The sequence below is a fragment of the Paraburkholderia sp. GAS42 genome (genome assembly GCF_050436565.1).
Classification (GTDB): Bacteria; Pseudomonadota; Gammaproteobacteria; order Burkholderiales; family Burkholderiaceae; genus Paraburkholderia.
In genome coordinates, this window is sequence record NZ_JBNDML010000009.1 from 172,678 (window position 1) to 229,290 (window position 56,613).

General features: G+C 61.7%; 50 protein-coding genes, 1 tRNA gene and 7 pseudogenes (2 of these 58 cut by a window edge). 28 read left to right on the top strand and 30 right to left on the bottom strand.

Annotation, left to right across the window (positions count from 1 at the left end; genetic code table 11):
- On the bottom strand, window positions 1–350 hold the 5' end (the start) of the coding sequence (locus tag P3T16_RS15720) for an ABC transporter ATP-binding protein (RefSeq protein ID WP_429342967.1). The gene continues 838 nt to the left of window position 1, outside the view; only the first 350 of its 1,188 coding nucleotides appear in the window; the start codon lies at window positions 348–350; the stop codon falls past the left edge of the window.
- 199 nt (window positions 351–549) lie between these two features.
- On the opposite strand from P3T16_RS15720, the gene P3T16_RS15725 reads away from it, so the two are divergent.
- Window positions 550–1,641, top strand: coding sequence for a LacI family DNA-binding transcriptional regulator (locus P3T16_RS15725; protein ID WP_429342968.1), 1,092 nt, complete (start codon window positions 550–552; stop codon window positions 1,639–1,641).
- On the opposite strand, the gene P3T16_RS15730 is transcribed toward P3T16_RS15725, so the two are convergent.
- The gene (locus P3T16_RS15730; RefSeq protein WP_429342969.1) at window positions 1,608–2,543 is read right to left on the bottom strand and encodes a LysR family transcriptional regulator; all 936 of its coding nucleotides are present in this window, start codon (window positions 2,541–2,543) and stop codon (window positions 1,608–1,610) included. The genes P3T16_RS15725 and P3T16_RS15730 overlap by 34 nt on opposite strands.
- A 121-nt stretch (window positions 2,544–2,664) precedes the next feature.
- On the opposite strand from P3T16_RS15730, the gene P3T16_RS15735 reads away from it, so the two are divergent.
- The 7 genes from P3T16_RS15735 (at window position 2,665) to P3T16_RS15765 (ending at window position 8,935) form a co-directional block, all read left to right on the top strand.
- Window positions 2,665–3,597 carry a dihydrodipicolinate synthase family protein gene (locus tag P3T16_RS15735; protein ID WP_429342970.1) on the top strand — a complete coding sequence of 311 codons (933 nt, stop codon included), beginning with the start codon at window positions 2,665–2,667 and terminating at the stop codon, window positions 3,595–3,597.
- Between the two features lie 212 nt (window positions 3,598–3,809).
- Window positions 3,810–4,379, top strand: a complete 570-nt coding sequence (locus P3T16_RS15740; RefSeq protein WP_429255891.1) for an RNA polymerase sigma factor — start codon at window positions 3,810–3,812, stop codon at window positions 4,377–4,379.
- Complete coding sequence (locus tag P3T16_RS15745; protein WP_429342971.1) at window positions 4,379–5,158, top strand: anti-sigma factor; 780 nt, start codon at window positions 4,379–4,381, stop codon at window positions 5,156–5,158. The genes P3T16_RS15740 and P3T16_RS15745 overlap by 1 nt, the downstream gene beginning before the upstream one ends.
- 52 nt (window positions 5,159–5,210) lie before the next feature.
- A complete protein-coding gene (locus P3T16_RS15750) occupies window positions 5,211–6,488 on the top strand; it encodes an NAD(P)/FAD-dependent oxidoreductase (RefSeq protein ID WP_429342972.1) in 1,278 nt (425 codons plus the stop codon).
- Between the two features lie 175 nt (window positions 6,489–6,663).
- Window positions 6,664–7,914, top strand: a complete 1,251-nt coding sequence (locus P3T16_RS15755; RefSeq protein WP_429342973.1) for an esterase/lipase family protein — start codon at window positions 6,664–6,666, stop codon at window positions 7,912–7,914.
- Between the two features lie 253 nt (window positions 7,915–8,167).
- Window positions 8,168–8,497 carry a hypothetical protein gene (locus tag P3T16_RS15760; RefSeq protein ID WP_429255895.1) on the top strand — a complete coding sequence of 110 codons (330 nt, stop codon included), beginning with the start codon at window positions 8,168–8,170 and terminating at the stop codon, window positions 8,495–8,497.
- Between the two features lie 174 nt (window positions 8,498–8,671).
- Window positions 8,672–8,935 (top strand): hypothetical protein, encoded by a 264-nt coding sequence (locus P3T16_RS15765; RefSeq protein WP_429255896.1) that lies wholly within the window; start codon window positions 8,672–8,674, stop codon window positions 8,933–8,935.
- A 79-nt stretch (window positions 8,936–9,014) separates the two neighbouring features.
- Here P3T16_RS15765 and P3T16_RS15770 read toward each other — a convergent pair whose 3' ends face one another.
- The 6 genes from P3T16_RS15770 to P3T16_RS15795 form a co-directional block, all read right to left on the bottom strand.
- Window positions 9,015–9,350, bottom strand: coding sequence for a hypothetical protein (locus P3T16_RS15770; RefSeq protein ID WP_429342974.1), 336 nt, complete (start codon window positions 9,348–9,350; stop codon window positions 9,015–9,017).
- An 11-nt stretch (window positions 9,351–9,361) separates the two neighbouring features.
- On the bottom strand, window positions 9,362–10,129 hold the full coding sequence (locus P3T16_RS15775; protein ID WP_429255898.1) for a helix-turn-helix domain-containing protein: 768 nt from the start codon (window positions 10,127–10,129) through the stop codon (window positions 9,362–9,364).
- Window positions 10,130–10,243: 114 nt separating this feature from the next.
- Entirely contained in the window at window positions 10,244–11,533 is a 1,290-nt protein-coding gene (locus tag P3T16_RS15780; RefSeq protein ID WP_429342975.1) for an FAD-dependent oxidoreductase, read from the bottom strand.
- Entirely contained in the window at window positions 11,530–11,796 is a 267-nt protein-coding gene (locus P3T16_RS15785; protein ID WP_429342976.1) for a 2Fe-2S iron-sulfur cluster-binding protein, read from the bottom strand. The genes P3T16_RS15780 and P3T16_RS15785 overlap by 4 nt, the downstream gene beginning before the upstream one ends.
- Window positions 11,789–12,916 carry an NAD(P)/FAD-dependent oxidoreductase gene (locus tag P3T16_RS15790; RefSeq protein ID WP_429342977.1) on the bottom strand — a complete coding sequence of 376 codons (1,128 nt, stop codon included), beginning with the start codon at window positions 12,914–12,916 and terminating at the stop codon, window positions 11,789–11,791. Before P3T16_RS15790 ends, P3T16_RS15785 begins: the two co-directional genes overlap by 8 nt.
- Window positions 12,913–13,860, bottom strand: coding sequence for a 4-hydroxyproline epimerase (locus tag P3T16_RS15795; RefSeq protein WP_429342978.1), 948 nt, complete (start codon window positions 13,858–13,860; stop codon window positions 12,913–12,915). The genes P3T16_RS15790 and P3T16_RS15795 overlap by 4 nt, the downstream gene beginning before the upstream one ends.
- A 358-nt stretch (window positions 13,861–14,218) precedes the next feature.
- Between P3T16_RS15795 and P3T16_RS15800 the strand changes: the two genes are divergently transcribed.
- A complete protein-coding gene (locus tag P3T16_RS15800; RefSeq protein WP_429255902.1) occupies window positions 14,219–15,124 on the top strand; it encodes a dihydrodipicolinate synthase family protein in 906 nt (301 codons plus the stop codon).
- 137 nt (window positions 15,125–15,261) lie between these two features.
- Window positions 15,262–16,401, top strand: coding sequence for a branched-chain amino acid ABC transporter substrate-binding protein (locus P3T16_RS15805; protein WP_429342979.1), 1,140 nt, complete (start codon window positions 15,262–15,264; stop codon window positions 16,399–16,401).
- Window positions 16,402–16,484: 83 nt separating this feature from the next.
- Here the strand turns inward: P3T16_RS15805 and P3T16_RS15810 are convergent.
- Window positions 16,485–16,841, bottom strand: a pseudogene (locus P3T16_RS15810) (winged helix-turn-helix domain-containing protein); the annotation flags it as partial.
- A gap of 232 nt (window positions 16,842–17,073) precedes the next feature.
- Here P3T16_RS15810 and P3T16_RS15815 point away from each other — a divergent pair.
- A pseudogene (locus tag P3T16_RS15815) lies at window positions 17,074–17,328 on the top strand (tyrosine-type recombinase/integrase); the annotation flags it as partial.
- Between the two features lie 399 nt (window positions 17,329–17,727).
- On the opposite strand, the gene P3T16_RS15820 reads toward P3T16_RS15815, so the two are convergent.
- The 5 genes from P3T16_RS15820 to P3T16_RS15840 form a co-directional block, all read right to left on the bottom strand.
- Window positions 17,728–17,800: transfer RNA gene (locus P3T16_RS15820), tRNA-Lys, on the bottom strand.
- Window positions 17,801–17,849: 49 nt separating this feature from the next.
- On the bottom strand, window positions 17,850–18,413 hold the full coding sequence (locus P3T16_RS15825) for an Hsp20/alpha crystallin family protein (protein ID WP_429342980.1): 564 nt from the start codon (window positions 18,411–18,413) through the stop codon (window positions 17,850–17,852).
- Between the two features lie 173 nt (window positions 18,414–18,586).
- Window positions 18,587–18,796, bottom strand: coding sequence for a hypothetical protein (locus P3T16_RS15830; RefSeq protein ID WP_429342981.1), 210 nt, complete (start codon window positions 18,794–18,796; stop codon window positions 18,587–18,589).
- A 37-nt stretch (window positions 18,797–18,833) separates the two neighbouring features.
- A complete protein-coding gene (locus tag P3T16_RS15835) occupies window positions 18,834–19,241 on the bottom strand; it encodes an Hsp20/alpha crystallin family protein (protein WP_063499330.1) in 408 nt (135 codons plus the stop codon).
- 24 nt (window positions 19,242–19,265) lie between these two features.
- Window positions 19,266–19,733 carry an Hsp20/alpha crystallin family protein gene (locus P3T16_RS15840; RefSeq protein WP_429342982.1) on the bottom strand — a complete coding sequence of 156 codons (468 nt, stop codon included), beginning with the start codon at window positions 19,731–19,733 and terminating at the stop codon, window positions 19,266–19,268.
- Between the two features lie 244 nt (window positions 19,734–19,977).
- Here P3T16_RS15840 and P3T16_RS15845 point away from each other — a divergent pair, with 244 nt between their 5' ends.
- Both P3T16_RS15845 and P3T16_RS15850 read left to right on the top strand, forming a co-directional pair.
- Complete coding sequence (locus P3T16_RS15845) at window positions 19,978–20,361, top strand: hypothetical protein (RefSeq protein WP_429342983.1); 384 nt, start codon at window positions 19,978–19,980, stop codon at window positions 20,359–20,361.
- A gap of 229 nt (window positions 20,362–20,590) precedes the next feature.
- Window positions 20,591–20,944, top strand: a complete 354-nt coding sequence (locus P3T16_RS15850) for a hypothetical protein (protein WP_429343020.1) — start codon at window positions 20,591–20,593, stop codon at window positions 20,942–20,944.
- A gap of 59 nt (window positions 20,945–21,003) precedes the next feature.
- Here the strand turns inward: P3T16_RS15850 and P3T16_RS15855 are convergent, their stop codons facing one another.
- Window positions 21,004–22,068, bottom strand: coding sequence for a glycosyltransferase family 4 protein (locus P3T16_RS15855; protein ID WP_429342984.1), 1,065 nt, complete (start codon window positions 22,066–22,068; stop codon window positions 21,004–21,006).
- Between the two features lie 157 nt (window positions 22,069–22,225).
- Window positions 22,226–22,414 carry a CsbD family protein gene (locus P3T16_RS15860; RefSeq protein WP_154566557.1) on the bottom strand — a complete coding sequence of 63 codons (189 nt, stop codon included), beginning with the start codon at window positions 22,412–22,414 and terminating at the stop codon, window positions 22,226–22,228.
- Window positions 22,415–22,792: 378 nt separating this feature from the next.
- Here P3T16_RS15860 and P3T16_RS15865 point away from each other — a divergent pair, with 378 nt between their 5' ends.
- Window positions 22,793–23,272, top strand: coding sequence for a PRC-barrel domain-containing protein (locus P3T16_RS15865; RefSeq protein ID WP_097389073.1), 480 nt, complete (start codon window positions 22,793–22,795; stop codon window positions 23,270–23,272).
- On the opposite strand, the pseudogene P3T16_RS15870 reads toward P3T16_RS15865, so the two are convergent.
- Window positions 23,171–23,503 (bottom strand): annotated as a pseudogene (locus P3T16_RS15870) (BPSL1445 family SYLF domain-containing lipoprotein); the annotation flags it as partial. The gene P3T16_RS15865 and the pseudogene P3T16_RS15870 overlap by 102 nt on opposite strands.
- Window positions 23,504–24,078: 575 nt before the next feature.
- Here P3T16_RS15870 and P3T16_RS15875 point away from each other — a divergent pair.
- The 3 genes from P3T16_RS15875 (at window position 24,079) to P3T16_RS15885 (ending at window position 26,608) form a co-directional block, all read left to right on the top strand.
- Complete coding sequence (locus P3T16_RS15875) at window positions 24,079–25,374, top strand: NRAMP family divalent metal transporter (RefSeq protein WP_429342985.1); 1,296 nt, start codon at window positions 24,079–24,081, stop codon at window positions 25,372–25,374.
- A 456-nt stretch (window positions 25,375–25,830) separates the two neighbouring features.
- Window positions 25,831–26,127 (top strand): CsbD family protein, encoded by a 297-nt coding sequence (locus tag P3T16_RS15880; RefSeq protein WP_154567733.1) that lies wholly within the window; start codon window positions 25,831–25,833, stop codon window positions 26,125–26,127.
- Between the two features lie 106 nt (window positions 26,128–26,233).
- Window positions 26,234–26,608 carry a phage holin family protein gene (locus P3T16_RS15885; RefSeq protein ID WP_171927251.1) on the top strand — a complete coding sequence of 125 codons (375 nt, stop codon included), beginning with the start codon at window positions 26,234–26,236 and terminating at the stop codon, window positions 26,606–26,608.
- A gap of 1,056 nt (window positions 26,609–27,664) precedes the next feature.
- Here the strand turns inward: P3T16_RS15885 and P3T16_RS15890 are convergent.
- A pseudogene (locus tag P3T16_RS15890) lies at window positions 27,665–29,349 on the bottom strand (RecQ family ATP-dependent DNA helicase).
- A 51-nt stretch (window positions 29,350–29,400) separates the two neighbouring features.
- Window positions 29,401–29,937 (bottom strand): hemerythrin domain-containing protein, encoded by a 537-nt coding sequence (locus P3T16_RS15895; RefSeq protein ID WP_429343021.1) that lies wholly within the window; start codon window positions 29,935–29,937, stop codon window positions 29,401–29,403.
- Window positions 29,938–30,255: 318 nt separating this feature from the next.
- On the opposite strand from P3T16_RS15895, the gene P3T16_RS15900 reads away from it, so the two are divergent.
- Complete coding sequence (locus tag P3T16_RS15900; RefSeq protein ID WP_429342986.1) at window positions 30,256–31,191, top strand: hypothetical protein; 936 nt, start codon at window positions 30,256–30,258, stop codon at window positions 31,189–31,191.
- 142 nt (window positions 31,192–31,333) lie between these two features.
- On the opposite strand, the gene P3T16_RS15905 is transcribed toward P3T16_RS15900, so the two are convergent.
- The 3 genes and pseudogenes from P3T16_RS15905 to P3T16_RS15915 all read right to left on the bottom strand — a co-directional run.
- Complete coding sequence (locus tag P3T16_RS15905; RefSeq protein WP_429342987.1) at window positions 31,334–31,705, bottom strand: response regulator; 372 nt, start codon at window positions 31,703–31,705, stop codon at window positions 31,334–31,336.
- 511 nt (window positions 31,706–32,216) lie between these two features.
- Entirely contained in the window at window positions 32,217–32,735 is a 519-nt protein-coding gene (locus P3T16_RS15910) for a phasin family protein (RefSeq protein WP_429342988.1), read from the bottom strand.
- Window positions 32,736–32,888: 153 nt separating this feature from the next.
- Window positions 32,889–33,305: pseudogene (locus P3T16_RS15915) on the bottom strand (manganese catalase family protein); the annotation flags it as partial.
- A 715-nt stretch (window positions 33,306–34,020) separates the two neighbouring features.
- Here P3T16_RS15915 and P3T16_RS15920 point away from each other — a divergent pair.
- Window positions 34,021–34,428 (top strand): response regulator, encoded by a 408-nt coding sequence (locus P3T16_RS15920; protein ID WP_429343022.1) that lies wholly within the window; start codon window positions 34,021–34,023, stop codon window positions 34,426–34,428.
- 389 nt (window positions 34,429–34,817) lie between these two features.
- Entirely contained in the window at window positions 34,818–35,291 is a 474-nt protein-coding gene (locus tag P3T16_RS15925) for a PRC-barrel domain-containing protein (RefSeq protein ID WP_429342989.1), read from the top strand.
- A 384-nt stretch (window positions 35,292–35,675) separates the two neighbouring features.
- Here the strand turns inward: P3T16_RS15925 and P3T16_RS15930 are convergent, their stop codons facing one another.
- The 5 genes and pseudogenes from P3T16_RS15930 to P3T16_RS15950 form a co-directional block, all read right to left on the bottom strand.
- A complete protein-coding gene (locus P3T16_RS15930; protein ID WP_097389047.1) occupies window positions 35,676–35,951 on the bottom strand; it encodes a GlsB/YeaQ/YmgE family stress response membrane protein in 276 nt (91 codons plus the stop codon).
- A gap of 29 nt (window positions 35,952–35,980) precedes the next feature.
- Entirely contained in the window at window positions 35,981–36,298 is a 318-nt protein-coding gene (locus tag P3T16_RS15935) for a DUF883 family protein (protein ID WP_429342990.1), read from the bottom strand.
- 526 nt (window positions 36,299–36,824) lie between these two features.
- The gene (locus tag P3T16_RS15940; protein WP_429342991.1) at window positions 36,825–38,726 is read right to left on the bottom strand and encodes an AI-2E family transporter; all 1,902 of its coding nucleotides are present in this window, start codon (window positions 38,724–38,726) and stop codon (window positions 36,825–36,827) included.
- A 143-nt stretch (window positions 38,727–38,869) separates the two neighbouring features.
- Window positions 38,870–39,402: pseudogene (locus P3T16_RS15945) on the bottom strand (DUF4142 domain-containing protein); the annotation flags it as partial.
- 105 nt (window positions 39,403–39,507) lie between these two features.
- A pseudogene (locus P3T16_RS15950) lies at window positions 39,508–39,708 on the bottom strand (DJ-1/PfpI family protein); the annotation flags it as partial.
- A gap of 354 nt (window positions 39,709–40,062) precedes the next feature.
- Between P3T16_RS15950 and P3T16_RS15955 the strand changes: the two are divergent.
- From P3T16_RS15955 to P3T16_RS15975, 5 genes are all read left to right on the top strand, one after another.
- A complete protein-coding gene (locus tag P3T16_RS15955; RefSeq protein WP_429342992.1) occupies window positions 40,063–41,088 on the top strand; it encodes an IS110 family transposase in 1,026 nt (341 codons plus the stop codon).
- Window positions 41,089–41,561: 473 nt separating this feature from the next.
- Complete coding sequence (locus tag P3T16_RS15960; RefSeq protein WP_429342993.1) at window positions 41,562–41,963, top strand: response regulator; 402 nt, start codon at window positions 41,562–41,564, stop codon at window positions 41,961–41,963.
- Complete coding sequence (locus P3T16_RS15965) at window positions 41,960–42,364, top strand: response regulator (RefSeq protein ID WP_429342994.1); 405 nt, start codon at window positions 41,960–41,962, stop codon at window positions 42,362–42,364. The genes P3T16_RS15960 and P3T16_RS15965 overlap by 4 nt, the downstream gene beginning before the upstream one ends.
- A 581-nt stretch (window positions 42,365–42,945) precedes the next feature.
- Entirely contained in the window at window positions 42,946–43,161 is a 216-nt protein-coding gene (locus tag P3T16_RS15970; RefSeq protein ID WP_429342995.1) for a hypothetical protein, read from the top strand.
- A gap of 72 nt (window positions 43,162–43,233) precedes the next feature.
- Window positions 43,234–45,582 (top strand): PAS domain S-box protein, encoded by a 2,349-nt coding sequence (locus P3T16_RS15975; protein WP_429342996.1) that lies wholly within the window; start codon window positions 43,234–43,236, stop codon window positions 45,580–45,582.
- A 447-nt stretch (window positions 45,583–46,029) separates the two neighbouring features.
- On the opposite strand, the gene P3T16_RS15980 is transcribed toward P3T16_RS15975, so the two are convergent.
- Both P3T16_RS15980 and P3T16_RS15985 read right to left on the bottom strand, forming a co-directional pair.
- Window positions 46,030–48,942, bottom strand: coding sequence for a Tn3 family transposase (locus tag P3T16_RS15980; RefSeq protein ID WP_429342997.1), 2,913 nt, complete (start codon window positions 48,940–48,942; stop codon window positions 46,030–46,032).
- A 115-nt stretch (window positions 48,943–49,057) separates the two neighbouring features.
- Window positions 49,058–49,408 (bottom strand): DUF5372 family protein, encoded by a 351-nt coding sequence (locus P3T16_RS15985; protein ID WP_429342998.1) that lies wholly within the window; start codon window positions 49,406–49,408, stop codon window positions 49,058–49,060.
- On the opposite strand from P3T16_RS15985, the gene P3T16_RS15990 reads away from it, so the two are divergent.
- Complete coding sequence (locus tag P3T16_RS15990; RefSeq protein ID WP_429342999.1) at window positions 49,363–49,677, top strand: integrase core domain-containing protein; 315 nt, start codon at window positions 49,363–49,365, stop codon at window positions 49,675–49,677. The two genes, P3T16_RS15985 and P3T16_RS15990, sit on opposite strands and share 46 nt — an antisense overlap.
- A gap of 382 nt (window positions 49,678–50,059) precedes the next feature.
- Here the strand turns inward: P3T16_RS15990 and P3T16_RS15995 are convergent, their stop codons facing one another.
- Window positions 50,060–50,422, bottom strand: a complete 363-nt coding sequence (locus P3T16_RS15995) for a DNA-binding protein (RefSeq protein ID WP_429343000.1) — start codon at window positions 50,420–50,422, stop codon at window positions 50,060–50,062.
- 448 nt (window positions 50,423–50,870) lie between these two features.
- Here P3T16_RS15995 and P3T16_RS16000 point away from each other — a divergent pair, with 448 nt between their 5' ends.
- Window positions 50,871–51,011, top strand: a complete 141-nt coding sequence (locus P3T16_RS16000) for a hypothetical protein (RefSeq protein ID WP_429258956.1) — start codon at window positions 50,871–50,873, stop codon at window positions 51,009–51,011.
- 454 nt (window positions 51,012–51,465) lie between these two features.
- Window positions 51,466–56,613: the 5' portion of a GH36-type glycosyl hydrolase domain-containing protein gene (locus P3T16_RS16005; protein WP_429343001.1), read on the top strand. 3,462 nt of this gene lie beyond the right edge of the window; only the first 5,148 of its 8,610 coding nucleotides appear in the window; its start codon is at window positions 51,466–51,468; the stop codon falls past the right edge of the window.

A 56,613-nucleotide genomic window follows, 5' to 3' on the forward strand; every position in this document is an offset into this window, starting at 1 on the left:
TCCTTCACCCTGCGATCGATTTCGTCTTTCGGCTTTTTGGCGAGCTTCAAGCCAAACGCCATGTTCTCGTAGACGCTCATATGCGGAAAGAGCGCGTAGCTCTGGAACACCATCGCGACGCCACGTTCCGCAGCGGGCACGTCATTCATGATCCGTCCGCCGATATGCAGATCGCCATCGGTGACATCTTCGAGACCCGCGATCATGCGCAGCAACGTCGACTTGCCGCAGCCCGAGGGGCCGAGGAACACGCAGAATTCGTTTTCGCCGATCTCCAGGTCCACGCCGCGAATCACCGGCGGGTGGTCGCCGTACGCTTTGTGCACTGCTTTCAACGAGATACTGGCCATAGCCTTGCCTCCATGTTCTAATGCATCACAACAGGAGGTTAAGCGCTTAATCAAGCGGCAGAGAAAAAGACGATTGGATCTCAATCGCCTGATCTTGCGCTGTCTCCGGTGCGTTCTGTTTCGATGACTTTATCGCGACGGCCGCCGTTGTTGCAAATGTCAGGATGTCATCCCACATGTTGCTAGACCGTCAACGCTTATGACCACGCTGAACGAAGTTGCCACGCACGCCGGCGTCACGCCTGCGACGGTGTCCAACGTATTGCGCAACCGCGGACGGGTCGGCGCGGCGACGCGCGAACGTGTACTGCTGGCGATCAAGCAGCTCGGCTATCGCCCTCACCTCGCGGCACGCGCGCTCGCCGAAGGCCGCGCCCCGACGTTTGCGCTGATGGTATCGAGCATCGCAAATCCGTTCTACCCGGAATTTACCCTTGCTGCCGAACGGGCCGCGCGCACAGGCGGCCACTTTCTGATCGTCTGCAATACCAACGACGACAAGGAAACCGGCCGCGCGTATCTGGAGCAGATTGCGGGCACGCTGTCGGAAGGCGTGCTCGTGACGAATGCCGAACTCGTTTTCGACGATCTGCGCGCCACCGCCGAACGCGGCACGCCGGTCGTGCTGTGCATGTGGGAACGTCCCGACGATCCGCCTGATCTGCCGTGCGTGGCGGTCGACTTTCGTCTCGCAGGTGCGCTCGCCGCACAACATCTGCTCGACCTCGGCCATACGCGCATTGGTGCGCTGGTCGGCAGCAAAAGCTGCCACGGCGACCGCTCGCCTTTCGGCATTCATGGCGCACGGCGTGAGGGATTCGTCGAACGAATCAACGCTAATGGCGAGGCCCGGATCGTGGCCGAATTCACCTGCGAAGCAGACACGATACGCGGCGGCTATGACGCAGCGCTGAAACTGCTCGAAGCGCATCCCGACGTCACCGCGCTCTTTGCAACGAACGACCTGCCTGCGCTCGGCGCGATGCACGCAGCGGCCGATACAGGATTGTCGGTGCCCGATGACCTGTCGGTTGTCGGCATCACCGACATTCAGCTCGCGCGCGATTCGCGCCCTGCACTATCGACCGTCGCCGTGCCAACGGAAGAAGCCGCACGCATGGCCGTCGACCTGTTGCGTGAACTGATCGACCGTGCGCCGCGCGGCTCACGCGGCAACGCCGGCGACACGCCGATTCGGGTGACTTCCGCGCCCGTGATGGTGCCGCGCGCGTCCACCGCGCCGCCTCGCACACGCAATCAACGCACGCGTTCGAGCTTGCGCAGGCGTTGAATGAATTGCTGCGCGGGCGGCGAGAGCACCCCGCCTTTGCGCGTGACGATGCCAAATGTCGGCGAAGGCGACTTCAGCGCGACAGGAAGAATGCGCAACATCTTTTGCCGCACGAATAGCTGGGCGATGTCGGTGGGCAATAGCGCAACCAGATCGGTACGCTGCTGGAGCAGCGCGACGGTGACGAACGTCGACGCAGTCGAAATCGGATTCGCCGGCATGCTGATTCCCGAAAGATCGAGTTCGCGCTCCAGCAGCGCATGCAACGGCATGTGGCCCGGATACGTGATCCATCGATAGTCGCTCAGGTCATGAAGGCTGAGTTCCTTGCGCACGATACGCGGATGATCGTAGCTGACCACCACCGAAAGCGGTTCATCACCCAGCGATTGATAGTGATAGCGTGAAGGCTCGTCGCTGACAATCGAGCGGCCGATCACCAGATCGAGCCGCCCATCGTCGAGCAGCATCAGCATGCGCGCGCTCGTATCTTCGACAATCTCCACCGACAGGTTCGGCAGACTCGCGTGCAGTTCATCGAGAACAGGCACCACGACTTCGGGAATCGCCCCCATGATCGTGCCGATCGCGAGCCGGCCGCCCTTGCCGGAGCGAATCTCCGCCATGTCGTCGCACAGGGCGGTCAGGTCCGTCGCGACAAGCCTTGCATAGCGAATCACGCAATGGCCAAACTGGTTCACGATCAGCCCGTTTTTCGCGCGCTCGAACAGCGGCGCTTCGAGCATCGACTCCAGTTCGTGCAATGCCTTGCTCGCCGCCGACTGGGTCATCGACATCACGCCGGCGGCCTTGTGCAGCGACTTGTGATCGTCGAGCGCGATGAGCAACTGAAGCTGCTTCATGCGCAGCCTCGACATCAGCACGTTCAGCGTGTTTTTCATGTGAGTCGTAAAAGTGATCGCTGGATGGAAACAATTCACTATACAGCGTGCCAGAGCGGCTCGTATAGTCGGCGGTGGAGACAACAGAAAACCGCGCTGCAAACCGCGCAGGAACCCGATCATGAACTCGAACACCATGCAAACGCCGTACCGCGGCGTATTCCCCGTAGCACCCACGATCTTCGATGAAGCCGGTCGCCTCGACCTCGATGGGCAGCGCCGCTGCATCGATTTCATGATCGACGCGGGCTCGAACGGCATTTGCATCCTCGCCAATTTCTCTGAGCAGTTCGCGCTTTCCGACGACGAGCGCACGACGCTGATGCACGCGATACTCGAACATGTCGCGGGACGCGTGCCGGTGATCGTCACCACCACGCATTTCAGCTCGCGCGCGTGTGCGCAACGTAGCCGTAGCGCGCAGGATGCGGGCGCGAACATGGTGATGATCATGCCGCCGTATCACGGCGCGACGATCCGCGTCGGCGAACGCGGAATCTTTGAATTTTTCAGCACCGTGTCGGACGCGATCGATATTCCCATCATGATTCAGGACGCGCCCGTCAGTGGCACGGCGTTGCCTGCGCCTTTTCTCGCGAAGATGGCGAAGGAAATCGCTAACGTGTCGTACTTCAAGATTGAAACGCCGCAGGCAGCCAGCAAGCTGCGCGAACTGATCGCGCTCGGTGGCGATGCGATCATCGGCCCGTGGGATGGCGAAGAAGCCATCACATTGATGGCCGATCTCGACGCTGGCGCGACAGGCTCGATGACGGGCGGTGGATATCCCGACGGCATCCGTCTGATTCTCGATGCCTATGCCTCAGGCGACACTGAACGCGCCGCGCAGTATTATCAGCAGTGGCTTCCGCTCATCAACTATGAAAACCGTCAGGGTGGCCTCGCGTCATGCAAGGCACTGATGAAGGAAGGCGGCGTGATCGCCTGCGACGCCGTGCGTCATCCGTTGCAACCGATGCATCCGGAAACGCGCGCCGGTCTCATCAAGATTGCGCGCCGCCTCGATCCCGCTGTGCTGAGCTGGGGCAAGTAACCTGCATACGCGCCACGCGCGAGACGCCTTCCGCCTTCGCGCAATCTGGTCAAGCCAGTTAACCCCTCCGAAAATTGGCCTGACCTTCTCACCCCCGACGAAATACGACGCGGCGCACCACTGAAAACCTGCGCGGCGCCCTCGTCAACCCTATGTAGGCCGCCCGGCAAAACTTGAGTAACATAGCCGCGCATGCCATCCCTCCTTTCTCCATGAAAGCCAACTCACCAGAACTGGCGCCGGAATCACTCGTCGCGTTGCTCGAGCGTGTCGCCGGTGAGGATGCTTCGGCACTGCGCGAGCTCTACGACGTCGCGTCGCCGAAACTGTTTGGGCTCGCGCTCCGTATATTGAGCAGACCCGAGTGGGCTGAAGAGGTGCTGCAGGACAGCTTCGTCAATATCTGGCGCTATGCGGGCGATTACCGCCGTGGCCTGTCAGCGCCGATGACGTGGATGTCCGCCATCGTTCGAAACCGGGCGCTCGACCATCTGAGACGGGTAAACGCGATGGAAACCGAATGGAGCGATGCGTTGGACGATCTTGTCGCCTCGAGCGACCCAAACCCAGAAGAACTATCGTCGATGAGTATCGAAGCGCGTCAACTCGCCCATTGCATGGACACGCTCGAACCGATGCAGCGGCAGGCCGTCGCGCTCGCCTATCTGCGCGACCAGAGCCATAGCGAGATCGCTCAGGCGCTCACCGTGCCGCTTGGCACCGTCAAGTCATGGATCCGGCGTGGGCTGCAGAAGCTCAAAACCTGCATCGGGGGTCTGTGATGGATCTGCACCGATACCCTGAAACGGTCGACATGCTGGCGGCAGAATACGTCGTAGGGACACTGCGCGGAGGCGCCCGTCGCCGGCTGCAGCGCTATGCCGAACATGATCCGGCGATTCGCCGCGCCGTGTCGGATTGGGAAAATCGCCTCGCGCCAATGGCTGGACTCGCGCCGGCGCGCATGCCGCCGGGCCGCGTCTGGCAGGCCATCGAGGAACAGCTGGGATTCGCCGCGCGGCGTCAGCTCGAAGCGCGCGCCGCCGAGGCCGCGCGGCCCGAACCGCGTTCGTGGTTCGACAACCTCGCCTTCTGGCGCGGCTGGGCAATCGGCATCACGGCGTTTGCTGCAATCGCGCTGGTGCTGGCGGTGCGCGGTCTGCTGCCGCCTGGTCCCACCCAGCCTGCGCAGCCGCCGACCGTCGCGCAGCAGCCCGTCCCCGCCATCTCGCACGTCGCCGTGCTGAGCAACAAGGATGCGCAGGCGGTCATGCTGATCTCGTGGGACTCGGCTCATTCGTCCGTCAAGCTGCATCGCCTGAGCGATGCCGCGCCGCCGTCCGGCAAAACGATGCAGTTGTGGGGCTTGCCTGCGAGCGGTCATCCGGTTTCGCTCGGCGTGATGCCGGATCATGGCGACGCCACGATGCCGGCCGGCCAGCAGCAGCCAAAGCAATATCCGGCGCTGGCGGTGTCGATCGAACCATCGGGCGGCTCGCCAGATCCAGACGGCCCGACCGGGCCCGTCGTATTCAGCGGCAAGCTGCTGCCGGTCTCCTGAACCCATGTTGAGCGTCCGGCGCGCGCTTGCCGCGCGGGACGCATGAATCCTTATGCAAAGTTTTTACGAAGCCACCGTTACGCGTCCCGAGCGCGCGCGTCTGACCGGCAGACGCAGCGCGGAAGTGTGTATCGTCGGCGGCGGACTGGCGGGGCTGTCGACGGCGCTCGGACTCGTCGAGCGCGGCATGCGTGAAGTCGTCGTGCTCGAAGCGAAGCAGGCGGGCTTCGGCGCGTCGGGGCGCAACGGCGGCTTTGTGTTCGGCGGCTACAGCCTCGATTGCGCCGACCTGCTGAAAGCGCTCGGCCCGCAACGCGCGCGCGAACTCTATACGCTCACGACCGATGCCGTCGACCTGATGCGTGAGCGCATCCGGCGCTATCACATCGACTGCGATGCGACGCACGGCGGCGCGATTCTCGCGAACTGGTTCGATGAGCCCGCGCGGCTCGAAACACAACGACGTCTGATGAAAGCGTCGTTCGGCGTCGACTGGGAACCGCTTTCCGAAGCGCAGCTCGCCTCACGACTGAAGACGCGCCGCTATCACGGCGGTCTGCTCGAACACAACGCGTTTCACTTTCACCCGCTGAAATACGTGCTCGGCGTCGCGCGTGCCGCTGTTGCGGCCGGCGCCGATATCTACGAGCAATCGCCGGTGGTAAGCCTTGAGCGTCAGGGCAGCGGTTTTCTCGTCAAAACGGCTGACGGCGTCATCGAAGCGAAGCACGTAGTGATGGCCGGCGGCGGTTATGCACGCAACGTGTATCGCCAGGTCGAACGTGCGGTGTTGCCGATCGCCACCTACGTCATGGCCACCGAACCGCTCGGCGCACGTCTGAAAGACGCGATCGACTGCACGTCGGCGATCTACGACACGCGCTTCGCTTTCGATTACTACCGCGCGCTGCCCGACACGCGGATTCTGTGGGGCGGCCGCATTTCGGTGCTGGACCGTCAGCCCGATGCGATCGCACGTCTGCTTCGGCACGATCTGTTGAAGGTGTATCCGCAGTTGCACGACGTGCGCATCGATTACGCGTGGGGCGGCCTGATGAGCTACGCGCGACACAAGATGCCGCAGATCGGTCAGAGCGCCGACGGCGTCTGGTACGCGGTCGGCTTCGGTGGACATGGCATGGCGCCCACCACGGTCTCGGGCGAACTGCTCGCGGCGGCTATTTCCGGCGAGCGTCCGGTTCCCGAAGCGTTCAGCCATTTCGGCCTGACGCGCACGTTCGGCGCGCTCGGTCTCGCGGCCGCACAACTCACCTACACGACGATGCAGGCACGCGATGCATTCGCCGCGCGAAATACGTCGAGCAGTTGAAGTCCCGCAATAGTTCAATTGAATCTGACAAATTCAGTCAAATACTTCGACATCCTGATTATTATCAACCGCTCGTCGTATCGGCTTTGACGGCACTGCAGTGCACGCATGACAGTACCTACGGCAGTACCTGTCCGCGCAGTCCTTTCAAAGAACATACAACGAGAACCTGAAGATGCCGAATACAAGAAAGTCATCCGCCCCGCCCGCCCCTCACGTCCCCCAAGCCCCTCACGCGGCGTCTCACGCAGGTAAAAGCTCAGCGACCCACAATCGCTACCCAATCGTGCTCGTTCACGGCATGTGCGGCTGGGGCCGCGACGAAATCTTCGGGCAGCATTTCCGATACTGGGGCGGTGCCAAAGGCGACATCCAGGAATATCTGAACAGCAAGGGTTACGAGACCTTCACGGCTTCGATGGGACCACTGTCCAGCAACTGGGACCGCGCCTGCGAGCTGTACTACTTCATCCGGGGCGGTGTTGTCGATTACGGCGCCGTTCACTCCGCGCGTTACGGTCACGCGCGTTACGGGCGCAGCTACCCTGGTGTCTTTCCGCAATGGAGCGAAGCGCACAAGGTCCATCTGATTGGTCACAGCATGGGCGGCCCTACGGCGCGCACCCTGATCCAGCTGCTCGAACACGGCGATCCCGACGAGGCCGCATTCACGCCCGGCTCGCACGAAGCGCCCACGTCTGACCTGTTCAAGGGCGGAAAGAAATGGGTGCATAGCCTCACCTCGGTCGCGGGTGTACAGAACGGCGCGCTCACCGCCGATGACTACGACAGTTTTCCGCTGGTTCTCAGAGATATTTTTTATAGCGCCGCAACACTGGCTGGCCTGGGCGGCAAGGAACCGTTTTTCGATTTCAACCTGCAGCATTGGGGTCTCATGCGCGAGGAAGGAGAGGGTCACGAGGAATATATCCGGCGCGCCCTGCAAAGCCGCGTCTGGAAAACCAATGACGGTTGCATCTATGATCTGTCGACCGTCGCGGCGCATTTCCAGAATACATGGGCGACAACGTCGGACAACGTTTACTACGCGTCGTACGCGATAGACGGCACGTTTCCCGGTCCGCAAGGCATTCGCGTGCCGACGCCCAACATGAATCCGCTGTTGAAACCAACCGGCGCGGCGGTTGGACTGAACGAAAAAGACCTCGGTGGCGGGTTTGCCGCGTGGCGCCCCAATGATGGTCTCGTCAGCGTGCCTTCAGCGCAATTTCCGCTCGGACATGCCCATGCGTTTATCGAGCCGGGCAAGCCGTTCGAACCGGAAAAAGGCGTCTGGTACGTACACCCAACCCTGATGGGCAAGGATCATTTCAATATCGTCATGCCGATGCACGAAGTCACAATCGACGAGTTGAACGCACTCTACGAAGGGATCGCTCAATACAACCACGCGTTGCCCGCCTGACGCACGCGACATCCGGCAAAAGCCCGACGCTGGTCATTTCAGCAACGACTGGAAGTGCGTGAACATTCGCTCAGCGTCAGGTTCGAGCCTGGTGGAGCGCAGGGTTGCCGAAAGGCCTCCCGGGCCGCGCCCGATATAATGACGGTTAATCCGCACCATCGCTGCTGCCCGTGTTCACGCTGAAATCCGGCTTGACGGCGCCATCCTGGCGCCGCGAACACAGCCCGCGCGGACTGAAAAGGCCAGGAGAGTCATGAAGAAATTTGCCGCAACCCTGTCGATCCCTCTTTTTCTCGCTGCCTGTGCGCAGTTCCAGAATCCGGATGCCGGCGAACCGGTCTCCGACCATCCGACACAACGCTCCGTCAGCGATGTAATCGATTGCCTGACCGGGCAGGCCCAGAAACACAACGCCCAGTTCAAGACGACGCCGATTCCGCAAGGCGCGATGCTCGACTTCGGTGATTCAAATATTGTGAAGGTCCGCAGCGACAACGGCGCAACACAGTATCGCTTCTACGCGGGCCAGCGTCACATGGACAACCTGTGGCTCGAAAGCGCGAGCAAGAGCTGCGCGCCGTGACGCCGGAGGCGGCATGAACCGGCGATGTACGCAGTGGCAAGCGGTCGTGACGGGGCTGTAAGCGCCGGTAATTTGTGCCGGCTCACGTCGGCAGACGCCCCGCGTCGCCTTAATAATCGTTTAAGAAACGATCCGTAGTATGAATGGCACGCCAACGTAGACAAGGTGCGCCCAATGAACGATCGCAACACCAGACAAGATGAAGCTCCTGCCGCCACGAAGCGGCCAACGATCCTGCGCCGGCTGCTGAGCCATCACGAACTCGCCACGCTGCTGCTTCTGCTGCACGCACCGGTCGACGCGATGGCCAAGCCCGAAATTCCCGGACTGCAGGAAGCGGGCCTCGTCGAACAGGTCGCGTCTTCAGATGCGAGTGCGCCGCGCATCCGCTTGACGCCGGAAGGCAACGCGATTCTGCGGGGATTGGGCGTTAAATAGGCGGCAGGTCAGGTTTTACGCGCTGATTGTCTACGTTAGCGCGTTCAGGCGGGCGAGCGCCGCGGAAGTGACCCACCCATCACGCCTGCCACACCGCATAGCCCGCTTCGCGCAGTCCAATTCCCAGTTCCACTTCCATATCCGCTGCGCCGTCATACGGCATCGGATTGAACACCTCGTACAAATGCGGCAGCAGCCGCAAGCCATAGTCGCGCACGAAGCGGTTCGACTGAACGCCCGCCTTGTGCCGGTCGAAGCGCAAATCCGGGTCGAGCCCCGTCATTCCTACATACACGCACGGTTTGTCGAAACGGTAATCCGGATTCGCGCGGCGAAAGCGCGCCTCGTTCCATACGGTTTCGTCGAGTTCGACGACGTACACGTAATAGTGATAAGTCTTCTTCAGACGCGCCATGTGCCGCCGTGTCAGCTGCGTGCGGTGCCGTGCAGCAGCATCCGGTATTCGGTCGGCGTGATGCCGACCGTCGCCTTGAACTGTCGCGTGAATGCGCTGTGATCGGTGTAGCCGCAGAGCGCGGCGACGTCGGTGACCTTGTCTGTGGTGACGAGCAGCGCGGTGGCTGCGTCGAGGCGCGTTTTCAGCAGCACCTGTCGCGGGGTCAGGTGAAACACCTTGTGAAAATACCGTTCGAGCTGCGCGACGGACATGTCCGCCATCACCGCCAGCTGCTTGAGATTCAGCGGCTGCACATAATTTTCCTGGATGTACTGCACCGTTGCCGCAAGCTTGCTGTACGCGGGATGATTGCTTTCGTCGGCCTTGAGGTCGCGCGAAATGCCTGCGAGGCCCACAACGTGTCCTTCCGGATCGCGCAGCGGCTGCTTGCACGTCAGACACCAGCCGGGTTGCCGGCCGGGATACAGATGCAGTTCGAGCTGGTCGATCATCTGGTTGCCTACGCTGATGATCGCCTTGTCCTGCGCGGTATAGATGCGGCCGAAACGGCGCGGAAACACGTCCTCCGCGGTCTTGCCAAGCAGCGCGTCCTTCTCCTTGAAGCCGCAGCGCGAAGCAAGTGTACGGTTGACGAGGACGTAGCGCGCCTGCGTATCCTTGATGAAGAAGACCACGTCCGGCATCGCATCGAAGACCGGCTCCAGCAGCGTGAAGTGCGAGAGCATGCCGGTCAGCGTCGCGGCGGCCGGCTCGAGCGTTGCTGCCAGCGTGTTCATCGTGCAGGTCCAGTGGTGTCGGTAGTGATGCGAAGGGTGGCGTCCGGTCGATTATAGAGCCGCACGGTGTGTGGAAAAAATCGGTGGGCAAAAACGGATTGGCGCTTGCCGGCTCTAGCTGACGCGTGGCGGTTCGTCTTCGTCAATCGCGGTCATTAGCGTCGCGATCTGCGCGGGACTGAACGGCGGACGCGGTTGGGCCGCATCCCAGCCGAACCAGGTCTGCGCGGCCGCACCGCAGATGCGTCCCTGACACGCGCCCATGCCGCAGCGGGAATGCAGCTTCGCATCGCGCCAGCTTGTGTGCGTGCGGACTTCGCCAGTCGTGACATCTTCGCAACGGCACAACAGCGTATCGTCGGATGGAACGGCGCGCGCCGCTTCGGTCAGCGCGAACGCGTTCTCGACGCGGGCGGCGAAGCGTCGCCAGCGATTACGTTGTGCGTGCAACGAAGTACGGGATTGGGCGGCATTGCCGGCGGCCGCGAGGCCCGCAATCCGCCCTTCGATTAGCGCCAGCTCCATGCCGCCGATGCCTGTGCATTCGCCCGCCGCGAGAACACCTTCGATCGACGTGCGCTGCGCATCGTCAACAACAATTGCGCCCGCGGAATCCAGCGTACAGCCGAGCGCCTGAGCGAGCGTCACGTTCGGCACGAGCCCGTAGCCACATGCGATGCGATCGCATGCGAGCGTCTCTTCTGTGACACCGCGCCGGATGACGACCGCTTCGACGCGCCCCTTTCCCCGTGCCTCTTTCACCACACTATTCGTCCAGTAACGCAATCCTGCGAAACCGCGCGTCAATTGCGCGGCCTGCAGCAGTTTCGACGGCGTAATCGCGAGCGACATGCCGAAGCGTGCGATAGAAGCCGCCGATGCCTGCTCAACCACCGCCATGACATGCGCGCCCGCGTCGCGCGCGCTCGCGAGCGCGGCGATCAACAGCGGCCCGCTGCCCGCGATGACGACGCGTTCGCCACGCACAGGCGTGCCGCCTTTGATCAATGCCTGCAAGGCGCCCGCGCCAGTCACGCCCGGCAACATCCAACCCGCGAACGGCAGGAACCGCTCGCGCGCTCCCGTCGCCAGAATCAGTCGGCCATAACGCAATGTGACGCCGCCCTGTGCCGCCGATTCGAGCAGCAATCCGCGCCCGGGCAATGGCGCGACGACGCGCGTCGAAGGCCAGAGACAGACCTCCTGAAGTTCGTTCAACGTTGCGATTGCGCTTTTCAGCGACGCGCCCGGTGGATGCAATGGGCCTTGCCGCCAGACCTGTCCGCCGGGGCGCGGGTTGTCATCGAGAACGGCGACGCGCGCGCCCTGCGCCGCAGCTGCGCATGCAGCTTCCAGCCCGGCAGGACCGGCCCCCACGATCACGACGTCGTAGCGCTCCATCATCGCGACCCCGTCGTCTCGATGACCAGGCCGTCACGGCACAGCGTCTGACACGCCAGCACATGCGCGCGGCCATCGATCGTCACGCGGCACTCCTGACACACACCCATGCCGCACAGTGGCGCGCGCGGCTGGCCGCTTACGGAAGTACGCGAGCAGCGCGTACCGGCAATAGCAAGTGCGGCCGCGACGGTTGCGCCTGCAACGACGCTGATCTCGTCGCCATTCACCGTCACGTGAATCAGCGCGGCGCTTACGTCAGACATGGTGGCTTCCCTGCTCGAATCGCGATGGCAGATACGGCTCGACTGGAATCGGTGCCTCGCTCCGCGTGACCTGCGCTGCGAGTATTTTCGCGGTCGCAAGCGATGTCGTCACGCCAAGGCCTTCGTGTCCGAGCGCGAGCCACACGCCGGGCGCCATATCGCCTGCCGGCCCGATCAGCGGCAGGCCATCGGGCGACGCCGCGCGAAACCCTGTCCATGCACGTATGCCATTGAGCGACGGCAACGCGGGCAGGTAGCGCGCCGCGCGCCGCAGCATCTGCGCGAGTACGGACATCTCGACAGCAGGGTCGACCGTATCGAACTGGCGTGAAGAGCCGATCAGCAGTTGCCCCGTCGGACGCGGCTGCGCATTGAATGCGACCGACGTGCCGGTCGCGTGGTGCGCGCTCTTGATGTAGCCGAGTTCCAGCAACTGATGCTGGATCAAACCGGGATATCGGTCCGTGATCAGTAGATGACCCTTCTTCGGCTGCAGTGGCACCGAAGACACAAGATGCGGAGCAGCGATCCCGCTTGCGACGATCACATGCGCCGCACTGACGCGCTCGCCGCTGGCTAACGTGACGTGCTGGGCGTCGACCTTCACCACCTGGGTATTGAGCCGAACGCTGATCTTCGCTGCATGTGGTGATTGCGCGAGCAACCATTCGGCGACGGCCGGCGCATAGACGATGCTGTCGTGTTCGATACGCAGTCCGCCCGCCATCGAAGGCGCTAGCGCCGGTTCGCACGCACGCAACGCGGACGCGTCCAGCAGCTGGGCCCGAACGCTCTGCGCCGCAAACGCGTCGTGCATTGCACGCGCGGCGTCGTACTCCTCGTCGTCGGAAGCGACCCAGAGCGTGCCGCAACGCGCAAAAGCATCGCGTGTGCGCAGATGCGGCGCAAGTTCGAGCCAGAGGTTGCGCGAATAGCGGCTCAGCGCAAACTCCGCCGGCGAATCGTTCATCACGACAATGTGGCCCATGCCGGCCGCCGTCGCGCCGCCGCCGATGCCGCCCGCGTCGATCACTTCGACCTGCATGCCGCGTGCCGCCAGTTCCGCCGCGCAGGCAGCGCCGACAATGCCCGCGCCGACGATCACCGCGTCTGCCGTCATTGCGTCCGGATGCCCCACGCGAACGGATCGCGCTCGTCGAAGCACAGCTTGCCTTCGGCCATGATGTGCGCGTGGCCCGTAATCGTCGGTATGACTGTAATGCTTTCATCCCCTGCGCGCCAGCTCGCTTCGAACACGCTGCCGATGATGCTTTCCTGACGCCACACCGCCCCTTCCGCGAGCTTGCCGTCTGCCGCGAGGCACGCAACTTTCGCGCTCGTGCCGGTGCCGCACGGCGAACGGTCGTATGCGTTTCCGGGGCACAGCACGAAGCTGCGGCTGTCGTTGCCCGTCTGCGATGGCGGCCCGAAGAGTTCGATGTGATCGATCAGCGCGCCGTCGGCGCCCGTGACATTCGCGGCGATCAGCGCATCGCGGATCGCCGAGGTGAACGTGGTGAGTTCCGCGATATTGGCCGGCACCAGCGTGCGTCCGTGATCGGCGACGAGGAAGAACCAGTTGCCGCCCCAGGCGACGTCGCCCGTGAGCGGGCCGTATTCCGGCACATCGACCGTCACGGCGCGGCGAAAGCGATACGCGGGCACGTTGCGCACCGAGACGCTGCCGTCGTTGTTGAGCGTGGCCTCGACGACGCCGACGGGCGTTTCTATCCGATGCTGGCCCGGCCCGATGCGTCCCATATGCGCGAGCGACACAACGAGGCCGATCGTGCCGTGCCCGCACATGCCGAGATAGCCGACGTTATTGAAGAAAATAACGCCGGCCGCGCTTTCGGGATCGTCCGGCTCGCACAGCAGCGCGCCCACGACAACGTCCGAGCCGCGCGGCTCGGTGACAATGCCCGCGCGCCAGTCGTCGAAGCGCGTACGCAACACGTCGAAACGCTCCGCAAGCGTGCCGTTGCCGAGATCCGGGCCACCCGACACCACAAGGCGGGTCGGTTCACCGCCGGTGTGCGAATCAATCACGTTGAGGGTTTTCATGTCGCCATATTAGGAACGCGCCTGCCGCCAGTCTTGGTGACATTACGCTCGGATTGTGACGATTTCAGCATAGTCATTCCGCACAGCCGGTCGCTGGTACGCGCCGCCTCCGTTTCGTGTGCGGACCATGAGAAACACGACGTCCTGCGCTATGTTGAAACCCGCCATTCGCGCTGTCCGGCAACCTCGACACCGTGCGACAGACGCCCCGTCACGCAAACGATACAGTCATGTTTATCAGGGTTTTTACGCGAATCTCCTGTGCCGAAATCGTCATTCGATGCGCGCGAATCACGCAAGACGACAGATTTTTCCCTGCTTAAACTGCGATCGACTCATCACAATCAGGAGAGCAGTCGTGGCGCATATCTGGGAAGGCGTATTGCCCGCAGTCACCACCAAATTCAACGCGGATTTCAGCATAGATCGCGTATGGACGAAGAAGAACATCGAAGCGCAGATCGACGCCGGTGTCGACGGGATCATTGTGTGCGGCTCGCTCGGCGAAGCGTCCACGCTGTCGCTCGATGAAAAGCTCGAGGTGCTCGACATCGCCGTCGACGCATCGCGGGGCCGTGTGCCGGTGCTGCTCACCATCGCTGAAAACAGCACGCTCGACGGCTGCCGTCAGGCGGAAACCGGCGTGAAGCGCGGCGCGGCCGGTTATATGGTTTTGCCGGGCCTGCGCTATCTGTCGGACCGTCGCGAGACGCTGAACCACTTCCGCATGATTGCGGACGCGAGCGCGCTGCCGCTGATGATCTACAACAATCCGCTCGCGTACGGCGTCGACATGACGCCGGACATGTTCGCGGAAATCGCCGATGAACCGAAGATCGTCGCGATCAAGGAATCGTGCGGCGACGTGCGACGCGTGACGGATCTGATCAATGTCGTCGGCGATCGCTTCGCGATCCTGTGCGGCGTCGACAACCTCGCGATGGAAGCCGTGCTGATGGGCGCGCACGGCTGGGTCGCGGGCCTCGTGTGCGCGTTTCCGCATGAAACCGTCGCGATCTTCAAGCTGCTCAAGGCCGGCCGTATCGAAGAAGCACGCGCGATCTACCGCTGGTTCGCGCCGCTGCTCGCGCTGGATGTGTCGGCGAAGCTCGTGCAGAACATCAAGCTTGCCGAAACAATTGTGGGGCTCGGCACGGAGCCGGTGCGTCCGCCGCGCCTGCCGCTCGCGGGTGATGAGCGCAAGAGCGTCGAAGCACTGATCCGTCATTCGATCGAGACGCGTCCGACGCTGCCGAAGCTCTGAGCGTTGCGGACAGCGCTGCATTCGCGAAGCAACCACGCATCAAACAGCAATAAAGCAATCCAGCAGTCGCAGCACAACGCTTGTTACGAGACCCCGACGGAACCGCCGGGGTTCATCCACACGCAGGGGGAGTGAAAGTGAAGCTCAAGGTATTGCATATCGGCATCGCAACGGCACTGGTCTGGGGAGGCGCGCAGGCGTCGGCGACGGATGTCGTCAAGATCGGTTTCGCCGCACCGCTGACCGGTCCGCAGTCGAACTACGGTATCGACATGCAGAAAGGCGCGCAACTCGCCATCGACGATTTCAACGCAACGCATCCGGTAATCGGTGGCAAGCCGGTCACGTTCGCACTGGCATCTGAGGACGACCAGGCCGACCCGCGCACCGGCACCACCGTCGCACAACGGCTGATCGACGGCGACGTGCACGGCGTGATCGGACACTTCAACTCGGGCACGAGCATCCCCGCCTCCGATCTGTACGATCGCGCAGGTCTGCCGCAAATTTCGATGGCGACGTCGCCGCAATACACGGCGCGCGGCTACAAGACCACGTACCGTCTACTGACAAGCGATTCGCAGGCCGGCAGCATCATGGGCACGTATGTGGTGAAGAACCTGAAATACAAACGCATTGCGATCATCGACGACCGCACCGCGTACGGCCAGGGCATCGCCGACGAATTCGCCGCAGCCGTGCAGGCAGCGGGCGGCACCGTCATCAAGCGCGACTTCACGAACGACAAGGCGCTCGACTTCGCCGCGATTCTGACCAACCTGAAGGGCATGAATCCGGACGCCGTGTTCTACGGCGGCGGTGACGCGCAGTCGTCGCCGATGATCCGCAAGATGCGACAGCTCGGCATCCAGTCCGCGTTCATCACGGGCGAGATGTCGAAATCGCCGACGTTCCTCAAGGTGGGCGGCACATCGGCGGAAGGGTCGATCGTCTATATGGGCGGCCTGCCGAACCAGCGCATGCCAGGCTTCCAGGGGTTTGAATCGCGCTACAAGGCACGCTTCCACGAAGAACCGGTGACGTACTCGCCGTATTCGTACGACGGCACGATTGCGCTACTGACCGCGATGAAGAGCGCGAATTCGACCGACCCAAAGGTCTACAACGCGTATCTGGGAAAGACGAGCATCAAGGGCGTCACGTCCGACAATATCGCCTATGACCTGAAGGGCGATCTGAAGGACGCGCCCGTGACAATCTATAAGGTGCAGCAGGGCGCGTTCAAGCCGATCGACACGATTGGCGGCAAGAGCTGACCGGTCGAGCGGCCGATGAAAAAAGGCAGCGCTATGTGCGCTGCCTTTTTCATGTCTGATGATGCTGACCGCGTCGAAGCGGCTCAAGCCGCCCGTTTCGTTTCCGTCGGTTTCGACTGTTCGTTGAGCCGTTGATCCGGCCGCTGTTCTGCCCGCAGATACAGCAGCCGGTAACCACTCTTGTACACCGGCTGCAGCCGGAAGTCGTTTTCAGGTTCGATTGCGAGCAGCACACGCAGCCGTGACACATGGCTGTCGATCGTGCGGGTGAACTCGCGGAATTCGCGTCCCCACACCATCGCAAAGATGTGATCGCGCGACAGTACGCGACCGATATTCGAAAAGAACAGCGACGCCAGCCGGTACTGCGTGCCAGACAGATGAATCGGCGTGCCGCGCAGCTCCACCAGCTGGCGACGCGTATCGAAGTGGTATGGCCCAGAATATCAGGATATTCTCTTTTATTTTCAGTCTGTTAGTGCAATTTAGAGACGTATTTTGGAGGCCCAAAATGTTCACACGCGTCCTATTAAAATCAAGCACTTACGCAGGGTTTTTGAACAGGCCCACTCACGGGCAGAAGCGCTCTGCAGCACGATGCAATATCCCCTCGTCACACTGTTGGTGGTCACTGCCCCGTAGTTCGTTCGCGCAGCACAGATTGATCTCGCGTACAAGGCACTTTTGATAGAACTGGACCGGGCGTCGGCGCACTGGCTGCGTCACACCTCGGGCTCGCACCAGGCCGACGGCGGCGTCGACCTGCGCACGGTGCGCGACAATCTCGGTCACGTGTCACTGAACACCACGAGCCTTTACTTGCACGAGGAAGAGGACAAACGCCATCGCGAAACGGTGAAACGCCACCGCATGAACTGGGAGACGCCGCCTGCCGCGGAGCCCGGTCCGGCGAAGCACGACCCATGAACCCGGCTCCGGACGGTTGGCCCCGGCAATCGCGTTGACCCACAGGCCGACGGCGGCGCCGAACGACGTACCGTGCGCGACAACCTGCGCCACGCATCACTGACGAGCAGCGATCGGGAAAACCAGTTCGAACAAGAAACGGACAACAGCGACATGTTCAAGCATGCGCACCTCAACCATGGATACGACGCAGCGCAACTGGAACATTCGCACGGTTTGATTCGCCCAGCGGGCAAACCACGGTCCATCCCGGGGGCGCCTCATAACGCCGCGGAAGTAGCTCATCGCTGCATCTCTGCCCCGTCCCACGCCGGCACATCGGATCGTCGGCGCGCCTACGCAATATGGATGTGTCAATTCCTCGGGCAAGTGACTGCTCGAGTCCGCCGCATCGGGAGGTGGGCCGTACTGGATTCGAACCAGTGACCAACGGATTAAAAGTCCGCTGCTCTACCAGCTGAGCTAACGACCCGGGCTACTCCGATCCAGTCACCCCGCAAGCGCCACGTCGCCGCCCAAGGCTAGCCAATATCGATCGTGCGGCTCGCGGTTCGCTGCTGCTCCTGTTTCGGCACCGTCAACGTCAGCACGCCCTTGTCAAACTTCGCGAGAGCGTGGTCCGGATCGGCATTTTCCGGCATCGGGATCGTACGCGTGAAGGCTCCATATGCGCGCTCAAGCCGATAGCAGCCGTCCTCCTCACTGTGCACATCCTGTTTCTTTTCGCCGCGCAACACCAGCGCTCCGTCCTCGACGGTAACGGTCAGATCCTCCCGCTCCATGCCTGGCAGTTCGACGGTCACGCGCAGTATCTTCCCCTCGTCAACCACGTCGATGCGCGGCTGGAAACGCGATGAACTGAAGTCGCCAAACCATCGTTCAAGCGCGCCGCGCGCCGAGAACGGATCGTGAAAGAAATCCTCCATCGCACGCCACGGATCACGGGGGAAAAGTCGCGAAATGTCAGGCCACGGAACACGTGACGGTTCGCTGTCGGGCGGGCTTTGCGCACTGTCCGCCTCCGGCTTGCGTCCTGCACCGCGGAGAAATTTGAAAGGGTTCCACTTTTTCAGGTCGGTGTTCATCGTATGCTCCTCGATGGTCTGACAGGAGAGCCAGATGTCCATCATTGCGCTCACACTGCCACGTTTCTGCTGACGTCCCTGGACTGCCACCCGGCGGTCACCGTCGCCACGCGTTCTGCGCTCGCGAATGCACTGCTCGCAGTCAGCCTGACGGCGTGCGGCGGGGCGTCGCGCTAAGCCTTTGCGGCGACCGGCTCCCGCTGGCCCTGACGCGGCAGATACCAGTCGGCCAACAGCTGTGCATCACACCTGATGCTGATCGGCGCCAGATATCCATCGGCGACGCCTGGTCCGCCTGCGAACCGGCGCAGCGTCACAGCCCAAGTGCTGATCGTGTATTCGCGCCCCCACGAGCCGGGCGGTGGCGACCTCGTGGTCGCCATCGGCTTTTCTCCTGTCGTCGTTGCGGGTCTTGCGGGCTCAGTTCGTCTGTACCTCGATCCGTCGCGGCCGTGCTTCGTCGCGACGCGGAATCGTCAGTTTCAGCACGCCGTCCTGCAGGTTCGCATCGATCTTCGATGTGTCGAAGTCCGGGCTCAGCGAGAACGCGCGGGCGAAATGCGGTTCACGGATCTCGGCGTGCTGCAGCCGCAGACCGGCGGGCGTCGGCACGACCGCTTCGGCCTCGATATAGAGATTGCCGTCGTGCACCTTCACGTCGAGTTTGTCCTTTGTGACGCCTGGCAGGTCCGCCCACAGCGTAATGCCCTGGCTATCCTCGAACACGTCGACGGCCGGTGTGAGTGTCATCCGCCGTGCCGGCTGGTCGCCCTCGCGTCGTGCTACGGCTTTCTGGTCGCGTTCAGCAACCTGTGTTCTGTCGTTCATGGCTTGCTCCTTGAATGACTGGCGTTACTGGACGGCGATGGCCCGCGGCTTGGACGCTTCGCGCTTGCCGACGGTGATCGACAGGCAGCCGTTGGCATAGCGCGCCTGCACCTTGTCGGGGTCCGCGTTCTGCGGCAGTTCGATCACGCGCCGGAACGCGCCTGTGAAGCGCTCCTGCGCATAGGTGCGGATGTCGTCGCGGGCCTGGTCATCGCGGGTGTCACCACTGGCATCCTGCCGCGCCGGCTTGCGCTCGCCGGCAATCGTCAGCAGCCCCTTGTCGATCGACACGTCGAGCGCGGCGGCATCGACGCCCGGCGCGAACGCGACGATCTCGATCGAGCCGTCGGTCGCGCCAATGTTGATCTGAGGAAAGGCGCCGAAGCGACCGGAACGGATGCTGGAAGGAAAGCCGCCGAACAGGCTCACCATCTGGCGCTGCAGACGGTCGAACTCACTGAACAGGTCGGTTCCGGAATAGAGATCACTCATGGTCGTATCCTCCTGAACGCAGCATGGAGGCGAACGGGCCTACGCGCTCCAGCCCGCCTGCCAGCTGCTGGCAAACAGATCGAAACACGCAGCGCGCCTGATACCACCGGCGCGTCTGCCTGAGCGATATCCAAGATAGGCGCTACAGTGAAAAATTCAAGGGGTGGTGGTGAAATTCCGGTCTTGAAAATCGCCTGCCAACTCCTATTATCGCGGTGCATTGCACCGGGAACCGGAGGACACCATGGAATTCGATTCGGACTGGCTCACGCTTGGCAGACACCGCGTCCGGCTGCGCTCGACCAGAGGCTTTCCGACGGAATTGATGCGTAGCGTGACGGAGGTCGTACGCCTCGCGATCGACAACAACATGAGCGCCCGCGCGCGGCTGGTCGAGATCGTCTTCCAGCAGGAACAGACCTACGATATCGCCGTCGGCACGACCCTGATGGAAGACAGCGTCTGTGCACCCCACCTGGAGGCGGCCATCGCGGTTGTGCTCGGCCTGCTGCCGGAGCAGGTGAACATCACCGTGACGACTGTCAGTCAGGATGAAGTCAATCTGCACTTCGGCGTGTACGAGCGCATGCTGGCCGAGAAGCTGGGCGTTGTGCCGCCAATCCAGTGACCGTAGGGTGATGGCATTGCTTCGCGGCGGCAGCCGCCCCGAGGCGGGTCATAGGGCACACCCGAGCGAGCACTCGTCGGGCTTTCGTATGCTCGGCGTGAAGGCTGGCTAATAGTTGTGCTGTGAAGGGTGCGGTGTGAACCGACTCTGAACCAGACCAGCCAGCTCCGGGATGCCCGGGACTGCACAAGCCAGATGGGAGCCGCATCATGAAAAACGCTTGCAGACAATGCTCGCGTCGGCCGTGCTGGCCGCCGGCTCAACTGCTGCGGCGGTGGCCGCCGAGCCGCCCCTGAAAACGTTGCCGTTGCAACAGGACATCTGGATCACTGGCACGATCCAGCGGGGCAGCGGACAAGACGTGCCGGGCGACCATACGTCGCTCCGGTTGGACCGTCCGTCAACCTCGCCGTGCAACGACAGGGTCGTGACCGACATCGTGCTCGGCAAGGCTGGCGCGCCGGACCCTTTGCTTCTGCTGCCTTATCTGGGGCAGCGGGTCGCCGTCAGGGGGCGCGTCATCTGTCCGGGCTCCGGCATCCGTTTTACGCCGACGCCGGACTTCGTGTTTCCGATCTACTGACGGCAGGCGCGGCACGGCCGGACCAGTAACGGTCCGGGGCGATGGCATTCCCCGTCCGGTCACCCGACGACGGCCTGACGTAATGCCGGCGATCCTGCTGTCTGGACGAGCGCTGTATAGATGCTCATGTAATGCTGTGCCATGGCCCTGGCGGTGAAGCGGTGCACGAAGGCCGCACGGATTTCCGTTCGGGACAGCATGTCGAGGCGTGTCACGGCATCGACCGCTCCTGTCACATCATCGACGATATAGCCTGTCACACCGTGTGAAATCACTTCCGGTACCGAGCCCCGATTGAACGCAATGACGGGCGTGCCACATGCCATCGCCTCGATCATCACCAGGCCAAATGGCTCGGACCAGTCGATCGGGAACAGCAGCGCGCGGGCGCCCGAGAGGAATCCGGATTTCTCTGTGTCATCGATCTCGCCGACGAATTCGATATGCGGCTGCGACAGCAGCGGCTGGATCACGTCCCGGAAATACGCTTCGTCGGCCCTGTCCACCTTCGCCGCAATCTTCAGCGGCAGTCCGGCGCGGGCGGCGATCTCGATGGCGAGATCAACACGTTTTTCAGCACAGATCCGGCCGAGGAAAGCCAGATATCGCGGTTGTGCCGAAGACTGTGGCGTCAGCAGCTTTTCCGGCAGACCGTGATAGACGGTGTCGAGCCAGTTCGCGTGCGGCAACGGGACCCGCTGCGAATCTGAAATCGATACGACCGGCGCCTGCGGGAACATGTCGAACACCGGCTGCAGTTCCGGCAGATCGAGACGCCCGTGCAGCGTGGTCACGAACGGCACGACGAGCTGCGAAAACGTCGGGAACGGCAAATAGCTCAGATGGAAATGCAGGACGTCAAACGTATGGGCGACGCGCCGCACCTTCTCGAGCAGCAACAGGTGCGGGGCAAACGTATCGGAGATTCCAGGATCGAGCCGCAGGGCGTGCGGCCAGGCGGCTTCGAGATGCGCGCCTGTCCGTGAGTCACCGCTTGCGAACAGGGTGACGTCGTGCCCCAGCCCGACCAGTGCCTCGGTGAGGTACGACACCACGCGTTCCGTGCCGCCGTAGAGCTTCGGCGGCACCGCTTCATGCAACGGCGCAATCTGCGCGATACGCATCTGGCAACTCCGTTCAGGTACTTCGCGCAGACCGTGCGCGTATAAGGACGCGACAGGAGAAACGGAAACGGGCCAGCGAAACCGTACGTTGGCCCGCGCATCGACAGATCAGAACGCCGTCCTGAGCGCGGTCCTGACCTGTCTGAGGACCCTCTTTTCAGACGGGCTTCCGGGGCGTATCCTTGACGGCCTCCTTGACATCGCCCGCCTTCTTCCGTGCTGCGCCCGCCGCTTGCTGGACATCGCCCTTGACTTCCTGTTTCGTATTGCCCGTTGCGTGTCCAACCGCCTCATTCACCTTGCCCTTGACCTTCTCCGCCGTCCCCTTGACCTGATCCTTGTTCATGGCCGACCTCCAGTGCAAAACTGATCCATGGATGGGTTACCGCCCCTACTGGGCAGGCTCAACAATTTGCGCAAACGGCGTGCCTGGCCGCGCCGTTGCCGCTGCGCCATGTCGCCGTCTCCGTCCCCGCCGGACCGATAAAGTGAGTGCATTGGGGAGTACGAAATTACATTGCGTGATACAACCGGCGCGCTCCGCGCATGACGACTGTCGGCTCGCCGCAATGAGGCGCAAACTGAGAGTGGCAGGAGCGCGTGCAGTGAGCAGCATGGCTTTCGCCGCGAACGGCACGATCGCGCCTGGCGGCCCCATTCGCTCCTTCGTTGACTGACACGTAGCGAGGTCGATACGAAGTTCGCGATCGTTAAGTGCGCGCTGATGCTCGCCAACGCTTTTGTCACTGACACCCTGCGGGCCCAGGGGACGGTGCAATCGATCAACACGACCCGGGGCGATGTCGTTCAGCTGACGTCCGGATACAGGGCCTCCAGGGTCATCGGCTCGACCGTCTACAACGAGCGCACGGACACGATCGGAACGATCGACGATCTGGTTGTGAGCCCCAAAGATCGCGTGACCTACGCCATTCTGTCCGTCGGTGGTATTCCCGGTCCCGGTACCCACCAGGTCGCGGTGCCCTTTGACAGTCTGCACGTCGTCGATAAACAGATGCGTTTGCCTGGCGCCACCCGGGACTCGCTGAAAGCATTGCCCGAATTCAGATACGCGTCGCCTGGACCGCCAGGACCCAGCGTGTCAGATCCTGAGCCGCGTGACCTTGGTGCCTTCCAGCGACACGCCGGCCATCAGGCCCGCATTGGTCAGCACGAAGGCCTGTATCGGGTCAGTCGCGGTTGACGTATCGATATTGCCGTTCGCCCCGACTTTCACCACGGCGACCGTCGCGTCGGCGCCGACTGCCCAGCCATCGCTGTTGCGGAAGCGGTCGAGCGCATCCTGTGTCATGAACAGGAAAATGATTGCTTTGGACTGCGCGCCGATTTGCAGACCGAACGAACCGCCAGCCGTGCTGTAATAGCCGACTGTTTGGCCGCCAACGCGCAGCGCGCCTTCGCCGTACTGGCCGCCGCTTTGTACCGGTTACGGGAAATCAAGCGGAGCGCAGAGCTGGATAGCGCAAAGATGCTCGCGCACCGCGGATTCGTGAATTATTTGGTGGCCCGATTCATGCTGCGCTTGATGGAAACCGGCGGGAGGCCTTCATGAAAACGCGGATCTTCACTTACCTCGAATGCCCATGCGGACATCGCGGAGCCCTCATCGAAACAATAGACGCAGGCGTTTTTTCAAACGGTTGGCATAAGGCGTGGCTGCGCGGGTTGACCCATACCGGGACGTACGACGGAGAAGACCGACTGTTTGCGGAAATGAAACCCGGGTGCCCGGCGTGCGACCGGAGTCCGGGCCCGGATGATGTGGTCGGACGCAGTGAGTTGCGGGAGACCGGCGAAGTGCTGCGAAAAAAAAGCGAGTCCGAAGCGTCAGAGGCAACGCCTGGCGTCGGTTGCTGACCGGCGGGACCGGACACCCCGTGGGAGGCTTCGACGCGCCCAGCGTGACATGCAGTCGCTTCATGAAAGGTTCAGGGGGCAGACTTTCCCCGCTCGTAGTACATGCCACGCACTTTTCCCAAAGGCGCCGAAATGGACATCGACATCGACCCGTCCGACAAGCCGGATCCCGAGGTTCAGTCGTGGCTGGAAAAGCTCGGTCCGGGCCTGGTTACCGGCGCCGCGGACGACGATCCGAGCGGTATCGCGACCTATTCGCAGGCGGGTGCGCAGTTCGGCTTCAACATGTTGTGGACCATCATCATCACCTATCCGCTGATGGTCGCCATCCAGATAGTCAGTGCACGATTGGGGCGCGTGAGCGGTCACGGGCTGGCGACAAACATCAGGCGCCACTATCCCGCGTGGCTGCTCTACGGCTCCGTAGTCCTCCTCCTGGTTTCCAACACAATCAACATCGCGGCCGACCTCACGGCAATGGGCGCGGCGGTCAACCTGGTAATCGGCGGTCCAATGCGCATTTACACCGTCGCGCTTGCATTCATTTCCGTACTGCTGCAGCTCTTCGTTCCCTATCGCAGTTATGTTCGCGTACTGAAGTGGTTGACACTCGCGCTGTTCGCTTACGTGGCCACGGTGTTTGTCGTCCAGATCCCGTGGCAAACGGTGCTGGTTCGTACCTTTATTCCGCACCTGTCCTGGAAAAGCGATTACCTCACGACGGTCGTTGCTGTATTGGGTACAACCATCAGTCCGTACCTGTTCTTCTGGCAGGCTTCGCAGGAGGTAGAAGAGATGCGCGCCGAATCGGGCCAGCGTGCACTCAAGAATGCGCCTGGCCAGGGTCGGGCCAACCTGCGTCGCATTCGGATCGACACCTGGATCGGGATGGGATTTTCAAACGTGGTTGCTTTTTTCATTATCCTGACGACTGCGGCAACCCTGAATGCGCACGGCGTGACTGACATACAGACGTCTTCGCAGGCCGCTGTCGCGCTGAAGCCCATTGCAGGTCGGTTCGCTTTCACTCTGTTCAGTCTGGGAATCGTCGGCACAGGCCTGCTCGCGCTGCCAGTGCTTGCAGGATCTGCAGCCTACGCGATGGCGGGCGCGTTCAACTGGCGCAACAGCCTCGCGCTGAAACCGCAACTGGCGAAACGTTTCTACGGCATCATCGCCCTGTCGACTCTGATCGGTCTCGGGATCGGCTTTACAAAAATCGATCCCATCAAGGCGCTTTACTGGAGCGCCGTGATCAACGGAGTGGTTTCCGTCCCGATCATGGGACTGATCATGTTCATGGCAGTGAATCCAAAAATCATGGGTAGCTTCACCATTCCTACGCGCCTGCGCGTCACGGGATGGGCTGCAACGATTGCGATGGGCGCAGCCGCGCTCGCCATGTTGTGCTTCATGCTCAGCCCCTGAACGCACGATCGGTGCGGGCGCCACTGAAGCGTTCTTTCCCGTCTGCCCAAGCGCACTCCAACAGCCACGTCGCAGAGGCGACGAGGCGTTCCTAAAAAACACCAAGGAGTCAGCGGGTTTCTTCCGTCCGCTCGGCTTGTCGGGTCCACCGCGCGTTATCGCGCCGGACCGGCCATGCGCGCTTCGTGGCATTGCTTTCATGCTAGTCCAGCTGGACGACTGGATCAGCACCTTGCGTCAGACTAACGAAATGACACCGGCAGCTGGATACGGAGAGCGCCCGCCGTTCGTATTCGCGTGTCAACGAATTGTCGAGCTGGGCCCAACTCTTGCGCACCAGTTGGTACGCTATCCCGATGCCTATTCTTTGCCTTGCAGAGAGGCGCGGTTCGCGATTTTCACACACTGGCGTAATTTACCCGTGCGGCCCGGCCGCACTCACTCGAGGAGCAGACAATGGAAACGACGAAAGGAGAAGGAACGCTACGGGAAGTTGCTGGCGACGTACAGCAAGCCGCCGGGAACCTGCTGGACAATGCCGGTGCGCAGTTTAGCGGAACAGCGAAGGAACTGGGTGGCAAAGCGCAGCAACTCTATGCCGATTTTGCGGATGTCGTACGCGAGTCTACTGTGGAGCGGCCGCTCGCAGCGCTGGCGATTGCCGCCGGCGTGGGCTTTATCCTCGGAGCGCTACACGCAGCGAATCGCACGAGGCCCGATAACGTTCGGAGCGACTGGAGAGATCGGGAGTAAGGCTATTCGCGTCTTGCCCTCAACGAGACCGAAGAGGTGCAGACGACAAGCCCCTGGCGCGCCGCCACGGCGTTTCCGCAACCAGCCAGCCCCGAGGAGTGCCGCAATGTCCATCCGTTCGAAAGTCACCAGGTGGCGAAACGTCGGCAGATTCTGCGTCGAACGAGCCACTGATTATGGTGAGCTACTCGGTGTCGAACTTGAAGAGACCAGGAAATGTCTGGTCCGCGAGTTAAGCGCACTCGTTGCCCTGGCCGTCGCTGGCCTTTTCACTCTTTCGTTTGTGTGCATTGCGATCATCGCGACGGCTTGGAGGACGCCCTATTTTCTTCCCGTGGTATGGGGCGTCGCCGCGATGTGGCTGATCGTGTCATTTATCTCCCTGCTCCTCGTTCTCGCTCAGAAACCCGGCCGCTCGCTTCATGTTCTGCAAAGGGAGATCCGGAGCGACCTCGACACGTTGAAGGAAGCGCTCAAATGAGCCGCGCATCTACCGATCGGGAAGCCGAGACTGCCATACTGCTGCGCATGGCGGCATCACGCGCAGCATTGCTTGCGGCAAATTGCACGCCACCATCAGTCCCGGCCGTGCACGGGCGGACGCGGTCTCCCGCAGTTGACGTGATCGCTTCGCTTGCGGACGCACCGCGCGTCACGCTGCTGGTTGCACTGTGCGTCGGCGCAATCGTCCTCGGACCTCGGCGCACAATCGGAATTGCCAGCCGTTCGGGGATCACCGCGTTTCTAGGCGGAACTGTCCGGAAAGTGATTCTCAGATCTGTCTGACTTGCATCCTGGGACGGCGCGGTCAGGTCAGTTCAGACTCGCCAAACGTTCCCCCACCCCGACTCAACCGCGGCCCGGCTAGCCGTTAGCCCGTTGCAGAACTCGTCGCGCCGCAAATTCGCCTGGGACGCGCTCTCTTGCGGTCATGACAGGGGGTTACGACCGGGACTGCTGCGGCATGTCTTTTGAAATCGCCGTGCGTTTTGGTTACGGAGGCAGGACGCAATTGTTTATCGCCGGTACATTAAGGTGCAGGGCTCGCGCCATTTGAAACTGGCCGCCGCCGCTACGCGTCGGCGGCTGCCAGAACGACGTGCCGGCCCTCCGCGGAAGACTACGAACCGGTCGCCGTAAAGTGCCCTGGAGATGATCATGATGTACTCTGAAAATATCAGGTGAGAACCTTTATGCGCAACGAATATGCCCGCCGGCTTGCCCTTGGAGGGCAAGACTCCCAGAGGATCGTTTGCCCGGTGGTTCAGCAAATACCGACGAACATATGCACCCCGCGCATCGGGCACGCTCCTGCCTTCGTCGTTCGGGACGCTCCCGCTGCCCGGCAAGTCTCATCGCTTTCATCGTCTTCGCGATGCCGATGTGCCGTTTAGCCCCTTTGATGTTGTTCGTAGCCACGTAAATTTTCATTCAATGCTCACCGGGTTAAGAGAGAGCGTGCAGGAAAGCGAGTCGATTACAGGAGCACGACGTTGACGCTCGTCTTTGTCCGTACGTCAATCGCCACACACGCGAACTAGATCGCACGGCGGACCGCCTTCAGAAAATTCGACATAAAGGTCCGTGTTCTGCCGTCCGGAAATACGATCGCTACCTGCTCGCCGCTCGCCAACGCGACTTCTCCCGCCCCAAACCTCGGCACGCAGACCACGTCGCCGGGCGACCACGAGTGTGACTTCGGCGATCGGGTCGATGCGTTCGCGTTGAACGCTGTGTCGCCCACGGCGATCGACTGCTCCGCCGGTGCAATCTGCGGAGGACTCATGCAGTTGTCACATACGCCACAGTGCTGCATCGCCGGTGTATCGCCGTAGTACGGGAGGATAGCGCGCCAACGGCACTGGCCAGTCGGCGCGTAATCGATCATGTGTTGCAGCGTTTCCTTATCGTGGTCGCTCATCGCTTCGAATCGTGCGGCGGCTTTCGCCATCGCATCACGCGTGCTACCCTGCCCGCCATCGCGTGCCCGCAGACGATAGCGTCGCTGCCGGTCGCCGCCCGCGATACGGCCATTGAGCAGCATGCCGATCGCCACCTCCAGCTTGCCGCCGCCCACCTCCGGCAACGCGTCCTTGAGCTCCGCGACCGTGACACCTTCCGGCGCATCTTTGCAGCGTGCCGCGAGCATGTCGTAGACACGCTGCGCCAGTTCGACGCTCGGATACCTGCCGGCGAGAAAGAACTGCTGAACACGCCGGTCGTTCAGACCGAACAGCAGCACGCAATCGGCGGGTTGCCCGTCGCGGCCCGCTCGGCCAGTAGGCGTCGACGCTGCCAGGCATCTGGTAGTGGATGACAAAGCGGATGTCGGCTTTGTCGATACCCAAGCCAAACGCGTTGGTCGCGACCATCACCCGGGTCGTGCCCGACATGAATGCCTCCTGCGCGGCGTCGCCAGCTTCTGCGAGCCAGCCGTAAATCTCCTCTGCGTCGCGTATCGTCGCTGTGTAGATGATGCCGGCTCCGGCGTTCGACGCGATCACTCCGCGCAGCTGCTCGCGCTTGGCCTGTGTGGCGCGCGTAACGCCGTCTTGGCCGCCCCCTACGCTGAGCTGCACGACACGATAACGCAGGTTATCCCGCAACGTACCCGTGCGGACCACGCGCGGATCGCGCATCCGCAACAAACGCGTGATGTCGTCCAGCGCAGGCGGAGTCGCGGTCGCAGTCAGCGCAAGCACCGGCGGTTGGCCGAGCGCCTTGACGGCGCAGGCAATCTCAAGAAACGCCGGCCGGAAGTCGTGGCCCCATTGCGACACGCAATGCGTTTCGTCGACCACTACCAGACCCATGTTATGTCCTGCACCCGCCCGCAATACCTTCATGAATGCGGGGCCGCTCCAGCGTGACGAAGATGATGCCGCTCTTCCCGTCCAGAATGCGCTGCAACGCCTCCCGTTCATCGCGGCTGCGCAACGTGCTGTTGACCAACGTACACTCGATGTCCGCCGCCAGCAGTTTGTCCGCCTGATCCTTCATCAAGGCGATGAGTGGCGACACGACGAGCGTCGTACCGTCGAGATGTAATGCCGGTAATTCATAACAGAGGGATTTGCCGGCGCCGGTCGGCACCGTCGCAAGTGTGTCACGCCGCTCCAGCACGCTGCGAATGATGTCCTCCTGGCCGGCACGCAATCGGGCGATGCCGAACATGTCACGCTTCGTCTTGCGCACGCCGCGAAGCCGCTGCTTCAGCGTCATGAACTTTTTATCTCCGGTTGGCGTGCGCGATCTGCTATTGCGCTGCAGGACTCAGAGCATCTCAGTCTTGTCGCCTACCGATCCGCTGCCCACTGCATCGAGCTTGCTTTGCAACTCCGCCTTGCGTTTTGCCAGCTTTTCGCCGAGCGCGCGGAGATTGCATTTCGACTTGCGCAGTTCCGGGAAGAGCTCCTCCTCTTCTTCCTCGACATGATGGCCCACCATCTCGCTCATCACCTTGAAGGTCGCGTCGAAGCCCTTGTCGCAAGGTTTCAGCGTTTCAAACTTCGCGATCAGCGTCTTGACGAGGAAGTGCTCGATATACGCTTCGTCGACGTCGATCTTGTCGCTGTCGGCCAACGCCTCCTGTGCGGCCGGATAAAGCAGCTCCTCTTCGAGTATCGCGTGGATGGATAGCTCTTCGCAGGCGCGCTGCACAAGCGCCGACCTCGCGTCAAGGTCGTCGTCGGCGACCTTCCCGAACGCCTCGAACAGTTTTTCAACTGAACGATGCTCCGCTTCAAGAAAGGCTAGTGCATCGTGCGAGCCGGATCCGGTCTCGGTCTTGTCCTGTTTCGTCGCTTCCATACTGATCTCCTCGGTCATGCGGTTGGCTGCTACGGGTGAATGCTGCGGTAGAACGCTATGTCGAGCAAACCCCATGCCTACCACCTGACGGGCCAGTACGCAGAGTCGGGAAACGGAACGTGGAAATACGGACGCGACGACACCTGATCTGGCGTCAGTCACGCCCACGCCAAACGCGCATCACAGACGGCTGCCGGGCACAAGCGGCACAAAAAATGCGACATACGCAGGCGATTTGCCCCCTCACGGCGTCGCAGTGATGCCGAACGGGGCGGCATATCGACAATGGCGGTATCAACAAGGTCATGGAGGCTGTCAATGAACAACACAAGAGATCCAGCGGACTATACGCTGGCCACGAAAGATCCTGCGCAGCTAGTCCGTCAACACGAGGCCGCGGTCTCATGGGGAGCCGTGTTCGCCGGCGGCGTCGGTGCGGCCGCGTTCGCGCTCATCCTGCTGACGTTAGGCACCGGCCTCGGCCTAACGTCGATTTCCCCGTGGTCATCGGGCGCCTCGAATGCGAAAGCGTTCGGTGTCGCCGCTGTAGTATGGGTATGCGTCACCTCGATTCTCACGTCAGGATTAGGTGGCTATCTGGCGGGACGGTTACGCAGCCGCTGGCTGGCCGTCGACGCCGATGAAGTCCACTTCCGGGACACGGCGCATGGTTTCCTGAGCTGGGCCGTGGCGACGCTCGTTACCGCCGCCATACTGACATCGGCCGTGTCGGGCACCGTGCGGGCCGGCGCGCAGACCGCCGCGACAACCGCCGCGGCAGGCGGCTCCTTTACGATGGGGACGATGCAACGCGGCAATGCAGAGGCCGCGACGAATACGTGGCCGCTCGGCTACTTTGTCGATTCGCTGTTCCGGATGCCCGCCGGTTCGTCACTCGCGGCCCCCGCGACCGTAGCCGGCGGCAACGAGATGCCGCGTGCGGAAACGGCACGAATCTTCCTTAACAGCGCGGCAATGGGCGATCAACTGTCGCCGGAAGACACTGCCTATTTAGGCCAGCTTGTTGCGCAGCATACTGGCCTTACACAAGAAGCTGCAAAAGCTCGTGTGGTGACCACCTACACGCGCCTGTTGCAGAAAATCGCTGCCCTCGATGCTGCCGCTAAGGATGCCGCCGACAAGGCACGCAAAGTCACAATCGGCGCATCGTTGTGGTTATTCATCTCGCTGCTGATGGGCGCATTCTCTGCGAGTCTGATGGCAACTCATGGCGGCCGCGTACGCCAGCTCTGATTGAAACTTCAATTCATTTACCGAAGGAGGTGTTTATGCGCTCAATTCTTCTTTATATGCTCGGGGTACCCATTCCCATCATCATTCTAATCGCGCTGTTCTGGCATTAGGCGCCACCGTGCCGCCGATCGCGGGGCGTATCCTAGCGTTCGGCGACAGTGAACGACGAAAAGGTCGCAATTGGCGAGCCGCAGTTGAGCGCGTCGCGTCCCTTTTGACACCGCGTTACTGTCGAACAACCAGGTCTAGGCCGGGATGGGGTCGGCACCAGCTCCGAGGTGGACGGCACGAACTGAAAGCCATCGACCGATTCATGGCCGAGCAGCTTGAAGACCATGCCTTCGAGCTGGGTTAGCTCAGCAGGCTTGCGGCAGACGGCGTCGAAACCAACCTCCTTCATTTCCTGGATGTAGTCGGCGGTACCGAATGCAGTAAATGCCAGAAGAGGACTCTTTCCGGTCGTCCCGATTCCCCGGAGCGCCGCTGCGACGCCTAATCCGGATAGGCCGGGCATGGCGACATCCAGAACAATGCAATCAGGTGTCCATGCCTTCGCGTCCCTCGGGGCGTCCGACCTGTGGTAGACGAGTTCGCACCCTCATGCCGCCGACTTGCAGGTATGCGCTCAGAGCGCCGGCCGACGGGCACGAATCGTCCACGACAAGCGCGTGGACAGGCGCCCAGTTCTAGAGGCGCCTGTGCTGGCCTGCGGTCGGATCTTCCCGGCATTCCCTGTTTTCGAAGCTCGAGTTCATGGGTTTTCTCTCGCCATTGGCTCGTTGGCATAGGACCGCTACCAACTGTGAGCGCAACAACCGCTCACTCACACCGGCCGTTCCGTCGACTCGTCGCAGGCGAACAAGCTGTGCGGAGCGACATAACTGCTCCGCAGGCCGTGCGAGAGCGCATGGCGGCTAGCAATTCTTGCTCGACCGCCGTGCAACTCGACAGCTCGCGCCGTAGCGCGCTCCTAACCTCACGCGTCTACGCCGACGGAATGAAGCGATGCACGCCCGCCGGCCGATTCAATCCTTGTGCAAGTCGCCCCTTGCATCATCCGAAGAAACCAACTTACCCGAACTGTCCACGATTGCCACCCGCTCGGCGTCGCCAGTCGCCGGTTGCGCGATGACAAGCAGGCTCGACCCGCCGAGCCGCTCCAGAGCGGCGAATCCGACTGATGTGACGTCGAACATCTCCGCGAACGGCTGAAGCGAGCCTCCGAAGTGCTCCTCCATTACCCCGAAGAACCCGTCTCGTGTTTGAACCGCAATGTCCTCGACATGCCGCCAGTACGCGAAGGTCTTTTTAACGGAGGCCGGGAATTGCTGCGACTGGAGATCAATTACCTCACTGAGGGATCGGGCAGAAAGTGCCGCGTCGGCCAACGCCTGCTGCTCGGACAATGAGGTTTTCACAGTCTGGACATTCAATTCGACAATTTTCTCAATACCGGCAAAGACCTCCGTAGTGCAGTCGAAGGCTGCTTCGACGACAGCGTCCTGTTGACGTGGGGAAAGCTGGTTCATGGTATCAGGGTACATAAAGGCTCCGTTGTGGTGAGGCGCGCACAGCGCCGTGATACGGCATCTTGGGGACGACCTGTTCGCCCCCGCTCGCACTGCGCTGAGACCGAACAGGTTCCGCCGTCGCCGGTATTGAGGTGCCGGCGACCTTGATTTCTGCTGCTAACGCTTTTACTTCGATACGGCTGTATCCTGCCCGGCGCCCAGGTCGGCACCGGTGACCGGATTGGTTTCAGTTGCAAAAGCCGTTCGCGATGTCATCGCACTCAACATCTCGACTTCTTTTTCAGACACCCGAACATTTGCGAGGCCGTCGCCACCGTCGACTGACGGTTCCGGCATTTCGACAAACTCCCAGCCCGGTCCTTCATTCCACGGACCGCGCGGCGCGTCGTCTCCGTTGGACATGTTGTAGTAGACGTTGGTGAATTCTGGGACGCCCGGCAACTTGCCTTGCGGGAAGTTTGGCTGGATCGAGTGCAAAGCCTTCTCGAACGATTTCTGGTGTGCGATCTCGCGGGTCACCAGAAAGCCGAGAGCTTCCTTGAAGCCTGTATCATCGGTCACATTGATCAGCCGTTCGTAGACGCCTCCGACTTCGCATGCATCGTGCCTGGGGAACTGAATTGTTTGAGCGGATCCCTCCCGGTCCCGCTTAAGATCGGTCTACCTATGCGAGGCTTCGACGGCCAGCGGTTCGCATGCATGTGAGTCAAGACTTATCCACTTGCGCTGCGGAACGCACGAGTTACCCACAAAATCTGTTCACAAATCTGTGCATAACTCGTCCGAAGGTGTCCACCCGATAGACCAGCGTCACTGTCGGCATACCGGCTCAAGCCGGCGCCCGCGTAACTGCTAAGCCGCGGACGTTGTAGTATCGACCGGAAAGGCCGGCCTTTTGAATTCCTAGAGAAACTTTTCGTAGCCTGCTTGCACGCCGAGCGCGTCTGACCTTTGTCAGATAATTCCGTGTGCAAGCAGACAGATTCGCGGCAGATATCGGAGGAGCGAGCGACGCGCTGTATCGGACAGAAACGAAAGCAGTGCGGTGACGTTCACATCGCCAGCAGGCAGATTGAGACGGAAAAACGCTGGACACCGTTATCGGGCTTTGGCCTTGCGCAAGCTTGACGCAGGGCAACGCGCGATGAAGCGACACAACTCTGGAAAGTTGACAGGCATATTCGTTGCGGAAATCAGGTTGCCTCCGGACTACTTACATGTCTACTATCCTGCTCGTCGACGATGAAGTGGATTCGCTCTGACTGCTTCAGATTATCCTGGAGGGACGCGGTTACGCATACTCCTCGCGGAAGGCGGGGAGGCAGCCCTCGACAAGGCAGCGCGGTACCTTCCCGATTTGATAGTGACGGACTGGAACATGCCAGGTATGGACGGAATTGCCTTGTGCGAACGGCTGAAGTTTTATCCCGCACTTGCCCAGATTCCCGTGGTCACGGCGTCCGGTCGCGTCCCGCCAAAAGAAAAATCCACGCTGTGGAATGTTTTTCTTTCCAAGCCCGTCGACGTGGATGCCCTGGAATCCGCCATTGACTCGCTGTTGGCGAAGCGTTTGTCCAGTCCTCAAACCCGCGTGAATGTGCCCGCGCCGGCAGTTTCCCGGTGGCAACCAATATCCTCAAAACTTTGGGCGCAGTTAGCAGTATTCGCAGCTGTGACTGGCGGTGGAGTTCAGGAAAAACTTTAGTCGTCACCAAACCTCTCCGTTCTTTCCCCGCTCGGACAGGAATGGGAACAATGCAACGTTCTTCAGGCCTTGCCGCCGTTAACTCAGCATCCGAGTCTCCGTAAGCGAAAGTTGTCGCAATCGGTGCTATGCCTCGGCGATATTCGAGCGGAATGAGAGCATCCCGCTTACTGCGCGATATCCAAAACGGGGACTGCTTGTAAAAACTCCTGCCCTAAAGCTTGTCGCCAATTTTCATAACCGGACCGTCCGACCTTTGCGGCCTTCGAGCCCGTGCCTTGAGGGACGAGCTCGGGTTATCTTGAAAGCAAGGGAAGCAGGCCTGCGGCCGACGGCTCGGGAACACCGCTTGCGCACCACTGGAGTACCTTTTTCGAAGGAGGTGAATCATGGGCTCAATCAATCCGCAAGGTGGCACCCGACGCGGAGCTGACATCGTCGGCGGTGGTGTGGGTGAAGGACCGGGGCCGGACATCATGGCCGCAGCAACGCTCGATGGGGACAAGGTCATGTCCTCTGATGGCGAACACGTGGGGAAAATCTCAGACATCATGCTCGACGTCAGGAACGGACGCATCGCCTATGCAGTACTTTCTGAGGGAGGTTTCCTCGGAATGGGTTCTAACCTGCATGCCATTCCATGGAGCGCACTGACTCTCGATACGAACGAGAAGTGCTTCGTCGTCGACATCACGGCACAGCGCCTCAAGGACGACCCGGGTTTCGACAAGGACCACTGGCCGACGATGGCGGATGCGAAGTGGGGGGAGTCAACGTACAGCTACTACAATCGGCAGCCGTACTGGTTAGCGACCCATGAGGTGGTGGAAAGCGACCCTGCCATCAGGCCCAGCGAGCACTGAAAAACACAACGGGTAAGCCGCGCCACGCGAACGGCTAGTCTGTTGCTCTAGTCCCTACGTCACTGCGACGCACTGCGGTGGCGTAGGCGAGTGGCTCCAGCGACCAGACGCGCGCGAATAGCCGGTGAGCTCGCCACCCGGTACATTACTTCGGTCGGAAATCCTTTCGTCGAGCGTAGTCTCAGTCGATGGTTACCAACAGTTCTCCATTCCGTCGCGAATTCGATGCTTGCTGACTATCCCACGCAGGAAAGAAGCAAAGCCTTGGCGGATTGAGGTCAGCGTACCCTGACTGCGCAGCCGGGCGCGGAGCCAGAAGGTGAGGACCGGCGAAAAGGCATTCTCGAAATTGAAACGTAACGCGCCTCGGCTGAATTGAATGCTTTAAAGTGGCCGCGCCCGACCTCGGCTGAAAAGTCGCAGGACAGCGAGCAGGATAACCGCGCCAAGCAGCGCCGTAACAAGCGAGCCGACTATGCCGCTTCCCAAGTGCAGACCCAGCGCCCCGCCAAGCCAACCTCCTATGAAGGCTCCGACAATTCCCACGATGATGTCGACCACAATGCCGAAGCCGCCGCCGTCGACGATACGACCCGCCAATGCGCCAGCGATGCCTCCGATAATCAGCCAGAAAATAATTCCATGCGAAACCGGGTCCATGTTTTTTCTCCTATAGAGGTAAATCCGCGTTAGCGGCGAGCAAGCATTCCGATGATGAGTCCGCCGATGAGTGCCATCGTGACCGCTTTCCACGGAGCCTCATGAACGTAATCGTCGGTCGATTCAGAGACAACACGATACTTCGCCTTGACCACATCCTGTGCACCAGCAATCTTGTCCTTCAGGTCGGACAGCGTGCCGGCGCCGGTTGCTCGGTCTCCGTCGCTGCCGCTGGACTTCGCTGTAGAGCCGTTGCCCTGTTGAGATGACCCGGCGGAACTGGGTGGGTCGGACGCGACGGGCGAGGACCCGGCTGCCGGGGCGGTGGGTTGATGCGACTCGGTCATTTGAACCTCCATATTTTCGTTTGAATGGTCCAAGGGTTGAGCAAGTGGCGTGCCCCACAGAGAACTTGCACGCGAGTAGAGGTCGTCATCAGTGGCGCTCGCGGCGACTCGGCCTTGCGACGTTTCCGGGCGCATGCTTCGGACGACGGTCGAGATGCGCGCTATTCCCGCAGAAGGACTGCTATCAGCCCTGCTTGCCACAAGCCTCAGTGCACATGGCTCCAGCGACCAGGAGCCCGCGAAGGACGAGAAAGTTGGAATCGAACCGCCTCGCTCCATCGCAGCAGGGAAAAATCGTGGATGAAAAGTTGGAACATGAGGATGGGACAACGGCTGCGGTAACCCCGATACACCTTTGTGATTTGCAAGCGAGCCGCAAGGAGCCGCGAGCAAGGAGGTCGGAGTCGATGCTCAGAACGAAGTCATTCTCGAAAACGGCGTGGAATGACCTAATGTTATAGATCGGCGCACCTATCCCCGGACAGCATCCGCGCCCTGGTACGAACTGCATCGCCGAAAGCAGTCTTTACAATCGAGGCGTTTCCTCCGCTGACGCGGCCGTTTCTGAAATGGCATTGTTGCGCTCCCCCTGCCGCCGCGGCATTTGCCCAGCCTGTGCGCAGGTTCGCAGCATGTGTTGAAACGACGCAACGACGCGGATCGTGCGTCCCCGTACCACGACAGGTGGATCCCCGCTAACGGATTCGCTCTCCGCCGTCATACCCAGAATCACTTCACGGGGACCCCGCGCCTCGCTCAATCGCTGCAGCAGGTTGCGCAGATACGGTGGAGAATCGCCGGCGTCGAACGAAATCACGCAGACCAGTGGATAGGACGCAAGCCGCGCTTCATCAAGACGCCCTGCCGCAAACCGCTCATAGCTTGCCTGAGATGTCTCGAAACCGTGCTTGTTCAGCAGTTGCACCGCGATTGCAGTCAACAGATCGTCGAGCTTGCCGCGACCGCCGATACACAGTATGGAGACCCGCCGTGCCCGTTCATCGTCCGACGCGATCATCGTGACGTCGCCGACTTCCGTCGGTCCGGCGATGACCCTGTGCGTCGCCGAGCGCACCACCCTGATCTGGGCCACCGGCACTACGCCGCGCCGGACGTCGGCGTGTGCGATCCGCAGACCAGCCAGTACCGCGTCGTCGTAGTACGCAGCCAGCGAACACTCCTTCAACAGTGCCGTCGCCTGCTGCAATGCCTCCGTCGGATCGTTGGCCAGTAGTCTCTGATAAAGATTTTCGGCTGGCGTCAGGCCGGGGCGATCGCCGAACAGAACATCAAGGAATTCGAGCCGTTCGACATGGCGGCCGAGCGTCACCAGGCACAGCATCAGCGGCGTCGACAGCACCAATCCCACCGGCCCCCACAGCCAGCTCCAGAAAATCGCCGCTACGACCACCGCAAGGGGGGAGAGTCCGTTGCCGCGCCCGTATAGCCACGGCTCGATCAACTGACTCGAGATTCCCTCTGTCACTGCAAAGAGACCTGCCGTGCCGGCCGCCATCCACCACCCTGGATTGACTGCGACTGCCATGACCATCGCTATCAGCGCTGCGATCCACGCGCCGACGTAAGGCACGAATCGCAGGAGCGCCGTCACTACGCCGAACAGCAGCGCGCCAGGCATCCCGATGATCGCAAGGCCGATTGCGACGAAAACACCGACGCTCGCATTGATTGCCAGTTGCATCAGGAAATAGCGGCTCAGACGGGTAGCGGCTTCGCTGATCGCCGTCGACGTTCGATGCAGATCGCCGGAACCGAATAGCCGGATCATCCGGTCGCGCAACAGCTCGCGCTCCAGCAGTATGAAGATCGCGACCACCAGCACAATTCCCGTTGTTTCCAGCGGGCTAACCACCGGTGACAGATAGCGCTGCGCAAGTTCAATCGGCGACGGCGTAGGTTCGTGCACTTCGACGGGCATCGGCGTACCGCTGCTGGCTGAAACCGGGTTGTCCTTCCTGTGTGGGTCGCCAGGCGGCGGCGTGAAGCGCTTCAGTGCATTCGATACGCTCGCGAGCAGCGTGTCGGCGCGGCCGAGGGTATCTTCCTGCACGACACGGATCTTGTGCTCGACCGTCCACTGATACTGCGGCAGATCCGCCGCCAGTTGCGCAACCTGCGCGCCGATCAGCACGCCGACCGCCGACAGGGCGGAAAGCGCGCATAACACCGCGACGATCACCGACGGCAACTTGCCGAAACGCAAGCGCCTCAGCAGTCCGACGAACGGTGCAACGATGAAGCTGAGCAGCACCGCCAGCGTAATTGGAATCAGCACGCCTCGCCCGACGTAAAGCGCAGCGATTACAACCACGCCGCTGGCAAGCGAATTCAGCGCGCGAAGGCTCTGCACTGCGGGCGCCAGTTCCGGCTGGCCCGGCGATGGATGTGATAGTGAGCGGGGTTTCATAAACGGGTCGGCGCAACTCGCATAATTCGCATGCCGATGCGACGCAAACGCTGTTCCAGTCCGCTATGCAACACCACGCCTTCTCCGCCGTTCCGGTCGAGTGCTTCTGCGCGAGCCGAACGGATGCGGCAGGATCGCGCCCATGACGAACCCTTCATTGTATCGGCGCGTTGCTGCGCCATCGCGAGGTGATGTCTGATGGTCGGCACCGCATGCGTGGCCGCCGCCTTCAGTTGCGAGTCGGTGCCCTCCGGCCCTCCTGCTGGGACTGGTCGACCGCTCGTTGCTGCGTCTCCACCCCGATCTGCTCCACGTAGGCCTGATCAGATTCGCGGCCTTTGAGCGTCTGCAGCTTGCCCACAAGCGCGGAATCGGTGGATGGCGTAATGGTGAACGCTCTCTTCGCGACGAGAGCGGCCATGCCGTGCGAGAGCTTCGTATGGTCGACGATCATTTTCTGCACGAATTTCTTGACGTGCGAATCGCTCGAATTCCTGAGCGCAACTCTGCTTGCCGCGATCTCGGTGCCGTTGGACTGCGAGGCGTCCTGCACGAACTGCTGGTCCGTCGGCGACAGCTGCGTGGTGCTCGTTGGCGGGTCGCTCGCGGGAGCGTCGCTGGCCTGCGCATAGACCGCGCTGACCGACGCTGCGCCAAACCCAAGCGCAATCGTCATCACTGGGAATGCCGGAATTTCACCCATTTTCTCCCTGGTCAATCTATCCATCGAAGGGATAAGACGGCAGGGCGTAGCATTTCAAGACCGTTTCGGTGTGTCTTGTCAATGTCGCTTCTCGGCAGCCTTACGCTTCGACAATTGCGCAATCAGCGTTTTGCTAAAAACCGGAATATCGTCGGGCTTGCGACTGGTAATCAGATTGCCGTCCTCAACAACTTCCTGGTCAACCCACGTGCCACCTGCATTGCGGATATCGTCTTGCAGACTCGGCCAGCTTGTTACCGTACGCCCCTTGATGATCCCCTGCTATTCGGAAATTCCACCAAAGATCCCTGCACAATTCGGGCAGCCGGTTGCAGCGCCCAAGATATCCCTACGGGTGCGAGGTTTTGCATAAAACTGTTCCCGTTTTTTGGATAAATTTGTTCGTCGAGTGACCGCTTTTGTGACGATTTCTGGCATCACAACTTGTGCGTTGGCTGGCCGCACCTGGCCGACCGCGGTCTGACACGGTCGGCTCAGTACGTTAAGAATGGAATGAACGTCCCCCACTCGTCGGTGGGATGACGCAGGGAGTGAATCCGCACAGGCCGACGGTATTAGCGATGGCCCGTTGGGAGATGATGACGATTTCCCGCGGCAAACCGGAGATCCGAGATGAGCTATACGACGGTCGGCGTAGACATTGCGAAGAATGTGATGCAGATGCACTGGGTCGAACCAGGGACCGGTGAAGTCGTCAACAGGTCGATCAAGCGGGCAGCGTTCCTCGAACACTTCGCGAACCGCGCGCCGTGCTTGATCGGGATGGAGGCATGCGGCGGTTCACAGCACTGGGCGCGGCGGTTGATTGAAATGGGACACCAGGTGAAGCTGGTGCCAGCTAAATTCGCCAAGGCCTTCAACATCGGGAATAAGAATGATGCGGCGGACGCGCGTGCCATATGGATGGCCACGCAGATGCCCAGCAAGAGCGTTGCCGTAAAGACCGAGGCGCAGCAGGCGGTACTGGCGCTGCACCGGATGCGGCAACAGAAGCTCAAGTTCCGCACGATGCAGATCAACAGTCTGCGTGGTCTGCTGACCGAATACGGCGAAGTAATGGGCAAGAGCCGCGCCGCGCTAGACAAGGCGATCCCGCATGTGCTGGCCAGGCTTGCCGACCGGCTACCGGCCATGCTGATCGAATCACTGCGCGAGCAGTGGCACGATCTCGAGAACCTGGACCGGCAGATCGCCGACATCGAACGCCGTTTGCTGAACTGGATGAAAGAGAACAACGCCTGCAGGGCGATTGCAGAGATTCCGGGCGTTGGCTTGCTGACAGCGACCGCGGCGGTCGCGACAATGGGAGATGCAAAGTCGTTCAGATCAGGGCGTGAGTTCGCGGCATGGCTCGGGCTCGTTCCCGCCCAAACGGGCACGGGCGGAAAGGTTCAATTGTTGGGCATAAGCAAGCGCGGCGATACCTATCTGCGCACTCTATTGGTCCACGGGGCACGCAGTGTGCTGCACCACGCGAAGGAGCCGAGCGAATGGCTCAAACAAATCAGCCTCCGACGCCCGTCGAACGTTGTGGCCGTTGCACTGGCGAACAAGATGGCGCGAACAATCTGGGCGATCCTGGCACATGGTCGCGCGTATGAGCGCGCTTACGTGAGCGTCAAACCTCGCCTCGTCTGACCGCCTGATCCTTGAATTCAAGGAGGAACTTGATTTTATGGAGTGAAATCTCAAAGTTGCGCTGGCAATCGTAAGTGATGACAACACACGTCGGACCGGGACTCGCCAAACCTGGGAATAACCAAGAGCTTCGAGCTCGCGTTAAGAATGAGGTGCGAGTCAGCGGATTTCATAGGGGCCAGCAGCCAGTCAGGCTGTAGAAAAGGCCGGATATAGAGCTGCAACCATCCTGTCAGTCAGAACGAACGAAAAAACCGGTGCAATCTGGGGGACGTTCATATAGGTTGTTCGACGCCTGCCCTTGTCTGCTGCACTGTTCGGGCGTGTCTTGTCGCTGCGCTACGGGGCGGGCTTTCGTGCCGCACGCCGGGCGCGTTCGGCTGCCAGCGGCTTGAACGCATCGAGGAACCCCGGTCGGGAACGACAATTGCGACCTCGGTGTGGTGTGATCGCGCTTTCCTCGGGGAGAATCGATGGTGCCTCAACCGCAGCCGCAGCGAGGCGTGGCTCACGTCCTGGTCGCCGAGGATGACGTCCTTGTCCGCGTGGCCTTGGCCGAAGAACTGCGTGCGGTTGGCTTTGCCGTGATTGAGGCGAGCTGCGCCGATGATGCCCTGGCCTATATCCGCGCCGGAGGAAAGGTCGACCTTGTGTTTTCCGATATACAAATGCCCGGCGTGCTAGACGGTCGACAACTGGCCGAGTTGATTGCCAGAGACCATCCTGGCATTCCCGTCATTCTCACTTCCGGCGACATTCAGCTTGGCGCCGGCCTGCCGACGGGATTGTTCGTCGCGAAACCGTATCGCATCCCGCACACGGTGACGTTATTTTTTTCAGTGTTGGGCTTGCTACCACCGGAAGGGTCTTCGTGACTACACCTCATATCCTGATTATTGATGCAGACATACTCGTTCGCGCTCCGCTTGCGGAATATCTACGCGAATGCGGATACCTCGTCATGGAGGCAGTTGACAGCGTAGAGGCCCAGGCCCTACTCGCCGACAAGCCTTCAGCCATCGATATCGTGCTTGCGGACGTTGGGGGCGAGGAGCGCAGCGGATTCGCGCTGGCGAAGTGGATACGCGAGCGGTTCCCCGACATTCGGGTGATCCTGGCTGGAAGCGTTGCCGGGTCGGTCGGAAAAGCCGCAAGATTATGCGATGACGGTCCCGCACTATCAAAACCCTACGATCACGGGATCGTGCTGGAGCAAATTCAGCGTCTGCGAGCGGCCAGGAAAGGCACGCCCGCAGATGGTTCCGTCAACTCGTAATCCACTTTGTCATCGTCCGTCAGCCAGCCTGGACGGGCGTCCGAGCGTCCCGGCGGGTCGGGCCTCCACCTGCTACGTCCGGCGCTGGCCAGCTAACAAACGGCCGTTCGACGTTTGAAGGAAACTCGACTACGACACGCTCACCGGCAACGGCGCCGCGTGGGCCAAGGCGAAGTCGAGCAGCTATGCCGAGTCGTGTGTGAGCGAATTCGGCGCGTCGTCGCTGGATCTGCCGCAAATCGCTCACCAGGCGGCCACGGCGTAACCGGCGACGCACCAAGCGCATTGATACGCGATGCATGAATCGCCCGCACGCTGGTCAGCGCGCGGCGGTGACGGACAGTCAGCACCCGTGCCGCGCCGAAGCCGCACATTATCGAACTATCAAGCAACTGAAGGGTAGCGCGTTGCCATCTGGTTGGCTTCTGGGGCACGGCAAACGGACATTGCTTTCGGTGCGAGGACGGACTACCTATATCGGGTCGGTATATGCCGTTCGTATATCGACTTCGATCCGCGATTGATCGAGGTCCGTGTCGGACCGGCTCGGCCATAACGAGACATCTGCGGGAAACCGCCGAATGGCCGATTTCCTTTTCGTTGCAGCCCAGCTGACCATCGCAGGACAGGTGGACAACGCATCGTCAACGCTTTCTTCCCTTCGCCGCGATTCCCGAATTCGCTCGCTTGCGGAAGAGACCTTTGCGCTGAGCTTGCCGTCGGCTTGGCCGGAGCAAAAGAGCTTAATCGTCCGGCCGAGCCACGGACGAAAGGAACGCGCGGGCCGCCCATCCTGACTGCATCGAATGACGGGGTAATATGTTGGGCGGCCACGCAAAGCTCAAAGACAGTCAAATCGGGAGTCGAATATGCCGAACAAACGGCAACCAGGCGATACGATCCAGAACTGGACGGACAAGTGGGTGGCATCTGTCGCGGACTATTCAATTTGTGCGATTTCGGTGGAAGGCCGGATTCTGACCTGGAATCCAGGCGGCATAGCTATCCACGGATACCAGCCGGACGAGATCATCGGCCAGATGCTGGACATCCTTTACACAGAGGATGACCGCCAAAAAGCGGCGCCTGCGGTCGGCCTCGAAACCGCCCGACGGACAGGGCGCCACGACACCGAAGGCTGGCGAACCCGCAAGGACGGCACAACGTTTTGGGCCAGCGACGTGATTACCGCATTGCATACGGAGGGCGGGCAAGTTGCCGGTTATGTGAACATTGTGCGCGATGTCACGGAGAAAAAGGCCGCGCACGACGCAGTGCTGGAAAGCGAACGACGCTTCCGCGTGCTGGTGAACGGAGTAACTGACTATGCGATCTTCATGCTATCGCCGGAAGGCGTGGTCACAAACTGGAACTCCGGCGCACGGCGCATCAAAGGCTACGCTGCCGAAGAAATCATCGGTTCGCATTTTTCGCGCTTTTACACGCCGGAAGACGCTGCAACAGGACTGCCACAGCGCGGGCTGACCGCTGCCGCAAGGGACGGGCGATTTGAAGCGGAAGGATGGCGGGTCAGGAAAGATGGCAGCCGTTTCTGGGCGCACGTCGTGATCGACGCAATCCGCGAGGAGGATGGAACGCTTGCTGGATTTGCGAAGATCACCCGTGACATCACCGAGCGGATGGAAGCGAACCGGGCTCTCGAAGAGACCAGAACGGCATTGTTCCAGTCGCAGAAGATGGAGGCCATCGGTAAGCTGACAGGCGGCGTCGCGCACGATTTCAACAATGTATTGCAGGTATTGCGGGGTAACCTGGAACTGCTGGAAAACCGTCATGCCAGCGACGGATGGACCCGCGAGCGGCTCGACAAGGCGATCGACGCGGTAGAGCGAGGCGCCAAATTAGCATCCCAACTGCTCGCCTTTGGACGTCGGCAGCCCTTGCGACCGGTTGTGATCAACCTGGCGCCCGCGATACGGGGCATGGATGATCTGTTGCGGCGCGCGCTGGGCGAGACCATTGAGGTGGAGACGGTCGTCGCCGGTGGGTTATGGAACACGATCGTGGACATTCATCAGCTGGAGAACGTCATCCTCAATCTGGCAATCAACGCGCGCGATGCGATGCCGGATGGCGGAAAACTGACCATGGAACTGGCCAATGCGATGCTCGACGATCACTACATTGCCGGGCTGCCCGATGTGCCGGTAGGCCAGTATGTCATGCTCGCCGTCACCGACACTGGCACTGGCATGCCGCCGGACGTGCTCGAGCGCGCGTTCGACCCATTCTTCACGACGAAACCTGAAGGATCGGGAACCGGACTGGGTTTGAGCATGGCCTATGGTTTCGTCAAGCAGAGCGGCGGACATACCCGCATCTATAGCGAGATCGGGCATGGCACCACCGTCAAGATCTACCTGCCGCGGTCCACCGAAACGGCAGTCGAGCCTCCCGCGAGACCGAGTGTCAGATTGCTAGGCGGAACGGAGACCATCCTCGTAGTGGAAGATGACCTGAAGGTGCAATCGACCGTTGTCGATACGCTGTCCGGCCTTGGTTACAGCGTGCTGAAGGCAGACAGCGCAGAGCAGGCGTTGACCGTGATTCGAAGTGGCATCCATATTGACCTGCTTTTTACGGACGTCGTCATGCCGGGGTCCCCGCGCAGTCCCGACATGGCTGCCCAGGCGGTGCAGCTTCTACCGCGCCTGAAGGTGCTCTTTACTTCCGGCTATACGCAGAATGCGGTTATTCACGGTGGACGGCTGGACTCGGGCGTCGAGCTGTTGAGCAAGCCATACAGCCGGGAACAGCTCGCCTACAAGATCCGCCAGATACTGGGCGGCACCCACGCGACCCGTGAAAGCGAGGACGCGACGCTGTCAGCAGCAAACGCCGGCACGACAGGTCTGCGGATTCTTCTGGTCGACGACGATCCGGCGTTGCTGGAAGCTACGAGCGAACTGGTAAAAATGCTCGGACATGCTTCGGCTACAACTGGCTCGCCGGCAGAGGCGCTGCGCTGGCTTGAGGACGAGGGATTCGACGTCTTGCTCGCCGATCTCGCGATTCCTGGCATGTCGGGTATCGAACTCGCTGAAAGCGCGGTGCAGTTAAGGCCAGCCCTGCGCGTCATTTTCGCCTCGGGGAACGAGATGCCTGATGTTCCAGCGCTGCCGTTCCGCTGGAAGGCTTTGCGCAAGCCCTACACCCTGGAAGAGCTGGATAAAGTACTGGGCAGTCCCGAGCTTTAGATGCGCCTATCGGTCGACATGCGACGCTACCCGCTGAAGAGCCGGTCGCACCCCGCATACGTGCGATGCGGCTCGGCGATTCCCACGTAACCGCGTAAGGTTGCGCCCCGCAAAATATCCGCCCGCCCAGTTTTTCTAGCCGCACGCGGCCCGGCCCCATTTTTAACAAATTTTTCGTTCTTTCGATGGCGACGGATTAACTCCAAAATTGGCTTCTTTTTAACGGATTGGACTCCCCATCGTCGGCGCACACTGACATCGTGCCAATCGCGCAGGGAGCCTGAAATGTCTTTCCGCCACCACCAGGGGTCCACTCGTTTTCAGTGCAATAAGTGACGGTACGCAGAGCCAGCAGCAGCGCTGGGAGCGAACCGTACGTCGTTGATTAGGTTGATGTTTCTGTTCACATCGGAAACCGTGTTTTGGGGCGTCAATGCGTCGGCGATATCAGCCGACGGCGCTTGTTTTCGCTTCACGTTGTGACGGTAGGATTTGCCCGGCGTAGCGTTCAATGGGGAAGCGGAAGATGCCCCTCAGATTGATGCCTTCCAGCCGGGTAGGCGCGATGCGGCCGATCAGTTCTGCCGGGATGACCTGCCGCCGATTGGCCCAGCGATCCAGGAGCGCCTGCATCTGCGCCGTGTTCCAGGCCATCACGATGTTGGCCAGCAAGCTCAGCGCGTCGGCCACCGCCTGCATCTCGTCGACGCGCTTGGCCTGCGCAGGACCCACTCGCCCGGTGTAGATCGCACGCTTGAGTGCGTTGACCGCCTCGCCGCGATTGAGCACCCGCCGCAGTTCGCGTCGGAACGCGGTGTTGACGAAGTAGTCTGCCAGGAAGGTCGTTCGCAGCAATCTGCCGAGTTGTACACCGGCGTCGTAGATCGGATCGCCGCGGGCGGCGGAGCCGAAGCGAGCCAGTGCCGCCACTGCGCTGACGTGGCCGCTCCTCACCGAGGCGCTCAAGTGCACCAGCGCGTCCCAGTGCGACTCGACAAGCGACGTGTCGACGTTGGCCACACACACGGCAGCGATCTCTGCCGGGATCGCCATCCCGTGCGGCACATAGAGCTGTCGCTGTTTCAGATCCTTCAGGCGCGGGCACAGGTCGAATCCGAGCAGCCGGGCCAGCGCCATCGCGAAATCGGTGTAGCCGTGAGTGTCGACCGCCAGTTGCGAGGTCTCGATGCGCTCCTGCCGCACGACCCCCTCGATCGCCGCGCCGGCCTGGCGTTCGTTGAGCACGAAAGGTTGGGCGTAGAAGATGCCCCAGCGATCGCGGACGTGGGAGTAGATGCCGATCGACGGCGTGTTGCGCCGAGGATCGAGCCGCGCCTGCCATACGCGCCTGGTGGTCTCCATACTCATCATGTCCGAGGAGGCGAGGTCCGAGCGTCCCCACGTCGTGGCGATCGGGTGACGTTGCATGAACTCCAGCACCGCCTGGCAAGCTTGGGCCAATCGTCGCTCATCGCCAGCCCAGCGCATAGCCTGACGGATGCTCGCGGCCGACAGTTGCGGAATCATGCGCCCGCATTCGGCGGCCGTCAGGCTGGTGCCGTGAGCGAGGATGCCGGCATAGACCATCAACAGTTCGTCGGCCGAGTGCGGTTCGCGCCCGAGCATGATCCAGCTGAAACGAACCTGTGCATCGACGGCCAGGATCACTTCGGGAAACTGCACTTCCCCGATGCGGTGGTCGAGCTTGGCGCGAAGCTTGGTGACCTCGGGATCGTCGTCATCTGCCGGCAGCGGCGAGAGGTGGAGGTCGTCGTCGACGCGCAGCACGCCGGACCTGGCAGCCTCTGCCACCGCCTCCACGCTGGACCGTACGCGCGCCAACAGCGGTTCAAGGAACTCGGCCGGCTTGGCCGGCAGCGACAGACGTGCATAGTGCCGCGTCGCCTCGGTCTTCCATCGCTCGGCAGGCAAGAATAGACGCTCTCGGCCACGGAAGCTCAGGCTGTGTTCGATCCACACCGAGCCGTTGCGCACCGAGCGGCGCAGCGCGAAAAGCGCGGCTACCTCCAAGGCGCGGAACGCTCGTTCCCGGTCGTAGCCCGAGATGGCGTCGCGCCAAACTGACCCAAGGCGAGGTGCAGTGCCATCGTCAGGCAGCTTCCTGACACCGCGGTCGTACAGGCCGCACAACTGGGCTAGCGCGGCCGTGACGGGATGCTCCCCGGTGGCCTGCCATGGCAGCTTGGTGATTGCCACCAGCAGCGATCTCACTGGGCGAATGGCTTCGATCAGACGCTCACGCACAAGAGATGCGCGGCTGGGTGGGCGACGCTGCCGATTGGCGGTAACCAAGGCGTCGAGTCGGGCGCGCAGTTCGGCCTCCGGCACGGCCCCTTCGGCACTCAGACCCGCCAGCTCGTCGAGGAGCGTCTGGTACAGATCGGCCCAGTTGACGGTGTTGCTGACGCCATCGGCTGCGTGTCGCCAGAGATCTGCCACGCGCCGCTGCAGCATCAGGATCAACTGGTCGGTAGCGGTTAGCAGAGAGTAGCGCAGGAAGCAGGCAACCTCTACCGTGCGTGCCGGTTCTTTGATCTTGGCCCCTGCCGACGGTGGTCTGGAGGCCAGCCGTCGGGCGTAGCGGCGCAGGATGAGGTCCGGAAGGTCGCCCAGGTGCTTGTGAACCTCCAGGCCGTAGAGCAATTCGATGCGTTCGAGCACCTCAGTGATCTGTCGTGTTGAGTGCTTGGCGGGTGTCGCCCACAGCCAGCTCTGCTGGGTCTGGCCGTCAGCACGAGGCTCGGCAATCGCGCGGCGCCAGCGATCAAGGGTCCCCGGCTTAACCACGGAGCGAATCATTGCGCCGGTCTCGGCCTCGAGTTGCGCAAGCGCGGCGGCGATCAGAGTGCGGATGGCCCGGTCGTGGACGATCAGCAGCCTGTGTTCGTACAACCATTGCCGGGCACGTACGAGCAACTGTTCGCGGTCGGCGCATCGGGCTACCTCGTCGCGCAGTTCTCGCACCAGGGCGCGGCGCTGATGCTCGCTCATCCATCGGAATCCAAGGGACTCGCAGGCAACTTGCTGGTGATCGAACAGTGTGCGGCCGCGGCCATACATCGCGCGCAGGGAGGCGAGTTCCGGGGCGTCGATGCCGAGCTCAGTGCTGAGGTGGCGCCACAGCACCGATGGGATGACGCGAAAGGCGTCGAGCAAACGCCCGCTCATGCGCAGGAAACCGATGTGCAGCGCCAGGCCAAGCTTCAGCCGGTTGCCGCGCCGCGCTGCGATCAGTTCGCGCTCGGCCGGGCTGAAGGTAAAGAAGACCTGCAACTCGAAGGGGCTGAGCTCGCGCGGCAGCTCGCGCATGCCCTGGTACGTCGTCTGCCAGCCTTGCATCGCGCGCCTCCGTCGGTGGGACGTTCACGATACGTCGCAAAAAAGCGAACAGCAATGTCAACAGAATCAATGGTTTACTACCTGCCCTCCGCGTCCTTACTGGCTTTGCGTACCGTCACTTATTGCACTGAAAACGAGTGGACCCCGGCTCCAGCGTGGCGATCAAATGCCCCAGTTCAAGCAGCTCTTCCACGCGAAACAAGGCGCGCCCGCCAGCGACCACGTTGAATGGGTCCTCGCCGACGACGCTCGTCCAGTTGGCGGGCAGCGCCCGCAGTCGGTCATTCGCGTCGTGAAACCAAACCCTGTCCTCATGCCAGTTCTGGGCGTGAAGGACCAGTTCGAATTCTTGCAAATGAAGGGGATGGTACGGATGAGTTACCTGAAAACGTCGGCTTCCAGCGTCACTCACGGGCGCAGTTGTCTGCGGACTCCAACGCCATGTGCGAATCGTTCTTCGGCACACTCGAATCGGAGTTGCTCGCGCGCGAACACTTCGACACCCACGAACAGGCCCGACGCCGTCTGTTCTGGTTCCTCGAGGGCTGGTACAACGTGCGACGCTTACATAGCAGCATCGGCTACCGTTCACCGCTCGAATTCGAAGAGTCGCACATAAAAAAGCAAATCGCTCCAACATGCGGGTTGTCCACCGTCGGGCGGCGTCATGGTCGTAATAGGCGACCCGCCGCCCGCCCGTGGACAACCCGCGACTCATCGCTCAATGGAGGCTAAACCGCACATCGATCGCAACTGCAAATCTGTCCGTCGAAGCGGGTCAACCTCACTCAGGGCATGAAGCCGCCATTCGGGATGTCACAGAAACTCCCTGTATCGAATGGCAGCTTTCGAAAAAATTGCACAGCGAGATCCACCCGATAGCGACACGTAGACGAAATTCTTGAGCGTTCGCTCCCGCCACGGGCACCGGATGATTACAGTGGACGGGCACGGCCCGCTCCCGGTAAGCAGCACCAGGTAGCTACTGATGAGCAGCGAGACGGAGGCGGCGAACTCATTGCGAGTTCCCCTGAGTCCGGTCGACCTGGTCGCCAGGTTTAGACGGGGCGTTTGCACCCGATGGCGTCGTGCATGCGTGGCAACCCGCAGCCAGTTGTCATCGAGCACCGAAGAACATCGACATTCCCGCGTCGCCCGGCGAACAAACTCCTGGAGTGGCATCCTGTTGCCGGACAGCAAAGAAATCGACATCTACACCAAGCTGCTGGACATGTTTAAGCCAGTCCGGCATATCGCCCTCACCGTTCCATTCGTTGCCTTTGTGGTCTCGATAACGGGGCGTCAGCGGTTTATCCGCTTCGATCGCAGCGGCAAGATTCTCGGGGCTTATTCCATATTCGTCCATGCGCCGGCGAATCCAGACAATCAGGCGATCGCGGGCTTCCCCATCAAAACTGCGATGCGGAATTCGTAGAGCAGGTGGCGGGCTCACCACATGGCTTTGTATGCGTAAAAGCATGGTTATCTCAAACGTAATGCTATGGGGCCCCCGGCGAGGCAGCAGTTCAGGGGACAACCCGATTCATTGCGCCAGTCGTGTTGGCCGGTTGGAGCAGAAGGAAATATTCTGGAATGCAGAAAATCGGGTAAACAAACTACGTCCGTCGTGAACAAGAAACGGTACGACAACAGCATACGCCATATTCGTCGCGGCTGAGCCGGCGGTCGGCACTCTGTCCATGCATTCTTCGCCAACCTTCCTGACTGCTGCCAGCCAGGAATGGGCATGCTATCTCGACTGGGGTCGCCGCTGACGGGTTTGCGAGCACGCCGCGACCCGTTGGCTGGCATTCTCCGGAAGGCGCGCAACGGACATCTAAAAGAAAAATCGCGACAGAGTTACCAGATGCGCCCAAACTGCGCGATATGCCTGTCGCTTTCGCGATCGGCAAATCAGGAGAAACATATTGGCAAAGAGCACGATGCGCGGTAATCGCGAGGCCAAAAAGCCGAAACAACCCAAAAAGGTGATCTCTCCTGCGGTGGGCGTGTCCCCGGCGATTGCGCCGAAGACCGCCGCGGCCAGCGCACCGGCCAAAAAGAAATAGCAGGCACCCGGGGCACGGATCCGTGTCCTCTCTGCTTCATCCTTTCCGGGTGCTCAGCCAGGAACTGCGTCTACAGGGCTGCGCAGGTGCCCTGTCTCTCAGTCATTGCCGCATCGGCCTGATCGAAGTTCATCCGACGTTTCAGCGCGCCGCTAAACGGCATTAACGGATTGTGCATGGGAGTGTACTGACGCATTCCCGCTACGCGCATCGTTCCGGCGAAAATTTTTCGATGCGCCGGCAATCCGCACCGTGGAATCAAGCCACAGCCCGGAAGCTTGCACCCACGCGACACGCGTGGTCCGGCCTCCCCGAAGGAAGATCCGATCATGTCCCAACTCAATGAGCAGTCCGCCGATACAACTGTGCCGAACGATAGGCGCGCCTCTAACACGACAAGCCACAGCGACCGGTCCACCCCATCGAACTCACCGACATCGCAGGAAGTGGCCCTGTGAAAGCGATCATTCGATATGTCGCGGGACATCGCTCGCCGTCGCCGCCATGGACTGACATCGCGCCGGTGCGCGAAGAACTGTTCGGCGTCGAACGGCTCGAGCAGCACGCGGAGAGCCTCGCTGCCGCGCAAACGGTAACGAAGACACCACCTGCCGTTTTATCGCTGCACACGAGACTGAACGATAATGCCGCAGTCCTGCTAGCGGCCTACCGTGCGAGCGCCAAAGAACTGGAGAACGGCCGGGGCGTGGTGCCTGCCGCGGAATGGCTGCTCGACAACTATCACCTCGTCGAGCAACAGATCCGTGAGATTCGCGACGACTTGCCCCCCGGCTACTACCGTCAGTTGCCCAAGCTTGCCGTCGGCCCGTTCGCCGGCTATCCGCGCGTATTTGGTCTTGCGTGGGCGTTCGTTGCGCATACCGACAGTCACTTCGACCCGCAGATCCTGCGGTGCTTCATCAGCGCGTATCAGCGGGTTCAGCCGCTGACGATCGGCGAATTGTGGGCCGTGGCGATCACGTTGCGCATCGTGCTTATCGAGAACCTGCGACGCCTGACTGACCAGATCACCGCAGGCCGCAGCGCACGCGCCGACGCCGATGCACTCACCGACCGTCTGCTCGAAGTGGGCAGGGCCCGCTCGGCGCTCGAAGCGGACATTTCCACGCGCTCCTCGGGCCTGTTGTCCGAGCTGTTCGCCGCACAGCTCGCGAAACGGCTGCGTGACCAGGATCCGCGCACCACGCCGGCACTTGGCTGGCTGGAAGAGCGGCTCAAGCTTCAGGGCGCATCCATCGACGAAGTCGTGCAACACGCGCAGCAGCGGCAGGGCGCGTCGAACGTCACCGTGCGCAATGTGATCACCAGCATGAGGCTGATTTCCGACATCGACTGGGCGGAACTGTTCGAGGGAGTGAGTCTTGTCGACGCCCGGTTGCGCGCGGACAGCAGCTTTGCCGCGATGGATTTTCCGACACGGAATCTTTATCGCAGCGCGATCGAGCAACTGGCGCGTGGCTCGTCCTACACCGAACTCGAAGTCGCCGGGCTGGCGCTGGAATCGGCGCAGGCGGCGGTGCTGGAGGCAGGCGATGCGGCGCATGCGGAACGCGCCGGCGACCCCGGCTATCACCTGATTGCCGAAGGCCGCCTCGCACTGGAGCAGGCGATCGGATTCCGTCCGCCGCCGCGTCTGCGGATCGCGAGGTTCAACGTCCGCCTCGGCATCCGCGGGTACGTCGGCATGATCCTGGGGGTCGCCACGACGTTACTGGCGCTGGCGTTGTGGGCACTGTGGACGCTAGCGCCGCGGGGTCTCGAAGCCTGGGTACTCGCGCTGTTTGCCGTATGCGGATTCCTGCCCCTCACCGAGGTCGCGACCGCCCTCATCAATCGCGCGGTGACATGGAGTTTCGGTGCAATCACGTTGCCGGGTCTCGAACTGAGTGCCGGCGTGCCGTCGTCGTTGCGCACGCTGGTTGCCGTGCCGACGCTCCTGACGAGCGTTGCCGATCTGCGCGAGCAGGTCGAACGTCTTGAGGTGCATCACCTCGCGGGAGCCGGTGGCGACCTGTCTTTCGCGTTGCTGGTGGACGGGCTCGATGCGGATCAGGAAGTGCTGGCTGGCGATGCGCATCTGCTCGCCGTGGCCTCCGACGCCATCGAAGCACTGAACAGCCGTTACGAGCCAGGCCCGAGCGGCAGCCGCTTCCTGCTGCTACACCGCCGCCGCGTGTTCAACGCGAGCGAGAACAAATGGATGGGCTGGGAACGTAAGCGCGGCAAGCTGCACGAACTGAACCGCCTGCTGCGCGGTGCGACGGATACGACCTTCATATCGATCGCCGGCCGTGCGCCGCAGGTGCCGTCCGACGTGCGCTACGTCATCACACTCGACGCCGATACGCGTCTGCCACGAGACGCCGCGCTGCGGCTAATCGGCAAGATGGCGCATCCGCTGAACCGGCCGACGTTCAGCGACGCCGAACAACGCGTCGTCAACGGATACGCGATTCTGCAACCGCGTGTCACCCCGTCGCTGCCCGTGGGCCAGGAAGGGTCACTGCATCAGCGCGTCTTTTCCGGCCCCGGCGGGATGGACCCTTACGCGGCGGCCGTGTCCGATGTCTATCAGGACCTGTTCGGCGAAGGGTCGTATACCGGCAAGGGCATCTACGACGTCGATGCGTTTGAAGCGGCATTACATGGACGCGTGCCCGAAAACGCGCTGCTTAGTCACGATCTGTTCGAAGGGATTTTTGCGCGTGCCGGACTGGCGTCGGATGTCGAGGTGGTCGAGGAAGTACCGTCTCGTTACGACGTGATTGGCAAACGGCAGCATCGCTGGACGCGTGGCGACTGGCAATTGCTGCCGTGGATCGTCGGCCATCGTGGCCGGGAGCGACACGCGATGCCGTCGATCGGCCGCTTCAAGATGCTCGACAATTTGCGCCGTTCGCTGCTCGCACCCTTGATGGTCGCCGCGCTCAGCTTATGCTGGCTTATGCCGATCCGCGCCGGGATTGCAGGCGCGCTGCTGGTGCTTGGCGCGCTCGCGATTCCCGCTTTCCTGCCGACGCTGTTCGTGATCCTGCCGCGCCGCAGCGGCATCCATCTGCGCAATCATCTGGACGTGCTGGGCGCCGACTTGCGGCTCGCCGCCTTGCAAACAGCTCTGTCGGTCACGTTCCTCGCTGACCAGGCGTGGCGCATGGGCGATGCGATCGTCCGGACGCTGATGCGCCTGTTCGTGACGCATCGCCGGCTGCTCGAATGGACGACCGCTGCGCAGTCGAAGGGCAGCCCTCGTCTCGATCTGCGCGGCTCTTATCGGCAGATGACAGGCGGTGTCGCACTCGGCCTCGTACTGCCGGCTGGTGCCATCGCGTTCGCACCGTCGCACTGGGCGCTCGTGCTGCCGTTTGCGATGTTATGGCTCGCCGCGCCGGCGCTCGCGCTGTGGTCGAGCCGTTCGCCGACCGTCGTCGCGCGGCGTTTCGCGATGGCGGACCTGGACGCGCGCAGCCTTCGCCTCATCGCGCGACGCACGTGGCGTTTCTTCGAGACCTTCGTTACGCCAGTAGAAAACATGCTGCCGCCCGACAACTTCCAGGAAGATCCGAAGCCGGTCGTCGCGCACCGCACCTCGCCGACCAACCTTGGGCTGTATCTGCTGTCGGCGATTGCCGCGCGCGATTTCGGCTGGGGCGGGACGACGGAAACTGTCGAACGGCTCGAAGCAACGTTCGCTTCGATGCACAAGCTCAAGCATTTCAAGGGGCATTTCTATAACTGGTACGGGACGCTCGATCTCCAGGTGCTGGCGCCGGCGTATGTTTCGTCGGTCGATAGCGGCAATCTGGCCGGTCATCTGATCGTCCTCGCCAACGCGTGCGAAGAGTGGTCGCATGAATTGCTCGCACCGGCTGCGCGGTCCGGAATGATGGACAACCTGCAACTCGCGCGTGAAGCCATCGACGCGCTGGCCGCCGCAGGCGGTGAACGTGGCAGGCAGCTGGTTGCGATTCTCGAAGAGATCAACACGCAGTTGAACGGCCCGCAGACGCTCGAAGCGCTGTCGCCGTCGCTCACGCGGCTGACGGAAAAGGCTGCGAAGGCAACGCGTGAACTCGTGCCCGCCGACGGCGACGACAGTTCCGCCGATCCGATGTTCTGGATCGACGCGTTGAGCAAAAGCGTGGCCGAACATGCCCGCGACCGGCAGCAACTCGCCGAGACGCCAGATCTTCTGCGGGCACGCTTGAAGTCGCTCGCCGATTCGTCGCGAGCGATGGCGCTCGACATGGACTTCGCGTTCCTGCTCGATCCGGAACGCAAGCTGCTATCGATCGGCTATTCGCAATCCGACAACAACCTCGACCTGAACTGCTACGACCTGCTGGCGTCCGAAGCGCGCCTCGCGAGCCTGTTCGCCATCGCGAAAGGTGACGTGACGACGCGCCACTGGTTCCGCCTCGGCCGCGCCGCGACGCCGGTCGGTAACGGCTCGGCGCTGATCTCATGGTCGGGGTCGATGTTCGAATACCTGATGCCGTCGCTGGTGATGCGCGCGCCGGTCGGCAGCCTGCTCGAGCAGACGAGTCGTCTGGTGGTGGAACGGCAAGCCTCGTATGGGCGTTCGCTTGGCATTCCGTGGGGCATTTCGGAGTCGGCGTACAACGCTCGTGACATCGAATTCACCTACCAGTATTCGAATTTCGGCGTGCCCGGTCTCGGCCTCAAGCGAGGGCTTTCAGAGAACCGCGTGATCGCGCCGTATGCGACGGGGCTAGCCGCGATGGTGGACCCGCAGGCCGCGCGAGAGAACTACGCACAACTCGCCGCGCTGGGCGCGCTGGGCCGCTATGGTTTCTACGAAGCACTCGATTTCACCCGCTCGCGGCTGCCGGATGACGAGGATGTCGCGATCGTGCGCAATTTCATGGCGCATCACCAGGGCATGACGATCGTGTCGATCGCGAACACGTTGCTCGACGCGCAGATGCGTGCGCGTTTCCATCGCGAACCCATGATCCAGGCGTGCGAACTGTTGTTGCAGGAGCGCATGCCGCGCAATGTCGCCGTGGCGCACCCCCGTGCCGAGGAAGTGAACACGTCAGCAGCCGTCGCCGGCGTTGTGCCACCGACCGTACGGCGCCTCGCCGCGTCGGCTGTGGCTGGCGCAGCTCCGGTGACACACCTGTTGTCGAACGGACGCTACGCGGTCATGCTGACTGCAACCGGCGGCGGTTACAGCCGTTGGCGCGATATTGCGGTGACGCGCTGGCGCGAAGACGCAACCCGCGACGACTGTGGCTCCTTTATCTTCCTGCGCGATACGCAGAGCGGCCACGTGTGGTCGGCAGGCGCACAGCCGGTGGGCAGCGAAGCCGAGTACGAAGAGGTTGTGTTCGGCGAGGACCATGCGGAATTCATCCGCCGCGACGGCTCGTTGACAACAACGATGGATGTGCTGGTTTCCGGCGAAGCAGACAGCGAAGTGCGCCGCGTGTCGTTGGCGAACAGCGGACGCCGCGCGCGCGAGATTGAACTGACTTCCTACGCCGAAATCGTGCTCGCGACGCCCGCCGCCGACAATGCGCATCCAGCCTTTTCGCGGATGTTTGTCCAGACCGAGCAC

What these genes read in the sequence shown, in the direction of transcription:
- P3T16_RS15755 (WP_429342973.1), top strand. Translation starts at nt 6,664, where the DNA reads ATGCCGAATACAAGAAAGTCATCCGCCCCGCCCGCCCCTCACGTCCCC.
- P3T16_RS15725 (WP_429342968.1), top strand. Translation starts at nt 550, where the DNA reads ATGACCACGCTGAACGAAGTTGCCACGCACGCCGGCGTCACGCCTGCG.
- P3T16_RS15905 (WP_429342987.1), bottom strand. Translation starts at nt 31,705, where the DNA reads ATGCCCGGCCTATCCGGATTAGGCGTCGCAGCGGCGCTCCGGGGAATC.
- P3T16_RS15750 (WP_429342972.1), top strand. Translation starts at nt 5,211, where the DNA reads ATGCAAAGTTTTTACGAAGCCACCGTTACGCGTCCCGAGCGCGCGCGT.
- P3T16_RS15975 (WP_429342996.1), top strand. Translation starts at nt 43,234, where the DNA reads ATGCCGAACAAACGGCAACCAGGCGATACGATCCAGAACTGGACGGAC.
- P3T16_RS15795 (WP_429342978.1), bottom strand. Translation starts at nt 13,860, where the DNA reads ATGAAAACCCTCAACGTGATTGATTCGCACACCGGCGGTGAACCGACC.
- P3T16_RS15980 (WP_429342997.1), bottom strand. Translation starts at nt 48,942, where the DNA reads ATGCAAGGCTGGCAGACGACGTACCAGGGCATGCGCGAGCTGCCGCGC.
- P3T16_RS15740 (WP_429255891.1), top strand. Translation starts at nt 3,810, where the DNA reads ATGAAAGCCAACTCACCAGAACTGGCGCCGGAATCACTCGTCGCGTTG.
- P3T16_RS15895 (WP_429343021.1), bottom strand. Translation starts at nt 29,937, where the DNA reads ATGGAAGCGACGAAACAGGACAAGACCGAGACCGGATCCGGCTCGCAC.
- P3T16_RS15955 (WP_429342992.1), top strand. Translation starts at nt 40,063, where the DNA reads ATGAGCTATACGACGGTCGGCGTAGACATTGCGAAGAATGTGATGCAG.
- P3T16_RS15940 (WP_429342991.1), bottom strand. Translation starts at nt 38,726, where the DNA reads ATGAAACCCCGCTCACTATCACATCCATCGCCGGGCCAGCCGGAACTG.
- P3T16_RS15845 (WP_429342983.1), top strand. Translation starts at nt 19,978, where the DNA reads ATGGAATTCGATTCGGACTGGCTCACGCTTGGCAGACACCGCGTCCGG.
- P3T16_RS15830 (WP_429342981.1), bottom strand. Translation starts at nt 18,796, where the DNA reads ATGGCGACCACGAGGTCGCCACCGCCCGGCTCGTGGGGGCGCGAATAC.
- P3T16_RS15775 (WP_429255898.1), bottom strand. Translation starts at nt 10,129, where the DNA reads ATGAACACGCTGGCAGCAACGCTCGAGCCGGCCGCCGCGACGCTGACC.
- P3T16_RS15840 (WP_429342982.1), bottom strand. Translation starts at nt 19,733, where the DNA reads ATGAGTGATCTCTATTCCGGAACCGACCTGTTCAGTGAGTTCGACCGT.
- P3T16_RS15850 (WP_429343020.1), top strand. Translation starts at nt 20,591, where the DNA reads ATGCTCGCGTCGGCCGTGCTGGCCGCCGGCTCAACTGCTGCGGCGGTG.
- P3T16_RS15780 (WP_429342975.1), bottom strand. Translation starts at nt 11,533, where the DNA reads ATGATGGAGCGCTACGACGTCGTGATCGTGGGGGCCGGTCCTGCCGGG.
- P3T16_RS15790 (WP_429342977.1), bottom strand. Translation starts at nt 12,916, where the DNA reads ATGACGGCAGACGCGGTGATCGTCGGCGCGGGCATTGTCGGCGCTGCC.
- P3T16_RS15930 (WP_097389047.1), bottom strand. Translation starts at nt 35,951, where the DNA reads ATGGACCCGGTTTCGCATGGAATTATTTTCTGGCTGATTATCGGAGGC.
- P3T16_RS15935 (WP_429342990.1), bottom strand. Translation starts at nt 36,298, where the DNA reads ATGACCGAGTCGCATCAACCCACCGCCCCGGCAGCCGGGTCCTCGCCC.
- P3T16_RS15880 (WP_154567733.1), top strand. Translation starts at nt 25,831, where the DNA reads ATGGAAACGACGAAAGGAGAAGGAACGCTACGGGAAGTTGCTGGCGAC.
- P3T16_RS15835 (WP_063499330.1), bottom strand. Translation starts at nt 19,241, where the DNA reads ATGAACGACAGAACACAGGTTGCTGAACGCGACCAGAAAGCCGTAGCA.
- P3T16_RS15760 (WP_429255895.1), top strand. Translation starts at nt 8,168, where the DNA reads ATGAAGAAATTTGCCGCAACCCTGTCGATCCCTCTTTTTCTCGCTGCC.
- P3T16_RS15785 (WP_429342976.1), bottom strand. Translation starts at nt 11,796, where the DNA reads ATGTCTGACGTAAGCGCCGCGCTGATTCACGTGACGGTGAATGGCGAC.
- P3T16_RS15765 (WP_429255896.1), top strand. Translation starts at nt 8,672, where the DNA reads ATGAACGATCGCAACACCAGACAAGATGAAGCTCCTGCCGCCACGAAG.
- P3T16_RS15885 (WP_171927251.1), top strand. Translation starts at nt 26,234, where the DNA reads ATGTCCATCCGTTCGAAAGTCACCAGGTGGCGAAACGTCGGCAGATTC.
- P3T16_RS15770 (WP_429342974.1), bottom strand. Translation starts at nt 9,350, where the DNA reads ATGGCGCGTCTGAAGAAGACTTATCACTATTACGTGTACGTCGTCGAA.
- P3T16_RS15910 (WP_429342988.1), bottom strand. Translation starts at nt 32,735, where the DNA reads ATGTACCCTGATACCATGAACCAGCTTTCCCCACGTCAACAGGACGCT.
- P3T16_RS15735 (WP_429342970.1), top strand. Translation starts at nt 2,665, where the DNA reads ATGAACTCGAACACCATGCAAACGCCGTACCGCGGCGTATTCCCCGTA.
- P3T16_RS15825 (WP_429342980.1), bottom strand. Translation starts at nt 18,413, where the DNA reads ATGAACACCGACCTGAAAAAGTGGAACCCTTTCAAATTTCTCCGCGGT.
- P3T16_RS15865 (WP_097389073.1), top strand. Translation starts at nt 22,793, where the DNA reads ATGCTCGCCAACGCTTTTGTCACTGACACCCTGCGGGCCCAGGGGACG.
- P3T16_RS15860 (WP_154566557.1), bottom strand. Translation starts at nt 22,414, where the DNA reads ATGAACAAGGATCAGGTCAAGGGGACGGCGGAGAAGGTCAAGGGCAAG.
- P3T16_RS15875 (WP_429342985.1), top strand. Translation starts at nt 24,079, where the DNA reads ATGGACATCGACATCGACCCGTCCGACAAGCCGGATCCCGAGGTTCAG.
- P3T16_RS15745 (WP_429342971.1), top strand. Translation starts at nt 4,379, where the DNA reads ATGGATCTGCACCGATACCCTGAAACGGTCGACATGCTGGCGGCAGAA.
- P3T16_RS15995 (WP_429343000.1), bottom strand. Translation starts at nt 50,422, where the DNA reads ATGCTTTTACGCATACAAAGCCATGTGGTGAGCCCGCCACCTGCTCTA.
- P3T16_RS15855 (WP_429342984.1), bottom strand. Translation starts at nt 22,068, where the DNA reads ATGCGTATCGCGCAGATTGCGCCGTTGCATGAAGCGGTGCCGCCGAAG.
- P3T16_RS15960 (WP_429342993.1), top strand. Translation starts at nt 41,562, where the DNA reads ATGGTGCCTCAACCGCAGCCGCAGCGAGGCGTGGCTCACGTCCTGGTC.
- P3T16_RS15970 (WP_429342995.1), top strand. Translation starts at nt 42,946, where the DNA reads ATGGCCGATTTCCTTTTCGTTGCAGCCCAGCTGACCATCGCAGGACAG.
- P3T16_RS15900 (WP_429342986.1), top strand. Translation starts at nt 30,256, where the DNA reads ATGAACAACACAAGAGATCCAGCGGACTATACGCTGGCCACGAAAGAT.
- P3T16_RS15730 (WP_429342969.1), bottom strand. Translation starts at nt 2,543, where the DNA reads ATGAAAAACACGCTGAACGTGCTGATGTCGAGGCTGCGCATGAAGCAG.
- P3T16_RS15925 (WP_429342989.1), top strand. Translation starts at nt 34,818, where the DNA reads ATGGGCTCAATCAATCCGCAAGGTGGCACCCGACGCGGAGCTGACATC.